This window comes from Palleronia aestuarii, from assembly GCF_003253995.1.
GTDB lineage: Bacteria > Pseudomonadota > Alphaproteobacteria > Rhodobacterales > Rhodobacteraceae > Palleronia > Palleronia aestuarii.
Window position 1 is genome coordinate 57,672 of record NZ_QKZL01000007.1, and the last position, 57,671, is coordinate 115,342.

At 67.9% G+C, this 57,671-nt stretch carries 50 protein-coding genes and 1 tRNA gene (2 of these 51 cut by a window edge); 16 read left to right on the forward strand and 35 right to left on the reverse strand.

Annotation, left to right across the window (positions count from 1 at the left end):
• Positions 1–1,556 carry the 5' portion of a malate synthase G gene (locus tag LX81_RS10290; RefSeq protein ID WP_111537238.1) on the reverse strand. The gene continues 592 nt to the left of window position 1, outside the view, so 1,556 of the gene's 2,148 nt are visible here — the first part of the coding sequence; it begins with the start codon at positions 1,554–1,556; its stop codon lies off the left edge, out of view.
• A 103-nt stretch (positions 1,557–1,659) separates the two neighbouring features.
• Positions 1,660–1,875, reverse strand: a complete 216-nt coding sequence (locus LX81_RS10295) for a hypothetical protein (protein WP_111537239.1) — start codon at positions 1,873–1,875, stop codon at positions 1,660–1,662.
• A 150-nt stretch (positions 1,876–2,025) separates the two neighbouring features.
• Between LX81_RS10295 and pepN the strand changes: the two genes are divergently transcribed.
• The 3 genes from pepN to LX81_RS10310 all read left to right on the forward strand — a co-directional run bounded on the left by pepN (position 2,026) and on the right by LX81_RS10310 (position 6,214).
• Entirely contained in the window at positions 2,026–4,572 is a 2,547-nt protein-coding gene (pepN, locus tag LX81_RS10300; protein ID WP_111537240.1) for an aminopeptidase N, read from the forward strand.
• Positions 4,573–4,660: 88 nt separating this feature from the next.
• The gene (locus LX81_RS10305; RefSeq protein ID WP_111537241.1) at positions 4,661–5,221 is read left to right on the forward strand and encodes a type 1 glutamine amidotransferase domain-containing protein; all 561 of its coding nucleotides are present in this window, start codon (positions 4,661–4,663) and stop codon (positions 5,219–5,221) included.
• A gap of 117 nt (positions 5,222–5,338) precedes the next feature.
• Entirely contained in the window at positions 5,339–6,214 is an 876-nt protein-coding gene (locus LX81_RS10310; protein WP_111537242.1) for a lysophospholipid acyltransferase family protein, read from the forward strand.
• A gap of 13 nt (positions 6,215–6,227) precedes the next feature.
• On the opposite strand, the gene LX81_RS10315 is transcribed toward LX81_RS10310, so the two are convergent.
• Positions 6,228–6,821: a transglycosylase SLT domain-containing protein gene (locus LX81_RS10315; protein WP_234822573.1), complete on the reverse strand. Its 594-nt coding sequence runs from the start codon at positions 6,819–6,821 to the stop codon at positions 6,228–6,230.
• Between the two features lie 34 nt (positions 6,822–6,855).
• Positions 6,856–7,446 carry a lytic transglycosylase domain-containing protein gene (locus LX81_RS10320; RefSeq protein WP_111537243.1) on the reverse strand — a complete coding sequence of 197 codons (591 nt, stop codon included), beginning with the start codon at positions 7,444–7,446 and terminating at the stop codon, positions 6,856–6,858.
• 165 nt (positions 7,447–7,611) lie between these two features.
• On the opposite strand from LX81_RS10320, the gene gatB reads away from it, so the two are divergent.
• A complete protein-coding gene (gene gatB / locus LX81_RS10325; protein ID WP_111537244.1) occupies positions 7,612–9,129 on the forward strand; it encodes an Asp-tRNA(Asn)/Glu-tRNA(Gln) amidotransferase subunit GatB in 1,518 nt (505 codons plus the stop codon).
• Positions 9,130–9,204: 75 nt separating this feature from the next.
• Here the strand turns inward: gatB and LX81_RS22180 are convergent, their stop codons facing one another.
• Positions 9,205–9,369: a hypothetical protein gene (locus LX81_RS22180; RefSeq protein WP_170133912.1), complete on the reverse strand. Its 165-nt coding sequence runs from the start codon at positions 9,367–9,369 to the stop codon at positions 9,205–9,207.
• A 161-nt stretch (positions 9,370–9,530) separates the two neighbouring features.
• On the opposite strand from LX81_RS22180, the gene LX81_RS10330 reads away from it, so the two are divergent.
• On the forward strand, positions 9,531–9,905 hold the full coding sequence (locus tag LX81_RS10330; protein ID WP_111537245.1) for a DUF4177 domain-containing protein: 375 nt from the start codon (positions 9,531–9,533) through the stop codon (positions 9,903–9,905).
• Between the two features lie 6 nt (positions 9,906–9,911).
• On the opposite strand, the gene LX81_RS10335 is transcribed toward LX81_RS10330, so the two are convergent.
• Complete coding sequence (locus LX81_RS10335; protein ID WP_111537246.1) at positions 9,912–10,184, reverse strand: BolA family protein; 273 nt, start codon at positions 10,182–10,184, stop codon at positions 9,912–9,914.
• Positions 10,185–10,257: 73 nt separating this feature from the next.
• Here LX81_RS10335 and LX81_RS10340 point away from each other — a divergent pair, with 73 nt between their 5' ends.
• Both LX81_RS10340 and LX81_RS10345 read left to right on the forward strand, forming a co-directional pair.
• Positions 10,258–10,896, forward strand: a complete 639-nt coding sequence (locus LX81_RS10340) for a DnaJ domain-containing protein (protein WP_111537247.1) — start codon at positions 10,258–10,260, stop codon at positions 10,894–10,896.
• 13 nt (positions 10,897–10,909) lie between these two features.
• Positions 10,910–11,440: a GNAT family N-acetyltransferase gene (locus LX81_RS10345; RefSeq protein WP_111537248.1), complete on the forward strand. Its 531-nt coding sequence runs from the start codon at positions 10,910–10,912 to the stop codon at positions 11,438–11,440.
• Here the strand turns inward: LX81_RS10345 and msrB are convergent.
• The 3 genes from msrB to LX81_RS10360 all read right to left on the reverse strand — a co-directional run bounded on the left by msrB (position 11,427) and on the right by LX81_RS10360 (position 13,276).
• Positions 11,427–11,894, reverse strand: a complete 468-nt coding sequence (msrB, locus tag LX81_RS10350) for a peptide-methionine (R)-S-oxide reductase MsrB (protein WP_111537336.1) — start codon at positions 11,892–11,894, stop codon at positions 11,427–11,429. The two genes, LX81_RS10345 and msrB, sit on opposite strands and share 14 nt — an antisense overlap.
• Before the next feature lie 117 nt (positions 11,895–12,011).
• Positions 12,012–12,734 carry an anti-sigma factor gene (locus LX81_RS10355; RefSeq protein ID WP_111537249.1) on the reverse strand — a complete coding sequence of 241 codons (723 nt, stop codon included), beginning with the start codon at positions 12,732–12,734 and terminating at the stop codon, positions 12,012–12,014.
• A complete protein-coding gene (locus tag LX81_RS10360; protein WP_111537250.1) occupies positions 12,731–13,276 on the reverse strand; it encodes a sigma-70 family RNA polymerase sigma factor in 546 nt (181 codons plus the stop codon). The genes LX81_RS10355 and LX81_RS10360 overlap by 4 nt, the downstream gene beginning before the upstream one ends.
• A 172-nt stretch (positions 13,277–13,448) precedes the next feature.
• On the opposite strand from LX81_RS10360, the gene cobS reads away from it, so the two are divergent.
• The gene (gene cobS / locus LX81_RS10365; RefSeq protein WP_111537251.1) at positions 13,449–14,435 is read left to right on the forward strand and encodes a cobaltochelatase subunit CobS; all 987 of its coding nucleotides are present in this window, start codon (positions 13,449–13,451) and stop codon (positions 14,433–14,435) included.
• A 10-nt stretch (positions 14,436–14,445) separates the two neighbouring features.
• Here the strand turns inward: cobS and LX81_RS10370 are convergent, their stop codons facing one another.
• On the reverse strand, positions 14,446–15,210 hold the full coding sequence (locus tag LX81_RS10370; RefSeq protein ID WP_170133913.1) for an ion channel: 765 nt from the start codon (positions 15,208–15,210) through the stop codon (positions 14,446–14,448).
• A gap of 154 nt (positions 15,211–15,364) precedes the next feature.
• On the opposite strand from LX81_RS10370, the gene cobT reads away from it, so the two are divergent.
• The 3 genes from cobT (at position 15,365) to LX81_RS10385 (ending at position 19,600) form a co-directional block, all read left to right on the forward strand.
• Entirely contained in the window at positions 15,365–17,242 is a 1,878-nt protein-coding gene (gene cobT, locus LX81_RS10375; protein WP_111537253.1) for a cobaltochelatase subunit CobT, read from the forward strand.
• A gap of 125 nt (positions 17,243–17,367) precedes the next feature.
• Positions 17,368–19,179, forward strand: a complete 1,812-nt coding sequence (locus tag LX81_RS10380; RefSeq protein WP_111537254.1) for an aminopeptidase P family protein — start codon at positions 17,368–17,370, stop codon at positions 19,177–19,179.
• Between the two features lie 61 nt (positions 19,180–19,240).
• Positions 19,241–19,600 carry a DUF427 domain-containing protein gene (locus tag LX81_RS10385; protein ID WP_111537255.1) on the forward strand — a complete coding sequence of 120 codons (360 nt, stop codon included), beginning with the start codon at positions 19,241–19,243 and terminating at the stop codon, positions 19,598–19,600.
• Between the two features lie 55 nt (positions 19,601–19,655).
• On the opposite strand, the gene LX81_RS10390 is transcribed toward LX81_RS10385, so the two are convergent.
• The 20 genes from LX81_RS10390 to LX81_RS10485 form a co-directional block, all read right to left on the reverse strand.
• Positions 19,656–21,344, reverse strand: coding sequence for a chloride channel protein (locus LX81_RS10390; RefSeq protein WP_111537256.1), 1,689 nt, complete (start codon positions 21,342–21,344; stop codon positions 19,656–19,658).
• Positions 21,345–21,710: 366 nt separating this feature from the next.
• Positions 21,711–23,360, reverse strand: a complete 1,650-nt coding sequence (recN, locus tag LX81_RS10395) for a DNA repair protein RecN (RefSeq protein ID WP_111537257.1) — start codon at positions 23,358–23,360, stop codon at positions 21,711–21,713.
• 81 nt (positions 23,361–23,441) lie between these two features.
• Positions 23,442–24,287 carry an outer membrane protein assembly factor BamD gene (locus LX81_RS10400; protein WP_111537258.1) on the reverse strand — a complete coding sequence of 282 codons (846 nt, stop codon included), beginning with the start codon at positions 24,285–24,287 and terminating at the stop codon, positions 23,442–23,444.
• Between the two features lie 103 nt (positions 24,288–24,390).
• The gene (gene lpxC, locus LX81_RS10405; RefSeq protein WP_111537259.1) at positions 24,391–25,314 is read right to left on the reverse strand and encodes a UDP-3-O-acyl-N-acetylglucosamine deacetylase; all 924 of its coding nucleotides are present in this window, start codon (positions 25,312–25,314) and stop codon (positions 24,391–24,393) included.
• A gap of 222 nt (positions 25,315–25,536) precedes the next feature.
• The gene (gene ftsZ, locus LX81_RS10410; protein ID WP_111537260.1) at positions 25,537–27,153 is read right to left on the reverse strand and encodes a cell division protein FtsZ; all 1,617 of its coding nucleotides are present in this window, start codon (positions 27,151–27,153) and stop codon (positions 25,537–25,539) included.
• A 174-nt stretch (positions 27,154–27,327) separates the two neighbouring features.
• Positions 27,328–28,662 carry a cell division protein FtsA gene (ftsA, locus tag LX81_RS10415; protein ID WP_111537261.1) on the reverse strand — a complete coding sequence of 445 codons (1,335 nt, stop codon included), beginning with the start codon at positions 28,660–28,662 and terminating at the stop codon, positions 27,328–27,330.
• A 2-nt stretch (positions 28,663–28,664) separates the two neighbouring features.
• Positions 28,665–29,543, reverse strand: a complete 879-nt coding sequence (locus tag LX81_RS10420; RefSeq protein WP_234822560.1) for a cell division protein FtsQ/DivIB — start codon at positions 29,541–29,543, stop codon at positions 28,665–28,667.
• On the reverse strand, positions 29,531–30,445 hold the full coding sequence (locus LX81_RS10425; RefSeq protein ID WP_111537262.1) for a D-alanine--D-alanine ligase: 915 nt from the start codon (positions 30,443–30,445) through the stop codon (positions 29,531–29,533). The genes LX81_RS10420 and LX81_RS10425 overlap by 13 nt, the downstream gene beginning before the upstream one ends.
• 71 nt (positions 30,446–30,516) lie before the next feature.
• A complete protein-coding gene (gene murB / locus LX81_RS10430; RefSeq protein ID WP_111537263.1) occupies positions 30,517–31,443 on the reverse strand; it encodes a UDP-N-acetylmuramate dehydrogenase in 927 nt (308 codons plus the stop codon).
• Positions 31,440–32,846, reverse strand: coding sequence for a UDP-N-acetylmuramate--L-alanine ligase (gene murC / locus LX81_RS10435; RefSeq protein WP_111537338.1), 1,407 nt, complete (start codon positions 32,844–32,846; stop codon positions 31,440–31,442). The genes murB and murC overlap by 4 nt, the downstream gene beginning before the upstream one ends.
• 29 nt (positions 32,847–32,875) lie before the next feature.
• The gene (locus tag LX81_RS10440) at positions 32,876–33,997 is read right to left on the reverse strand and encodes a UDP-N-acetylglucosamine--N-acetylmuramyl-(pentapeptide) pyrophosphoryl-undecaprenol N-acetylglucosamine transferase (protein ID WP_111537264.1); all 1,122 of its coding nucleotides are present in this window, start codon (positions 33,995–33,997) and stop codon (positions 32,876–32,878) included.
• Positions 33,998–34,022: 25 nt separating this feature from the next.
• The gene (ftsW, locus tag LX81_RS10445; RefSeq protein ID WP_111537265.1) at positions 34,023–35,189 is read right to left on the reverse strand and encodes a putative lipid II flippase FtsW; all 1,167 of its coding nucleotides are present in this window, start codon (positions 35,187–35,189) and stop codon (positions 34,023–34,025) included.
• A gap of 211 nt (positions 35,190–35,400) precedes the next feature.
• Complete coding sequence (gene murD, locus LX81_RS10450) at positions 35,401–36,798, reverse strand: UDP-N-acetylmuramoyl-L-alanine--D-glutamate ligase (RefSeq protein WP_111537266.1); 1,398 nt, start codon at positions 36,796–36,798, stop codon at positions 35,401–35,403.
• Positions 36,799–36,808: 10 nt separating this feature from the next.
• Entirely contained in the window at positions 36,809–37,894 is a 1,086-nt protein-coding gene (gene mraY, locus LX81_RS10455) for a phospho-N-acetylmuramoyl-pentapeptide-transferase (protein WP_111537267.1), read from the reverse strand.
• Between the two features lie 12 nt (positions 37,895–37,906).
• Complete coding sequence (locus tag LX81_RS10460) at positions 37,907–39,325, reverse strand: UDP-N-acetylmuramoyl-tripeptide--D-alanyl-D-alanine ligase (RefSeq protein WP_111537268.1); 1,419 nt, start codon at positions 39,323–39,325, stop codon at positions 37,907–37,909.
• On the reverse strand, positions 39,322–40,806 hold the full coding sequence (locus LX81_RS10465) for a UDP-N-acetylmuramoyl-L-alanyl-D-glutamate--2,6-diaminopimelate ligase (RefSeq protein ID WP_111537269.1): 1,485 nt from the start codon (positions 40,804–40,806) through the stop codon (positions 39,322–39,324). Before LX81_RS10465 ends, LX81_RS10460 begins: the two co-directional genes overlap by 4 nt.
• A 10-nt stretch (positions 40,807–40,816) precedes the next feature.
• On the reverse strand, positions 40,817–42,607 hold the full coding sequence (locus tag LX81_RS10470; RefSeq protein ID WP_111537270.1) for a peptidoglycan D,D-transpeptidase FtsI family protein: 1,791 nt from the start codon (positions 42,605–42,607) through the stop codon (positions 40,817–40,819).
• Positions 42,604–42,948, reverse strand: a complete 345-nt coding sequence (gene ftsL, locus LX81_RS10475; RefSeq protein ID WP_111537271.1) for a cell division protein FtsL — start codon at positions 42,946–42,948, stop codon at positions 42,604–42,606. Before ftsL ends, LX81_RS10470 begins: the two co-directional genes overlap by 4 nt.
• Position 42,949: 1 nt before the next feature.
• Positions 42,950–43,927: a 16S rRNA (cytosine(1402)-N(4))-methyltransferase RsmH gene (gene rsmH, locus LX81_RS10480; protein WP_111537339.1), complete on the reverse strand. Its 978-nt coding sequence runs from the start codon at positions 43,925–43,927 to the stop codon at positions 42,950–42,952.
• A gap of 6 nt (positions 43,928–43,933) precedes the next feature.
• Complete coding sequence (locus tag LX81_RS10485) at positions 43,934–44,437, reverse strand: division/cell wall cluster transcriptional repressor MraZ (protein ID WP_111537272.1); 504 nt, start codon at positions 44,435–44,437, stop codon at positions 43,934–43,936.
• Positions 44,438–44,949: 512 nt separating this feature from the next.
• Between LX81_RS10485 and LX81_RS21885 the strand changes: the two genes are divergently transcribed.
• Positions 44,950–45,189, forward strand: coding sequence for a hypothetical protein (locus LX81_RS21885; RefSeq protein WP_146259411.1), 240 nt, complete (start codon positions 44,950–44,952; stop codon positions 45,187–45,189).
• Between the two features lie 530 nt (positions 45,190–45,719).
• Here LX81_RS21885 and LX81_RS10490 read toward each other — a convergent pair.
• Positions 45,720–48,107: an ATP-dependent helicase gene (locus tag LX81_RS10490; protein WP_111537273.1), complete on the reverse strand. Its 2,388-nt coding sequence runs from the start codon at positions 48,105–48,107 to the stop codon at positions 45,720–45,722.
• Between the two features lie 152 nt (positions 48,108–48,259).
• Between LX81_RS10490 and LX81_RS10495 the strand changes: the two genes are divergently transcribed.
• The 4 genes from LX81_RS10495 to LX81_RS10505 all read left to right on the forward strand — a co-directional run bounded on the left by LX81_RS10495 (position 48,260) and on the right by LX81_RS10505 (position 53,329).
• Entirely contained in the window at positions 48,260–49,378 is a 1,119-nt protein-coding gene (locus tag LX81_RS10495; RefSeq protein WP_111537274.1) for an alpha-hydroxy acid oxidase, read from the forward strand.
• Positions 49,379–49,467: 89 nt separating this feature from the next.
• Positions 49,468–52,911: a pyruvate carboxylase gene (locus LX81_RS10500; RefSeq protein ID WP_111537275.1), complete on the forward strand. Its 3,444-nt coding sequence runs from the start codon at positions 49,468–49,470 to the stop codon at positions 52,909–52,911.
• Positions 52,912–52,992: 81 nt separating this feature from the next.
• Positions 52,993–53,160, forward strand: coding sequence for a hypothetical protein (locus tag LX81_RS22185; RefSeq protein ID WP_170133914.1), 168 nt, complete (start codon positions 52,993–52,995; stop codon positions 53,158–53,160).
• A 94-nt stretch (positions 53,161–53,254) separates the two neighbouring features.
• Positions 53,255–53,329, forward strand: a tRNA-Gly gene (locus tag LX81_RS10505).
• A gap of 29 nt (positions 53,330–53,358) precedes the next feature.
• On the opposite strand, the gene LX81_RS10510 is transcribed toward LX81_RS10505, so the two are convergent.
• The 4 genes from LX81_RS10510 to proS form a co-directional block, all read right to left on the reverse strand.
• On the reverse strand, positions 53,359–54,045 hold the full coding sequence (locus LX81_RS10510; RefSeq protein WP_111537276.1) for an ABC transporter ATP-binding protein: 687 nt from the start codon (positions 54,043–54,045) through the stop codon (positions 53,359–53,361).
• Positions 54,038–55,297: a lipoprotein-releasing ABC transporter permease subunit gene (locus LX81_RS10515; RefSeq protein WP_111537340.1), complete on the reverse strand. Its 1,260-nt coding sequence runs from the start codon at positions 55,295–55,297 to the stop codon at positions 54,038–54,040. The genes LX81_RS10510 and LX81_RS10515 overlap by 8 nt, the downstream gene beginning before the upstream one ends.
• 130 nt (positions 55,298–55,427) lie before the next feature.
• On the reverse strand, positions 55,428–56,657 hold the full coding sequence (locus LX81_RS10520) for a PQQ-dependent sugar dehydrogenase (protein WP_373280277.1): 1,230 nt from the start codon (positions 56,655–56,657) through the stop codon (positions 55,428–55,430).
• 106 nt (positions 56,658–56,763) lie between these two features.
• On the reverse strand, positions 56,764–57,671 hold the 3' portion of the coding sequence (proS, locus tag LX81_RS10525) for a proline--tRNA ligase (RefSeq protein ID WP_111537277.1). Its footprint extends 433 nt past the window's final position; the window shows 908 of its 1,341 coding nt (coding positions 434–1,341); its start codon lies off the right edge, out of view; its stop codon occupies positions 56,764–56,766.

A 57,671-nucleotide genomic window follows, 5' to 3' on the forward strand; every position in this document is an offset into this window, starting at 1 on the left:
TGCTTCAGCATGTCGGCCATAAGATCGGGCATCGCCCACATCCCCTTGCCGATCTGCGCGCGTCCCTTGAGACCGCAGGCGAGCCCGATCTCCACGTTGCGATCCTCGTAGGCCTTGATCCAGTCCGACGCCTTCATGTCGCCCTTCCGGACCATCGGACCCGCCTCCATGGAGGTGTGGATCTCGTCGCCCGTGCGGTCGAGGAAGCCCGTGTTGATGAAGGCCACGCGGGACTTCGCGGCGCGGATGCATTCCTTGAGGTTGGCCGACGTGCGCCGCTCCTCGTCCATGATGCCAAGCTTCACGGTATTGGCCGGCAGGCCCAGCGCCGTCTCCACCCGGGTGAAGATCTCGTCGGAGAAGGCCACCTCGTCCGGCCCGTGCATCTTCGGCTTCACGACATAGATCGAGCCGTGCTCCGAGTTGCCGCGGTCGCGCTTGAGGTCGTGCATCGCGATGAGCGTGGTCATCATCGCGTCCATCAGCCCCTCGTAGACCTCGTCGCCGTCACGGTCGAGGATCGCGGGGTTCGTCATCAGATGGCCCACGTTCCTCACGAGCATGAGCGCGCGTCCCTTCACCCGCGTCTCGCCGCCATCGGGCGCGGTATAGGTCCGGTCCTCCGAGAGCCGCCGGGTGAAGGTCTTGCCGCCCTTGCTGATCTCCTCGGTGAGGTCGCCTTTCATGAGGCCCAGCCAGTTGCGATAGGCGAGCGTCTTGTCCGCCGCATCGACCGCCGCCACGCTGTCCTCGCAATCCATGATCGCGCTGACGGCCGATTCCACCTGCACATCGGCAAGCCCGGCACGGTCGGTCGAGCCGATCTGGTGCTCCCGGTCGACGACGAGCTCCATGTGGAGACCGTTCTTCTTCAGGAGGATCTTCTCGGGTTGACCGGCATCGCCGACATAGCCCGCGAGTTGTCCGGGATCGGCGAGGCCCGCGGGGCCGTTATCCCTGAGCGCGACGAGCGCGCCGTCCTCGATGCGGTAGGCCGTGACATCGGCGTGCGAGCCCTCGCCCAGGGGCGCGGCGGCGTCGAGGATCTCCTTGGCCCGCGCGATCACCCGCTGGCCACGCTCCGGATCGTAGTCGGACCCCTGCGGCAGATCGCCCAGCGCGTCGGTTCCGTAGAGCGCGTCGTAGAGCGACCCCCAGCGGGCATTTGCGGCATTGAGCGCATAGCGCGCGTTCATGATCGGCACGACGAGCTGCGGCCCCGGCACGTCCGCGATCTCGGGATCGGTATTGCCCGTATCGATCGTGAAGTCGTCCCCCTCGGGCAGCAGATAGCCGATCTCTCGCAGGAAGGAGAGATAGCCGTCCTGATCGTCGACGGCGCCGGGGTTTTCCTTGTGCCACGCATCGATACGCGACTGCATCTCCTCGCGCGTGGCGAGAAGCTCCCGGTTGCGCGGCGTCAGGTCGTGGACGATGCCGGAGAAGGACGACCAGAACGCCTCCGCGTCGATCCCCGTGCCATCGAGCGCTTCGTTCTCCACGAAATCGGCGAGAACCTCATCAACCTGCAATCCGGCGCAATCGCGTCTTGCCATTCTTCCCTCTCCCTCACTGTTCCAAATTCCGGTGTTCGTACGGATGTCGTACCCGGCAGACCGGTCCCAGGCCATCCGTGGTCGCGCAGCGACCGGAGCGACGCTATTGCGTCGCCTCCTCCGATTGCTCGGCCGCCGGGACACCGCCATCCGAGGCGCCGACCGCCTCGCCGTCGCCGGGCTCGTTCCCGCCCACGCTGAGATAGATGACGAGCGCCACAAGGAGCACGGCGGCGAATCCCACCATCCAGGCCATTCCGGACAGCGGAACCTTGTGGCGGCGTTCCTGTTTCTTGACGTCTGTGTTAGGCGCTGACATGGCGCAGTCTCCTATGCATCGAATGACGCAAGCCCGTTGGCCGGCGCCGATCGCAGGCTCAACGTATCAGATCGCATCGGGTTCGCTCCACCCGAAAGGCGAGCGCATCGAAAACGACGATTCCTCTCGCCCCATCAGAAAGGCCGCCCCATGAAAGATGCCACGCCCCGCGCGACGCTGCTCTCCGAATACCGCCCGTTCAGCCACCTGATCGACGCGGTCGAACTCGATTTCCGGCTCGCCCCCAACGCGACGCGGGTCCGCTCCCGCATCGCCTTCCGCCCCAATCCCGCGGGAGAGGGCGGACCGCTCCGGCTCGACGGAGAGGGGCTGACGCTGATCTCGGCCCGGATCGACGGGAAGGACGTCGCGCCGCGGATCCTGCCGGGCGGGCTCGTCTGCGAGGTGCCCGACGGCCCCTTCACCTGGGAGGCCGAGGTCGAGATCGACCCCGCGTCGAACACCGCGCTCGAAGGGCTCTACATGTCGAACGGCATGTACTGCACGCAATGCGAGGCGGAGGGTTTCCGCAAGATCACCTACTATCCCGACCGCCCCGACGTGATGGCCCCTTTCACGGTGCGGATCGAGAGCGACCTGCCGGTGCTTTTGTCGAACGGCAACCCCGCCTCCCGCGAGGGCGGCGTCGCCGAATGGCATGACCCGCATCCCAAACCCGCCTATCTCTTCGCGCTCGTCGCGGGCGATCTCGTGGCCCATGAGGATGCCTTCACCACGATGGAAGGGCGCGAGGTCGCGCTCGCCGTCTGGGTGCGGCCTGGAGACGAAGGCAAGTGCGCCTACGCGATGGACGCGCTCATCCGGTCGATGCGCTGGGACGAGACGGAATACGGCCGCCCCTACGACCTCGACGTTTTCAACATCGTGGCGGTGGACGATTTCAACATGGGCGCGATGGAGAACAAGGGCCTCAACATCTTCAACTCCCGCTACGTGCTCGCCAGCCCCGAGACGGCGACGGACGGCGATTACGGCCGGATTGAGGCGATCGTCGCGCACGAATACTTTCACAACTGGACCGGCAACCGCATCACGTGCCGCGACTGGTTCCAGCTCTGCCTGAAGGAAGGGCTGACCGTCTTCCGCGACCAGCAATTCACCGGCGACATGCGTTCCCCCGCCGTCAAGAGGATCGAGGACGCGCATCTTCTGCGCGGGCGGCAGTTCCGGGAGGATAACGGCCCCCTCGCCCATCCGGTGCGTCCCGAGAGCTATGTCGAGATCAACAACTTCTACACGGCCACTGTCTACGAGAAGGGCGCGGAGCTCATCGGGATGCTGCGCCGTCTCGTTGGCCCCGACGCCTACCGCCGCGCGCTCGACCTCTATTTCGAGCGCCACGACGGGGAGGCCTGCACGATCGAGGACTGGCTCGCGGTCTTCGAGGATGCGACCGGCCGCGACCTCGCGCAGTTCAAGCGGTGGTACTCCCAGGCGGGCACGCCCCGCCTCGCGGTGGAGACGGCCCGCGACGGCAACGCGCTCGCGGTCACCTTCCGGCAATCGACGCCGCCCACCCCCGGTCAGCCGGAAAAGCGTCCCGTCGTCCTGCCCGTGGCACTCGGCGCGATCGGTCCCGACGGGACGGAGCTCATGCCCACCCGCGTGATCGAGGTGACGGAGGCGGAACAGACCGAGAGGTTCGATCTGCCCGAGGGCGCCGTCCTGTCGATCCTGCGGGACTTCTCCGCCCCTGTGATCCTCACCCGCGAGCAATCGGCGCAGGACCGCGCCCTCCTCCTCGCCCACGACACCGACCCCTTCAACAAGTGGGAGGCGGGACGGACCCTCGCCAAGGACGCGCTCGTCGCCATGATCACCGACGATCGGGCGCCCGACACGGCCTATCTCGACGCGCTCGCCCCGGTCCTGGGCGACGAGACGCTCGATCCGGCGTTCCGCGCCCTCGTCCTCGCGATCCCGTCGGACGACGACCTTGCACAGACGCTCGCCTCCGCCGGAACGACGCCCGACCCGCAGCGGATCGATCGGGCGCGGCATGCCCTCATCGGCGCCCTCGCCAAGCATCTCGAGGAGCAGCTTTCCGGGCTCTACGACGCGATGCGGATCGACGGGCCCTATTCCCCCGATGCCGGGGATGCCGGCCGGCGCAGCCTGAGGAACGCCGCGCTCCTGCTGCTCTCCCATCGCGACGAGGGCGCGCGGGCGGACGCCCAGTTCGAGGCGGCCGACAACATGACCGACGAGCTCGCGGCACTCACCACGCTCCTTCGGATCGACCGGGCGGACGAGTCCGTGGCCCGTTTCCACGACCGCTGGCGCGACGACCGGCTGGTCATAGACAAATGGTTCTCCGTTCAGGTCATGCACGCCCCGGGCCCGAAGGCCGCGGATGTGGCCGCGCGGCTCACGGAACACCCTGCCTTCGACTGGAAGAACCCGAATCGCTTCCGCGCGGTTATGGGCGCGCTCGGCGCGAACCATGCGGGCTTCCATGCCGAGGGCGGCACGGCCTACGACCTCCTCGCGGACTGGCTCGTGCGGCTCGACCCGGTCAATCCGCAGACCACCGCGCGGATGACGACCCTCTTCGAGACGTGGCCGCGCTACGATGCGGACCGGCAGGCGCTGATGCGCGCGGCGCTCGAGCGGATCGGCAACGCCCCCGGCCTCTCGCGCGATACATCGGAGATGGTGAGCCGGATGCTCGGCTGAGGGGAGATGTCGCATCGGGACGGGGGATCGGAACCACGGCCGGGCCCGCCCGTTCTCCCGACCGAACAAGACGCGAAAGGATAACCCGATGACCGCCATCACAGATGCGAAAATCCTCATCATCGCCAGCGACGGGTTCGAGCAGGCCGAGCTCACCGTCCCCCAGAAGCAACTGGCCGACGCAGGCGCCACCGTCCACGTGGCCTCCCCCGACGGCTCCGAAATCCGCGGTTGGGACGAGACCGACTGGGGCAAGACCGTTTCCGCCGATCTCGGTATCGGCGACACGTCGGTCGACGACTACCACGCGCTCGTCCTGCCGGGCGGACAGATCAATCCCGACGTGCTGCGCGTCAACGACGAGGCGGTTCTGCGCGTGCAGGAATTCGTCAAGGCCGGCAAGCCCGTCGCCGCGATCTGCCACGCGCCGTGGCTCTTGATCGAGGCCGACGTCGTGCGCGGCAAGCGGCTCACCTCCTACAAGTCCATCCGGACCGACCTGAAGAACGCAGGCGCCGAGGTGGTCGACGAGGCCGTGGCCCGTGACGGCAACCTCATCACCAGCCGCAATCCCGGCGATCTCGACGCGTTCTGCAAGGAGATCATCGCGGCCATCGAGGGCGAGACGAGCCTCTCGTCGGCGGCATGATGCACAAGGTGGGGCGTGGGCGAGGCTTTGCCGTTGTCCTCGCCCCAACCGGCGAACGCTTGCCTTCGGCACCGCCGCAGGCCATGTGTGGACCTGTGATGGGGCAGCGGTGCCGGGATGGATACCAGAAGTCGATTTGACGAACAGATCGTCGAGCGGGCCCCTTGGCTCGCCCGACGTTTTCCTGCGAGCGACATCGTTCGCCGCGGCCTGAACGGGCTTTTGCGGTACGAGGAGACCGTATCGCTCGCCGAAGAGATGTCGGACTGGTCCGGCGACGCCCTGATGACCCGGATGGGTCGCAAGCTCGCGCAGGACCTCAAGGTCACCGGGCTCGAGCAGATTCCGCGCACCGGCCCGGCAATGATCGTCGCGAACCACCCGACCGGGATCGCGGACGGAATCATCCTCTACCACATCCTCGCCCCGATCCGGCCGGATCTCTACTTCTACGCCAACAGCGACATCGTGCGCGTCATTCCGCAGCTCGCCTCGATGATCGCGCCCGTCGAGTGGCGGCCGGAGAAGCGGACCCACGGCAAGACGCGCGAGACGATGGCCTATACCCGCAAGGCGATGGATGCCGGGCGTCTTGGGATCATCTTCCCGTCGGGCCGGCTCGCCAAGCGCCGCGGCCTGAGGCTCTTCGAGCGTCCCTGGATGCCGTCCGCCGCGATGATCGCGCGCAAGTTCGAGGTGCCGGTCATCCCAATCAACATCCGCGCGCGCAACTCGGCGCTCTTCTACATCTTCGACATGATCCATCCCTCGCTCAGGGACATCACGCTCTTCCACGAGACGCTGAACAAGGACCGCCAGCCCTATCGCGTCACGGTTGGCGAGCCGATTTCCGCGGCCGCGCTGCCCTCCTCGTCGGAGGAGAGCATCGGCCTCATGCGCCGGGCTACGCTCGACCTCGGCGGCCGGCACGCGCCGTCCGTCTCGCTCGTCGACAGTTCCCGCCATCGCTGGGTGTGGAGCCCGCGCGCCTGAGGGCCGGCACCGTTCAGCCCTCCTGGCAGTACTCCTGCTCGACGAGCCAGCTCCGCATCTCCTCGCGCTTCTCCTCCGACCGAAGCGGAGCCCAATCGGCGGCCACGCCCTGCCAGCGAGCTTCCTCCGCGCTGATCACGCCGTCGCGCGGCACCGTCTCCGCGAGGATGCGGATCGCGCAGCTCAGGTTCGTGGCCCCGTCCATCAGGGCGGAGCCCGACCGGCCGCGGCATCCGAATTCCCGTGCCGTCGGGATCCCGATCTGCAGGAGGCCGAACCACTGGTCGCCTCCGCCAACGGCATCCGGCCGCCAGGTGCTTTCGTATTTCGCGAGCGCGGACAGGAAACCGACCCAGAAGGCACGCCTGTCCTCATCGGTCCCGTCCTCGTAGGCCGGACACCAGCGCGCGATATCGTCGGGCGTTTCCTCCACGAGCGGCATGCCGTGCGAGCGGAGCGCGGAAAGCGCGGCCCGGTTCCACTGATCCGATTCGTCTCGATGCTCCCAGAGGAGCTCCGGCATCTCCGCCGCCTCCTCCGCCACGTCCGCCTGCTGCGCCACGGCCGAACCGACGGCGAGAACCATCCCGGCCGCCGCGGCGATCACGTATCTCAAGGTTCCGAAGATCGGCCTTCTCCCCCTATCCCCCGGTCGATTCGTCGATCCTGCAATAGGGCTGCGCGCGCGTCCATGACGCCATGTCGGATCGTTTCGATGAGGAATGGAACGGACCCCAATCGAGCATTCCGCGATTGATTGTCCCGCGTTTCGTAACCTGTGCCGTGGCGATCCGGACCGCGCAGCGCAGGTTCGCCGCCCCGTCTTTCAAAGCCGCGCCCGACCGCGCCGCGCAGCCATAGCCGCGCGCGGTGCGCGGATCGATCTGCACGAGCCCGTACCAGAGGCCGCCGCCGCCCACCGCTTCGGGCCGCCAGGTGCTCTCGTGCTCGGCCAGCGCGGAGAAAAGCCCGTTCCAGAAAGCCGCGCGGTTCTCGGGCGACTGGTTGGGATAGTTCGGGCACCATTCGGCGTAATCGGCGGGGACCATCTGCGGCAACGCCGCGCCGTGGGTCGCGAGCGCCTCCATCGTCTCGGCGGTCCAGACGGCGCCTTCGGGGCGGAAATCCCAGCGCGCGACGGGGGGCGACGCGGGTTCGGGGTCGGGCGCGCGGGCGGCGCCCACGCAGCCCGAAAGCGCGGCAATGGCGAGGATGAGGACGAAACGCGGCATGGAAACACCTCTCGAGTGATACCGCGCTTCCCCCGGCCCGGCCTCGATGGTCTAGGCCCCTGCCCCGCCGCGTGCCAGATCCCGCCGGGGCGGTCGGCGGCGTTGCGCCGATCCGGCAGGCGGAGTAGAGAACGCCCGTCCCCTGACCTGACGAGGAGCTCCGCGATGCTCGACCTGACCTATGAGGCCCCGGCACCCAAGGTGATCCAGGGGGCGCGGGAGGATTGGGAACTCGTCATCGGGCTTGAGGTCCACGCGCAGGTCGCGAGCGACGCAAAGCTCTTCTCCGGCGCCTCCACCCTCTTCGGCGCGGAGCCCAATTCCAACGTCGCCTTTGTCGATGCGGGGATGCCCGGAATGCTGCCCGTCATCAACGAGGGCTGCGTCGCGCTCGCGGTCAAGACCGGGCTCGGGCTCAAGGCCGCGATCAACCTGCGCTCCGCCTTCGACCGCAAGAACTACTTCTACCCCGACCTGCCGCAGGGCTACCAGATCAGCCAGCTCTACCACCCGATCGTGGGCGAGGGCGAGGTGATCGTGGACATGGCCCCCGGCATCGCGCGGCGCGTCCGGATCGAACGCATCCATCTCGAACAGGATGCGGGCAAGTCGATCCACGACATGGACCCGACGATGTCCTTCGTCGATCTCAACCGCACCGGCGTCGCACTGATGGAGATCGTCTCCCGCCCCGACATTCGCGGGCCCGAGGAGGCGGCGGCCTATGTCGCGAAGCTTCGGCAGATCATGCGCTATCTCGGCACCTGCGACGGCAACATGCAGAACGGCAACCTGCGCGCCGACGTCAACGTCTCCGTCTGCCGTCCCGGCGATTACGAGAAGTACCAGGAGACGCAGGACTTCTCGCATCTCGGCACCCGCTGCGAGATCAAGAACATGAACTCCATGCGGTTCATCCAGGCCGCGATCGAGGTCGAGGCGCGGCGCCAGATCGCCATCATCGAGGAAGGTGGCAGCGTGGTGCAGGAGACGCGGCTCTTCGATCCCGACAAGGGCGAGACGCGGTCGATGCGCTCCAAGGAGGAGGCGCACGATTACCGCTACTTCCCCTGCCCCGACCTCTTGCCGCTCGAGATCGAGCAGGCCTGGGTGGACGACATCGCGGCCTCCCTGCCGGAACTGCCCGATGCGAAGAAGACACGGTTCGTCGCGGAATACGGGATGACCGAATATGATGCGGGCGTCCTCACGGCCGACGTGGAGAACGCCGCCTTCTTCGAGGAAACCGCGCGCGGCTCCGACGGCAAGCTCGCGGCGAACTGGGTGATCAACGAGCTGTTCGGGCGGCTGAAGAAGGACGGCGACCGGGCGATCGGCGAGAGCCCCGTCTCCGCCGCGCAACTCGCGGGGATCGTGCGCCTCATCAAGTCGGGCGACATCTCGGGCAAGATCGCCAAGGACCTCTTCGAGATCGTCTACACCGAAGGCGGCGATCCCGAGACGCTGGTCGAAGAACGCGGAATGCGCCAGGTCACCGATACCGGCGCGATCGAGGCCGCGGTCGACGAGGTCATCGCGGCCAATCCCGCTCAGGTGGAGAAGGCGCAGGCCAATCCCAAGCTCGCCGGTTGGTTCGTCGGTCAGGTGATGAAGGCCACGGGCGGGAAGGCCAACCCGGCTGCCGTGAACGAGATCGTGCGCCGAAAACTCGGCGCGGACTGACTTCGTTCTTGCGAGGGACGGACGCCGGACGAAGAATGAATTCGTCCGGCGCCGTGAAATGTTCGTTCGGGCCGATCAGCCGTCGGTCGAGATCTCGTTGTCCAGACCATCGGTCGGGCTCTCGATTGCCTCGCCCATCGGAGCGTTCATGCTCTCTTGTGCCTCAGGGCTGGAAGCCGTGTTGCTCATGCAGGCGGACAGGAAGATGGCGGTCCCCAAAAGAAGCGTCAGTCGGGTCATTGCGAATCCTTTCTATAATCATCAACGCAACGCTACTCCACGGACCGGGTTCCGATGCAAATCCGCACCATGCGAACCCGGCGGGAGTTCGCGCGTAGACACTTGCAGAGCACGAAGCCACCGTCGATAGAGGTTAATACGAAACGAAACACGAGGCCCGAATGTCACATTATGAATACAGGGTCGTTCCCGCGCCGCGCGAAATCCCCCGGGTCAAGGGATTGCGCGGAACGGAGGAGCGTTTCGCCTACGGCCTGTCCGCCGTGCTCAACGACGAGGCGCGCGACGGATGGGAATTCGTCCGCATGGAAGTGATGACGGCGGAGATTCGCCGGGGCTTCCTCGGCGGCAAGCGCAGCGAGACCACGACGCTGCTCGTCTTCCGCCGCTGGGCGGAAGGGATCGCGGCCAATCCCCCGACGGCCCGGCAGACCGAGGCGCAGAGGCCGGACAAAGCCGCCCCGCGCATCGGGGCGGTCCGCCGTCCGGATATCGGTCTCAGAACCGTGCCCGCCCCCAATCGCGAGGAGCGGTGAGCCCCGTCACTCCGCGAGATCGAGCGCGAGGGCATGGATTCGCCCCATGAGCTCCGGCCCGATCGCGTCGTGCACCGCGCGGTGCCGCGCGAGCCGCGACATTCCCGCGAGCGCATCCGACCGCATCCTGACGGAGAAATGGCTTTCTCCGCCCGCGGGCGCGCCGGCATGACCCGCATGTGCCGCACTGTCGTCCGTGACCGTGAGATCGCGCGGGTCGAAGGCGGCGTCGAGCCGCGCGCGGATTTCCTCGGTCACGGGAAGTTTGCTTGTCGCCATTTTCACGATCTCCCCTCTTCAACTCCCGGTGCGTTTGCCTAAACTCTCCGCTCCGACTCGGAAAGGAGCCATCATGTCGAAAAGCGATCCCTTCGGATTCGATATGCGCGTGACCTCTTCTAAGAAGAAGAACCCGCGCGGCAAGCGGGGCATGACCGGCGCCTTCGAGACGTCGACGCGGGTTTGCGAGCATCCCGGCTGCGAGGAACAGGGGCAGTACCGCGCTCCGCGCTCCCCCGATCACCTCGACGAGTACCTCTGGTTCTGCAAGGATCACGTCCGCGAGTACAATCTGAAGTGGAACTTCTTCAACGGCACCACCGAAGAGGAGTTCGACGACCAGATTTCCAAGGACCGCGTCTGGGGCCGGCAGACGAAGCCCTTCGGTCGCAAATCCGACGAGCAGCGTGCCTGGGCCCGGCTCGGGGTGGACGACGCGCATCAGGTTCTGGGCGACAATGCCACACGCAATCCGGGCCGTTCCACGACCGGCGGCTCCACCCGCCGCCTCCCGCCCACGGAACGCCGTGCGATCGAGATCCTCGATGCCAAGGATCATTGGACCAAGACGGAGATCCGCAAGGCCTACAAGGCGCTGATCAAGGTGCTCCATCCCGACATGAACGGCGGCGACCGCGGCCACGAGGAACAGCTCGCCGAGGTCGTCTGGGCCTGGGACCAGATCAAGGACAGCCGCAACTTCACGACCTGAGCGGGTCCGGACCGTGCGGGTAAGGGACAGCATCGACGCCGATCTGGAGGCGATCACCGCGATCTACGGCCGGGAGGTCGCGGGCGGCACGGCGACCTTCGAACTCGACCCGCCGGAACTCGCCGAGATGGCTCGCCGCCGACGCGCGCTCGTCGAGAGCGGGTTTCCCCACCTCGTCGCGGAGATCGGGGGCGAGGTCGCGGGCTATGCCAGCGCGGGTCCGTACCGCCCCCGGCCGGCTTACCGCCACAGCGTCGAGATCTCGATCTACGTGGCGGAGCGCCATCGCGGCGCGGGGGTCGGGCGGCGGCTGACCGCCTCACTGCTCGACCGCTGCACGGCGATGGGGATGCGGCAGGCGATCGCCGTGATCGGCGGGGCCGACAACGCCGCCTCCCTCGCGCTTCACCGGGCGCTCGGGTTTTCCCGCGCCGGTGTGCTTACGGATGTCGGCTTCAAACACGGGGCCTGGCGCGACACGATTCTCATGCAGCGCGCCCTCGGTCCGGGCGCATCAACGCCGCCGGATGTCAGGCCTCGGTAAAGGTGAGGCTCACGCCGTTGATGCAATGCCGCTTGCCGGTCGGCTCGGGCCCGTCGTCGAAGATGTGACCGAGATGCGATCCGCAGCGGTCGCAATGGACCTCCGTGCGCACCATGAAGAAGCTGCGATCGGATTGCGTGCCCACGGAATCGGGCAGCGCCTCGTAGAAGGATGGCCAGCCGGTGCCGCTGTCGAACTTCGTCTCGGAGGAATAGACCGCCTGATCGCATCCCTTGCAGTGGAAGATGCCGTCCGCCTTGATGTCGTTGAGCGGCGAGGTGAAGGCACGCTCCGTCCCCATCTCCCGCATCACGTCGTATTCCTGTTCGCTCAGCATGGCCTTCCACTCGGCCTCGGTCCGGGTCACGGGAAAGTTTCCCGGCTCCGCGGCGGACAGCGCCCTGGGAAGCGCCGCGACAGCCGCGGCAGAGGTGAGGAACGTTCTTCGTCTCATCATCTTCTCCATCACATCGCGCCGTCAGGAGGGGCGCCAGACAAACTCGTCACGTAATGTAACACGTCCGGCCCTCCTTTGAACGCTCGTCCCGCGGACGTGAACGGAGCGAGAGGCTCAGGTCGGGGTATCCCCGACGGTCCCGAGGCCGAGCACGTTGCCCGTGGGGCCCGCTTCGGGCGATCCGCCGGGAGGCTCTTCCGAGATCTCGAGAAGTCCGCCCGGAATGCCGTCCGCGATGGCGCCCGCGACTTCGAGCGTCACGACCTCTTCCTCGGGCAGGATCGCGACGGAGAGCGGCGCGGTCGCCCCTTCGGGCAGGAGCCAGAGCTGCTGGACGCGCCCCGGCGGCGTCGTTCCCGCCTCGCGCATGAGGACGAGCACGCGCCGCGCCGGATCGTAGGCCGCGCGCACAGAGAACGACCCGTCCTCCGCGGCGATCTGCGCGCGGTAGGCCCCGTCGCCGGGCATGGTCGGCGCGCCGGGCAGGATGGCGAAGAGCGCGACCGTCGCGGCGAGCGCCAGGGCGGCCCCCGCGAGGAGCCCGCGCGCGAGCCCGCCGCGCCGCGCCCTCCCGGCGGTCTCGGTGGGCGCGGCGAAGAGCGTGCGTTCGAGGCGGTCGCGGCACCTGGCGGGCGGCCTCTCCTCTGCCACGTCCTGCGCGAGCGCGATGAAGGTTTCCGTCCACTCGGCCACGCGGGCGCGCAAACCGCCATCGGTGGCGAGCTGCCCCTCGAAATCCGAGCGTTCGCCCGCATCGAGGAGGTTGAGGACGTATTCGGCGGCGCGGACGCTGTCGGAACGATCGGGGCCACCATGGGGGAAGGACGTGTCGGTCATCTGTCCAGGCACTCCCTCAGGGCTTGCAAGCTCCGCCGCAGCCAGGTCCGCATCGTGTTCAGCGGCACCCCGTGCCGCTCCGCCAGTTCCTTGTAGCTCAGCCCGTCGAGATAGGCGCCGCGCACCGCTTGCGCGCGATCCTTGTCCAGCTCCTCGAGGCAGTCGTTGATCCGCCGCGCCTCCGACGACGCGATCGCGACATCCTCCGGACCGGCGCCCTGATCGGGCAGGTCCCACGGCACGTCGCCCGACGCCGTATCGGACCGGCGCGACCGCAGCCGGTCGATCGCGGTATTGCGCGCGATGGTGATGAGCCAGGTCATGGGGCTCAGTCCGTTCGCGGCGTACCGCCCGGCATTGCGCCAGACCTTGACGAAGGATTCCTGCAGCGCCTCTTCCGCGTCGGCACGGTTCTTCAGCACCCGGAGGCAGATCCCGAAGAGCTTGGCCGAGGTCGCGTCGTAGAGTGCGAGGAACGCGCCGCGATCGCCAAGCGACACGCGATGGATCAGCCTCTCGATATCATCGGGCGTCGTGGCCAAAGGGCGTTACTCCGTTACGAACATCAACGCGATAAGACCAAACCTGCGGCCGTATGACCAGATGTTTCCGCCGCGGCCCGGTCCAGGGCCGAACCGCGCGGCCCTCTCCCGCTTTCCCTTGCGCGGCCAAGCTATATGTTGCACCACGCGCCCACGCACGAAAGGACCCGACATGGCCGACGGCAGCATCGACATCCACGCCACGCCCAGCGAGACCCACTCCGTCCGGGACGTGTTCGGGATCGACAGCGACATGCAGGTCAAGGGCTTCGCGGATCGCACCGAGCGTGTTCCGGAGGTCGACAGCACCTACCGCTTCGACGCCGACACCACGCTCGCGATCCTCGCGGGGTTCGAGCACAATCGCCGCGTCATGATCCAGGGCTATCACGGCACCGGCAAGTCCACCCATATCGAGCAGGTGGCGGCCCGCCTCAACTGGCCCTGCGTGCGCGTCAACCTCGACAGCCACATCTCCCGCATCGACCTGATCGGCAAGGATGCGATCAAGCTCCGGGACGGCGTACAGGTCACGGAATTCCAGGAAGGCATCCTGCCCTGGGCGCTCAGGAACCCGACCGCCATCGTCTTCGACGAATACGATGCGGGCCGCGCGGACGTGATGTTCGTGATCCAGCGGGTGCTCGAGGTCGACGGCAAGCTGACGCTCCTCGACCAGAACCAGGTGATCCACCCGCACCCCTATTTCCGGCTCTTCGCCACGTCGAACACGGTGGGCCTCGGCGACACGACGGGCCTCTATCACGGCACGCAGCAGATCAACCAGGGCCAGATGGACCGCTGGTCGCTCGTCGCCACGCTGAACTACCTGCCCCACGACGCGGAAGCCGCGATCGTCGTCTCCAAGGTGCCTTCCTACGCCTCCGACGCAGGCCGCACGACGATCAGCCGCATGGTGACCGTGGCCGACCTCACCCGGACGGCCTTCATGGCGGGCGACCTCTCGACCGTCATGTCGCCCCGGACCGTCATCGCCTGGGCGCAGAACGCCAACATATTCGGGAATGTAGGCTACGCGTTCCGGCTGTCGTTCCTCAACAAGTGCGACGAGCTCGAGCGGGAGACGGTGGCGGAATTCTACCAGCGCTGCTTCGACGAGGAACTGCCCGAGAGCGCGGCCTCCGTCAGCCTCGGCTGAGGCCCGCGCCTCACGTATCCCCTTCCGTCTCGATGTAGATGACGCTGCCGCAATGCTTGCAGTGGCTCGCGTCGCGATCGTGCAGCTCGAGCCCGCATTGCCGGCAGCGCTGCTCGATCTTCGCGGGCTGGTAGAGCGCCTGCAGCAGCTTGAGGAAGAACCCCACGCCGAACACCATGATCCCGATGGTCATGATCCGTCCCACGCGATCGGTCAGCGTGATATCGCCGTAGCCCGTCGTGGTCAGCGTCGTCACGGTGAAATAGAGCGCGTCCACATAGGTCGCGACGTTCTCGTTGCGGTCGTGTTCCCATACCCAGACGAGGCTCGTGACGACGAAGATGAACGCCGCGAGGTTCGCCGCGGCCACCACCACCCGCGTGTTGACGTCCCAGCCCTGCGTGAGACCGTCGAGCCGCTCGGCGAGCCGGAAGGTCCGCATGAGCCGCAGGATCCGCAGCACGCGCAAAAAGCCCAGGTTCGACCCCGTGACGATCGGCACGGCGAGGGAGGCGAGCACGACAAGGTCGGCGAGCGTCGGCAGCGACAGGAGGAACCTCAGCTTCCGCTCCGCGATCGCGCAGCGCGCCGCCACGTCGAGCGCGACGAGCGCCCCGATCCCGGTGTCGAAGATCAGGAGGGTGGCGTCGGGTTTCGCCGTCGCCGTCACGAGGAAATAGGCGATCGTCGCGAGATCGAAGACGAGGAGCCCCGCGCGGAACCACCGCCCGGCCGCGCCGTCCCCCTCGTAGAGCGTGCGGAGCGTCGCCTTCACCGCCAATCCCCCCTGCAATCCACTGGACGCCGATCCGCCCGCGCATCCTCTTCATCCCTGACGCCGGCGCTTCGGGATGGCAACGCCCCCCGCGAACTCGCATTTCCTCTCCCGGGTCATTGTGTCCGCCACGCGTGCGGCTAGATTGGGGTCCATGAGCAAGCCCCAGGACAACCCCGCCGATCCGTTCAAGAAGGCCCTCGCGGAGGCGACGCGGGTGCTCGCCGACGACCGCGAGCTCGGCGTCACCTATTCCGTCGATCCGCCCGGCCTTTCGAACGACGCGCTGCGTCTGCCGCAGATCAGCCGCCGCCTCACCCGCGAGGAGGTACTGCTCGCGCGCGGCACCGCCGACGGCTACGCGCTTCGACGCCGCTTCCATGACCAGGGCACGTTCAACCGCTACGCCCCCGAAGGGCCGATGGCGCGCGATCTCTACGAGGCGATGGAATTCGCCCGCTGCGAGGCGATGGGCGCCCATTCGATGCCCGGCACGGCGGGCAACATCGATGCCCGCATCGGCGCCGAGGCGGCGCGCAAGGGCTACGCGGAGATCAAGGACAAGGCCGAAGCGCCGCTCTCGGTCGCCGCGGGCTACCTGATCCGCGCGCGGGCCACCGGCCGCGACCTGCCCGAGGGCGCGAGGAACGTCGCCGATCTCTGGCGCGAGACGTTCGAGGAACAGGCCGGCGAGACGCTCGAGGGCCTGCAGGAGGCGATGTCCGACCAGGCGGGCTTCGCGCGCCTCGCCCGCCGCATCATCGAGGATCTGGGCTACGGCGACCAGCTCGGCGACGACCCCGACGATCAGGGCGGCGACGAGGACGAGGCGCAGGGCGACGAGGATCCGGAAGAGGGCGACGAGCCCGACAGCTCCGGCGACGAGGAGAGCGGCGAGGAAGAGGACGCCGCCCCCGACCAGAGCCAGGAACAGACCCAGGACAGCGCCCAGGCGGAGGTTTCGCTCGACGAGACCGCCGATGCCGAGGATGCCGAGGAAACGGAGATGCCCGAGGGCGAGGCGCCGCAGGAGCCGCCGCCCCCCGCCCCCGTCAGCGAGGCCGATCCGGGCTACCAGGTCTACGAGCAGAGCCACGACGAGGAAATCCGCGCGGAGGATCTGGCCGAGCCCGCGGAGCTCGAACGGCTTCGCGCCTATCTCGACCAGCAGCTCGACCCGCTGAAGGGCGCGGTCGGACGGCTCGCCAACAAGCTGCAGCGCCGCTTGCAGGCCAAGCAGAACCGCTCCTGGGAATTCGACCGGGAGGAGGGAATCCTCGATGCCGGGCGGCTCGCCCGCGTCGTCGTCTCGCCCACCACGTCGCTGAGCTTCAAGGTGGAGAAGGACACGGAATTCCGCGACACCGTGGTCACGCTGCTCCTCGACAATTCGGGCTCGATGCGCGGCCGTCCGATCTCCATCGCCGCGATCTGCGCCGACATCCTCGCCCGCACGCTGGAGCGCTGCGACGTCAAGACGGAGATCCTGGGCTTCACCACCCGGACCTGGAAGGGCGGGCAATCGCGGGAGAAATGGCTGGCCGACGGCCGCCCGCAGAAGCCCGGACGCCTGAACGACCTGCGCCACATCGTCTACAAGTCCGCCGACGCCCCTTGGCGTCGGGCGCGCCCCAATCTCGGGCTGATGATGAAGGAGGGGCTCCTGAAGGAGAACATCGACGGGGAGGCGCTCGAATGGGCGCATCGCCGGATGGCCGGGCGCGGCGAGCAGCGCAAGATACTGATGGTGATCTCCGACGGGGCGCCGGTCGATGACAGCACGCTCTCGGTCAACCCCGCGAATTACCTCGAGAAGCATCTGCGCGACGTGATCGCGATGATCGAGAGGCGCCGCGCGGTGGAACTCATCGCCATCGGCATCGGCCACGACGTCACCCGCTACTACAACCGCGCGGTGACGATCACCGATGTGGAGCAGCTCGCGGGCGCGATGACGGAGCAGCTCGCCTCCCTCTTCGACAGCGATCCGCGCAAGCGGGCACGCGTCACGGGAATGCGCCGCGCCCGCTGACGCGACGCGTCCTCCGCCCGGCCCCGTTCCCTCCGCAGCGCCGGGGCGAGGCCCGGCCTCCCTTGCAATCGCGCCGATCTTCGGGTTCCTCGGAGGCAGGCACGAACGACGAGGGCGGGAAACCGATGTTCCAGAGCTTCGACACCAAGGGCGGCCCCGCGGATCCCGCCCGGCTCGCCTCCCTCCGCGAGGAACTGGCGGCGCGGGGTCTCGACGCGATCCTCGTACCGCGGGCCGACGCGCATCAGGGCGAGTACGTGGCCCCGCACGACGCCCGCCTCGCCTGGCTCACGGGCTTCACCGGATCGGCAGGTTTCGCCATCGTGACCACCGCGAAGGCCGCGATTTTCGTCGACGGCCGCTACAAGCTGCAGGTCCGCTCCGAGGTCGCGGAAGAGATCACGCCCGTCGACTGGCCCGCCACCCGCGCCGAAGCCTGGCTCGACGACCATCTCGACGACGGCGCCCGCGTGGGCTTCGATCCGTGGCTCCATACCGCGAAGGAGGTGGAGGCGCTGAAGGCGCGGCTCGAGCCGCGGGGGATCGAGATCGTGCCCGTCACGCCGAACCCGGTCGACGCGATCTGGACCGACCAGCCCGCACCGCCGATGGGTCCGGTCACGCTCTATCCCGAAGAGCTCGCCGGGCGCGACCGGGCGGAGAAATGCCGCGAGATCGCCGAGACGCTGCGCGAGGCCGGGGAAGACTGGGCGGTCCTCACCCTGCCCGATTCGATCTGCTGGCTCCTCAACATCCGCGGCAGCGACATCCCCCGCAATCCGGTCGCGCATGGCTTCGCGATCCTCGAGGCCGCGACCGGCGCCGTCCGCCTCTTCATGCACGCCGAGAAACTCGCGAAGATCCGCCTCGACGGTGTCGACCTGCTGCCGCCCGAAGGGCTCGTGGCCGCCCTCGCCACGCTGTCGGGCAAGGTCCGCGTGGATCGCGAAAGTGCCCCCTGGATCGTCGGCGACACCCTCGCCTCCGAGGGGATCGCGCTCTCCTGGGCGCCCGATCCCTGCCTCCTTCCGAAGGCGCGGAAGACCGAGGCGGAGCTCGCCGCGACGCGCGCCGCGCATCTGCGCGACGGCGCCGCGATGTGCGCCTTCCTCCGCTGGCTCGACGACGCGGCGGAACGTGTCGTCCAGGGGGGCGCCACGGTCATGGAGATCGACGCCGTCCGGGCCCTCGAGGAGTTCCGCCGCGCGGGCGGGGACCTCCTCGACATCGCCTTCGACACGATCGCGGGCAGCGGCCCGCACGGCGCCATCGTCCATTACCGCGTGACGGAGGCGACCGACCGCGCCCTCGCGCCGGGAGAGCTTCTGCTCGTCGATTCGGGCGGTCAATATCTCGACGGCACCACCGACATCACCCGCACGATCGCCATCGGCGTGCCCGACGAGGAGCAGATCGCCGCCTTCACCCGGGTCCTGAAGGGGATGATCGCGGTGAGCCGCGCGCGCTGGCCGAAGGGGCTCGCCGGCCGCGATCTCGACGCGCTCGCCCGGGCCCCGCTCTGGATGGCGGGGCAGGATTACGACCACGGGACCGGGCATGGCGTCGGCGTCTATCTCAGCGTGCACGAAGGCCCGCAACGGCTCAGCCGCACGAGCGACATCCCCCTCGAGCCCGGCATGATCGTGTCGAACGAGCCCGGCTATTACCGCGAGGGCGCCTGGGGCATCCGCATCGAGAACCTCGTCGCCGTGGAGCCGGCCCCCGATCTCGACAGCGCCGATCCGGCCCGCGACATGCTCGCCTTCGAGACGCTGACCTGGGTGCCGATCGACCGCCGCCTGATCGACGTGGACGCGCTCTCGCCCGGCGAACGCGCGTGGATCGACGCCTATCACGCGGGCGTGGAGCGGCAGATGACCGGGCGGCTCGACGCCGAAACCGCCGCCTGGCTCGGCCGGGCCTGCGCGCCCCTCTGAGCCTTGTCATCGACCCACGACGTGATAGCGTTAACCCCTCGAAATTGTGAGGAGGGTCTCCATGACCGCTGACACGGCCACGACGAGCGAGATCACCATCGAAGACGCCCCCGGAACGTGGGTCATCCGCGCCGGCGGCTCCGTCATCGGCGAATCGCGCGCCGCGCTCTTCCTGCACGAGGACGGGCATTCCCCGGTGCTCTATTTCCCGCGGGAGGACATCGCGATGGCGGTCCTCGATCCGTCGGAGACGCACACGACCTGCCCCCTGAAGGGCGAGGCGCGCTATTTCTCCCTCGAGACGGAGAGCGGCCATTTCGCCGACATCGCCTGGAGCTACGAGGATCCCCCCGAGACCCTGTCGCGCATCCGCGGCAGGCTGGCGTTCTCGAGCGACGACGTCGCGGTCGAGGAAGTCTGACCGCGCGCCCCGGACCCGCGAGGCCCCGGATCAGGTCCGGGGCCCGGTCCGCCCGTCACGAATGTTCCTCCGCCGCCGTCGCCGCGAGCGCGCGGTTGTAGGCGCGGAGCGCATCGACATGGAAGAGCGCGCCGAGCACCACCGGCGTCTCTCCCCGCGCACCCACCCGGACGACCGGCAGGAACATCCGGTTGGTCTTCTCGAAAAGCGGCATCGCCGCGTCGAGCGTCGCGTTGCCGTCGATGAAATGCCCCTGCTCGATCGCCTCCCAGACCGCGTCCGTGGGCGCCGCGCGGGCATGCTCGGGCGGCCGCATCACGTTGGCCACGCGGAACATCGCGAGCAGATAGGCCTGCGGCCCCGCGGCGAGGTGGATGTTGCGCATCTCGAGCTGCGTGAGGAAGAAGCTGCGATCGACGAGCCGCGAGGCGAGCGCGGTGGAGGTCGAGACGGCCACCATCACGGCGAGGCCCGTCTGCCAGTCTCCCGTCAGTTCGAAGACGATGAGCGTGGTCGAGATCGGCGCGCCCAGCACCGCCGCGGCCACCGCCCCCATCCCGGCCAGCGCATAGAGCGTCTCCGCCCCCGAGACCTCGGGAAAGAGCCCCGTGGCGATCAGCCCGAACGCGAGCCCCGTGAGCGCACCCAGCATCAGCGACGGCGAGAAGACCCCGCCCCCCATCCGTCCGCCCATCGTGATCGACACCGCGATCACCTTGACCACCGCGAGCACCACCGCCTCGTGGAAGAACAGCTCTCCGGTCAGCGCGAGCGAGGTCGTCTCGTAGCCGACGCCGATGATGTGGGGATAGAAGATCGCGATCCCGCCCAAGAGCCCGCCGGCGAGGGCCGGCCGGATCCAGCGCGGCAGGCCGGTCCTGGCCTGCACCGCGCTCGCCACCCCGTCGGTCCAGAAGATCGTGCGCATCATCACCACGGCGACGAACCCGCAGATGAGGCCGAGGATCAGGAAGGCGGGCAATTCGCGGTAGAAGGCGAGCGTGCCCTCGGTGGCGAGGCGGAACTCGGTCACGTCGCCGAATTCGAGCCGGTTGATGACCGTGCCCGCCGCGGATGCGATGACGATGGGCGCGAAGGCATGGACCGCGAAATGCCGCAGCACCACCTCGAGCGCGAAGAGCGCGCCCGCGATCGGCGCGTTGAAGCTCGCGGAGACCGCGGCGGCCACCGCACAGCCGAGGAGGTCGCGCGCGGTGATGCCGGTCGCGCGGATCGCCATGTTGACCCATGTGGCGAGCACGGCGGCAAGGTGGACGACCGGGCCTTCCCGTCCCGTCGAGCCGCCGGAGCCGAGCGTGATGAGCGACGCCGCGGCGGAGGCGAGCCCGGCCCGCGTCTCGACCCGCCCATCATAGAGCGCGGCGCCCTCGATCACGTCCGCGACGGACCGGACGCGTCCGCCGGGCGTGAACCGGTGCAGGATCACGCCCACGATGAGCCCGCCGCAGACGGGATAGAGCACGATCCAGTACCACGGCAGCCGTCCGGCCACCTCCGTCAGGGCGGAGATGTCGGCGGTGCCGTAGAGCCAGGCCTGCAGCGCGTTGATCCCCTTGCGGAAGAAGAGCGCGGCAAAGCCCGAGGCGGTACCGACGGCGAGCGCGATGAACCAGAACTGGACCTGCCCCGGCCCCTGCTCGCGCAGGATGCGCCACGAATCGCGCCCGCCCGACACGATGCTGCCGAAGACCGTCCATTCCTCTGGTTCGCCGCGTCCGGCCATCGATGTGAACCTCCCGCCTGCTCCGTGCTTAGGCCTTGAGCCGAAGGGCTCCAAGCCCTGTCGGCACGACGCCGCCCGGCGCGTTGCAGCGGTGCGATAACTAGGCCCGCGGAAGGCGCGCGGTCGCGGGAGGGGGTTCGCGCTTTGCGATCGGTCGGGCGGTCACACGAGGGGCGAGGCACCCCGTTGCCGCGTCGCGCGGGTCTCCGGGGACCGTACCCTCCGGTCATGACTCGGCACGGGCTGCCGACGCGCGGTGCACGATGTATGTACGCGTCGTGCACGATGTATGCACGCCCGCTGCACGCCTGCGGGACAGGGGCTGCACGCGCCCTGTACGTCCCGTGTACGTTAGGTGTACGCCACTCACCCGGCGAGGAGCGCGCGCGCGGCGCCCCGGGCCTCCTCGGTGATCGTGTCGCCCGCGAGCATCCGCGCGATCTCGTCGATCCGCTCCTGCGGACCGAGCGGCGCGACGTCGGACAGGGTCATCCCCTCCCGGACGCTTTTCGCCACCCGCCAATGATGCGCGCCGAGCGCCGCGACCTGCGGCGAATGGGTGACGACGAGGACCTGCGCGCCCTCCGCGAGCGCCGAGAGCCTGCGGCCCACCGCGTTTGCCGTGGCCCCGCCCACGCCCCGGTCGATTTCGTCGAAGATCAGCGTGAGGCCCGGTGTCGCCTGCGTCAGGCTGACCTTCAACGCGAGGAGAAACCTCGACAATTCCCCGCCCGACGCGATCCGCCCCAGGGGCCCGGCGGGCGCGCCGGGATTGGTCGCGACGGTGAATTCGACATGATCGCGCCCGTCCGGCCCCGCCTGCGCCTCCCCGATCTCCGTGACGAAGACCGCCCGCTCCATCTTCAGGGGCCCGAGCTCCGCCGCCATCGCCACGTCGAGCCGGCCCGCCGCCTCCCGGCGCTTGGCGCCGAGCGCCTCCGCTGCCGCGTCGTAGTCCTCTGCCGCCGCACGCACCGCCGCTTCGAGTTGGGCGATGTCCCCCGCCCCCGCATCGAGCGCCTCGAGCCGCCCCCGAAGCGTCTCGGCATGCTCTCCGAGCGCATCCGGGAGCACTTCGTACTTCCGCGCCAAACCCCTGATCGCAAAGAGCCTTTCTTCGATCCGCTCGAGCTCGAACGGGTCGAAATCCAGTCCCTCGAGCGCCGTGGCCACGCCCTGCTCCGACTCCGCGAGCTCGTTCATCGCGCGCCCGAGCGCCTCGATCGCCGCGTCAAGCGCGCCCTCGACCTCCGCCGCCGCCGCGTCGAGCCGTCGCGCGGCGTCGATGAGCATCCCCTCCGCACCCTCCAACCCTAGCGCGGCATGGGCCCGCGTGATGTCCTCCCCGACACGCTCCGCCGCCTGCATCCGCCGCCGCTGGACATCGAGCGCCTCGTCCTCCCCCGGCTGCGGATCGAGCGCGTCGAGTTCCGCCACGGCGTGCCGCAGATACTCCTCCTCCGCCGCCAGCGCCTCGAGCGCGCCCCGTGCGGATGCGAGATCCCGCTCCGCCCGCGCCCGGGCCGTCCAGGCGCGCCGGACGGCTTCCCGCTCCGCCCCCGTTTCCGCGAAGGCGTCGAGAAGCGCACGATGCCCCTTTGGATCGAGCAGGCCCCGGTCGTCATGCTGGCCGTGCAGCTCCACCAATGTCTCCGAGAGGCGCCGCAGAACGTCGCCCGAGACACGCCGGTCGTTGACCCAGGCGGTCTTGCGTCCATCCGTCGCGTTCACCCGGCGCAGGATCAGCTCGTCCTCGATCTCCACGCCCGCCTCGTCGAGCACCGCCCGTCCGGGATGGTCGGGCGGGAGGTCGAACCACGCGATCACCTCGCCCCGCTCCGCGCCCTGCCGCACGAGCTCCGCTCGGCCGCGCCAGCCCAGCACGAAGCCCAGCGAGTCGAGAAGGATCGATTTCCCGGCCCCCGTCTCGCCCGTCAACACGTTGAGCCCGGGCTGGAAATCCAGCTCGAGCCTGTCGATGAGCAGCATGTCGCGAATCTGCAAGCCGCGCAGCATGGATCGGGTCCCCGGAGGCGCGCGTTCGTTATCGCACGCCGTTTGGCGAGGGGCCAGTGCCCCGCCGCCCCGGCCCGCCCGTCAAAGCCATTCGCCGCGGATCACCTGCCGGTAGATGGCAGAGAGCCAGTTGTCCCCCGCGGGCTCCAGCGTCAGACCCCGGCCGGTCAGCAGCGCATAGGCATCCTGGTACCATTCGGTCGACCGGTAATTGTAGCCCAAGATCGCCCCCGCGCTGCGTGCCTCGTCCACCAGCCCCAGCGAGAGATAGCTCTCCACGAGCCGATAGAGCGCTTCCGGGGTATGCGTCGTGGTCTGGAACTGCTCCACCACGACGCGGAAGCGATTGATCGCGGCGGCGTAATGCTGGCGACGAAGGTAGTAGCGACCGATCTCCATCTCCTTGCCGGCGAGATGGTCGAAGGCGAGGTCGAACTTCAGCATCGCTTGGCTGGCGTATTCGCTGTCGGGATAGACCTCGATCACTTCGCGCAGGGCCTGCAATGCTTGGAAGGTCAAACCCTGGTCACGGCCGACATCGTCGATCTGGTCGTAGTAACTGAGCGCCAGGAGATATTGCGCGTAGGCCGCATCCTCGCCTCCCGGGTAGAGGTCGAGATAGCGTTGCGCGGCGCCCCGCGCGGATTCGAAATCGCCGTCGCGATGATAGGCGAAGGCCTGCATTACCAACGCTCGCTGGGCCCAGGCGGAATAGGGATAGAGCCGCTCGACCTCTCCGAAGAAGCGGGCGGCCTCCTCGGGGTCCCGGGTCTCGAGCTCGAGCTCAGCGCGGCGGTAGATCTGCTCCGCCGACATCGATTCGAGCGGGACATCCCGCGATGCCATACCCACGCGCTCGCATCCCGCCACGCCGGCGGCGAGCGCGAGGATCCATGCCAGGTGTCGAACCGTTCGCCCGAATGTCATGTAACCGCCTACCCTCGCCCGAAATTCCGACCCTTGCGCCGCGCCGCCATTAGCACAGATCGATCGAGGGCAAAACGTCTTCCGTCGGGCGATCCGCCACGGCTCAGGCGTGAAGCGCAGGGGCGTCCGTGCGACGGAGCCCAGCGCCGGGCAGAGTGGCCGCGATCTTGGCATCCACGACGACCATCCGGCAGGCGTCGGGCCGGGCGAAAAGCGCATGGAGCAGCGCATTCGTCATCGCATGGCCCGCACGATACCCGGTGTAGCGGCCGAGGATCGGCGCGCTGGCCAACGCAAGATCGCCGAGCGCGTCGAGCATCTTGTGACGCACCGCCTCGTCGGCATGGCGCAGGCCACCCGGGTTGAGCACCGTCGCGCCGTCGACCACCACCGCATTCTCGAGCGTGCCGCCCAGGGCCAGTCCGCGCGCGCGCATCGCGTCGACGTCGGATTGACGGCAGAAGGTCCGGCTGTCGCAGAGTTCACGCACGAAGGCGCCGTTAGAAAGTTCGAGCCGCTTTTCCTGCCGCCCGATCGCGGCCTCGGCGAAATCGATCTGGAAATCCATCTCCAGCATCCTCGCCGGATCGAGGCGGGCATACGCCTCGCCCTTGCGCACCTCGACCGGAGCCAGCACCTGCAGGGCACGGACGGGGGCCGCGAGTTGCCTCAGACCGGCGGAAAGGATCGCCGAGACGAAGGGGGCAGCGGACCCATCGAGGATCGGGACTTCCGGACCGTCGATTTCGATCTGCAGATTGTGGATGCCGCATCCGGCAACGGCGGCCATCACGTGCTCGATCGTAGAGATCTCGACGCCCGCGGAATTCGCGATACGGGTGCAGAGCTCGCCAGGCCGGACCGCTGCCCAGTTCGCCGGGACGAGCGCGTTGCGGCTCTCCACATCCGTGCGGCGGAACCAGATCCCGTATTCGGCCGATGCGGGACGCAGGACCATGCGGACGGGCACGCCCGAATGAAGCCCTACCCCGGTAAACGTCACCGCCTTCTTCAATGTCGTCTGCATTGCCGCCTCGCGTTTTTTCTTGGGGCCATGACGACCCAGTAAGGCGGACCTAAGGACGGTGGGCGGGCGCAGCAATTCAACGTTTATGTCGGTTTGTAACAGAACAATTTACGCGTGTAGGTTTTCCCCGCCGAAGCGTGAAGGCGCGGTTACAAGAGCCTGATTTAAAACGAAAAAGGGCCGGCTGATGCCGGCCCCGTGATGTCTCGAATGGTGATCGCTTCAGTTGGCTTGGCGCCGGAGGAAGGCGGGGATTTCGATCCGATCCTGGTCTGCCTCATCCTCGGCCTGCACGCGCTGGACGGGCGGTTGGGCGCGTCTGACCGGCTGCGGCGCGGCGGCCGGACGCGCAGCCGGCGCTTCCGCGGCATGACCCGTCATCCGGTTGATGAGGTTGTTGATGCCGAACCGGGGCCGTTCTGCCGCCTGGGCGGTCTCGCCCTGATAACCCGCGGGGGACCGACCCTGCATGGGACGGTTGGCGAACGCATCCTGGGCCGAATTCGGCACCTTCCGCACGGCCTGGTCGCGACGCGCGATCGCCTCGGGCGTCGGTTGACCGGGCATGGCGGCGCGCGGTGCAGCCACGGCTTGCTGCGGGCGATAGGCGGGCGGGGGCAGATCGTCAGCGCCCACGACCTCATCCGTCCGTTCCGTGCGACGGCTTTCTTCCCAATCGGCGAAGAAGTTGGCCTCCTCCGTCTCGCGGGGCGCGGCTTCGGAACTGGCGACGATCGCCGGACGCACCGGCGCCGCCTCGCGCTCGGCCGCGACAGGCTGCGCCGGAACCTCTTCCGCGGCTTCCACGCGCGGCTGGGGTGCCAGCGGCTCGGACAGGCGACGGCGCGGGACCGGAACGTCGCTCGACTTCTCCGTGGCGTCGATGCCGGTGGCGACGACGCTCACCCGCATGCGGCCCGACATGCTCTCGTCGAGGGTGGAGCCCACGATGATGTTGGCGTCGCTGTCGACCTTCTCCCGGATGACGTTGGCCGCCTCGTCGAGTTCGAAGAGGGTGAGGTCGTGGCCGCCGGTCACGTTGATCAGGACGCCCTTGGCGCCGTTGAGGCTGATCTCGTCGAGAAGCGGGTTGGCGATGGCGAGCTCTGCCGCCTGCAGCGCGCGATCCTCGCCTTCGGCCTCCCCGGTGCCCATCATCGCCTTGCCCATCTCGTCCATGACGGCGCGGACATCGGCGAAGTCGAGGTTGATGAGACCCGGACGGACCATCAGGTCCGTGACACCCTTGACGCCCTGGTAGAGCACGTCGTCGGCCATCGCGAAGGCGTCGGTGCAGGTCGTCTTCTCGTTGGCGAGACGGAAGAGGTTCTGGTTGGGGATGATGATCAGCGTGTCGACCATCTTCTGCAGCGCCTCGATGCCTTCCTCGGCCTGGCGCATCCGCTTCGTGCCCTCGAACTGGAAGGGCTTCGTCACGACACCCACGGTCAGCACGCCGAGCTCCCGCGCGGCCTGCGCGATGATGGGCGTGGCACCGGTGCCGGTCCCGCCGCCCATGCCGGCCGTGATGAAGCACATGTGAGCGCCGGCCAGGTGATCGACGATCTCCTCGATGCTCTCCTCAGCGGCCGCGGCACCCACGGTCGCGCGCGCGCCGGCGCCGAGACCCTCGGTCACCTTGACGCCCATCTGCACCTTGGCCTGCGCCATGCTCTGCGCCAGCGCCTGCGCATCGGTGTTGGCGACGACGAACTCGACCCCCTCGAGCTGCTTCTCGATCATGTTGTTGACCGCGTTGCCGCCGGCTCCACCAACGCCGAACACGGTAATGCGCGGCTTCAGGTCGTCGTGCTGTGGAATGCTGAGATTGAGTGTCATCGATGATCCGCCTGTTTCTACGCCCGGTTAGCCCGGGCTTTCCGCCACGTATTTAGTTCAAATTTTACCGGATTATGCCGTGCGCGTCACCTGAAAAACACATCTCCGCCGCAAAATCTAGAAATGCGGGACCCGGCTTCAGCGGGATGTCGCGCACGTGCGCAGATATGGGCATCACCAGTTTTCCTTGAACCATTTCACCGCCCGCCGCAGCGAGCGCACCGGATAGCGATCGGCCGGAATTTCGAAATCCCACCATTCGTCCTGCGGATGCGCGGCGAAGAGACAAAGGCCCACCGCGCTCGCGAACGCCCCGCCCGCGGCCTTCTCGGGCAGCCCCGCGACGCGCAGCGGACGCCCGATCCGCACCTGGGGCCCGAGGATGCGGAGCGCCAGGCTGTCCAGTCCCGGGATTTGGCTCGCGCCCCCCGTGAGCACGATCTGCTTTGAGGGAAGGTGATCGAAGCCCGCGGCATCCAGTCGCGCCCGGACCTCGTCGAGAATCTCTTCGACCCGCGGCCGCATGATTCCGATGAGTTCCGCCCGGCTGACCTTGCGCCGGTCGCGCTCCCAATCGCCGCTGTCGCCGCCGAGCGCGATCATCTCGCGATCGTCGATCGACGTCGCGATCACCCCGCCGTGGAGAGTCTTCAACCGCTCGGCGCGGTCGAGCGGGATCTTCAGCCCCTTCGAAATGTCTGAGGTCACGTGGTCGCCACCGAGCCGCACGCTGTCGGCGTAGATCATGTGCCTCTTCATGAAGACCGAGACGCCCGTCGCGCCGCCGCCCATGTCGATGCACGCGGCGCCCAGTTCCTGCTCGTCCTCCACGAGACTGGAGATGCCGCTGAGATAGGCCGAGGAGGCCAGGCCCGCGACCTCCAGATCGCATCGCTTGATGCAATGCAGCAGATTCGACAGGGCCGTCCCGTTCACTGTCAGAAGGTGCATGTCGCAGGCGAGCGTGTTGCCGAACTGCCCCTGCGGATCGCTGAGGCCCGTCCGGTGATCGAGGGCGAAGTTCACCGGCTGGGCGTGTAGCACCTCCCGGCCTTCGCCGATCTCGGGCATGTCGCAGGCCGCCATCACCGCGGCGATGTCGCCGTCGCGCACGTGGCGCCCGCCGAGGTCGATCTCGCCCGCGAGCCCGTAGCTGCGGGGCGAGCCGCCCGAGATCGTGGCGATGACGTGGTCGACGCGGGTTTGCGCGATCTTCTGGGCGGCCTGCACCGCGGTCCGGATCGCGCGTTCCGTTTCACGCATCGCGTCGATCTCGCCGAACCTCATGCCGCGCGAGCGCGTCGTGGAGGCGCCAATGATGCGGAACGCACCCTGGCCCGCCATCGAGCCGATCCCGTCGTCCGCTCCGGGCCGATCGGCTCCGGCGAATTGCAGGATCAGGCACGCGATCTTCGACGTGCCCACATCGAGGATCGCGATCACCCCGCGCTGCATCGCCGCCCGCCGCATCGCCCGCATCGCCCGCTGCGTCCGGTAGAGATCGTGCATCTTCAATCGCCCCCTAATTCGCCAAGCCTGATCTGCCGCATCGTCCGCGCGCTCGCCTCCGCCATGCGGATGGTGGGACGGGACGGCGTGCGCATGTCCACGCGCAGGACATCGCGCGACAGCAGATCCTGCGCCTCGTGGATCGCGATCGCCTCTTCCAGTGCCGCGACGGGACGCGTCTCGGGCAGCATCACCCGCTGCCCGCGATCGAGGACGAGGTCCCAGCGCCGCGCCCCCACGCGCAGAAGCCCCCGGACGCGGTCCGCGAGCGGATGAGCGGCCGCGATGATGGCAAGCGCCTCCGGAACGGCCTCCGGCGCGCCGTCGCCCGCAACGAGGGGCAGGTCGGCCCGGTCGCGGCGGCGCTGCAGGGCACCGGTCGGGTGCCCCTCCGCGTCGAGCAGGACGAGCCCCTCCGGCCCCCGCCAGACCAGCGCGGGGATCCGCTCCTCCACCGCGATCTGAAGGGTGCCGCCCGACAGGATGCTCAGCTCCGCCTCACGGACCGCGTCGATCGAGGTAACGGCCTCGCGCATCGCCGCGAGATCGAGGTCGAAGCTCGAGGCGGGCAGATCGACGTTCAGCCGCTCCCGTATCGCGGCCGTCGTCGCGTCCGATCCGCCGCGGAAGGCGATCTGGCGGACCATGAACTCCTCGCGCTGCGCGATCGCGAGCTTCCAGGCCGCGACACGCGCGCCGAGCGCCTGGCGACGGTCGGCATCGGCCAGAGCGAGCGTCAGGATCAGGGTGGCCACGGCGAGCGGCAATCCGACCGTGAAACCGCGACGGACGGAGGGCGTCAGCGCCAGCCGGTGCAGACGGTAGGCCAGACGCGACGGCGCCGGATCGCGCCGGACGGCGGGACGGTTCAGCGGCCGCACGAGGCATCCTCCACCATCCAGCGGCAAAGGGCGCCGAAACCGATCCCTGCATGCGCCGCCTGTTCCGGTGCGAGCGAGGTGGGTGTCATCCCGGGCTGCGTGTTGATCTCCAGAAGAATGAGCCCGTCGAGCCCGCGCGCCTCGTCCCATCGGAAATCGGCACGGCTCACCCCCCGGCAACCCAGCGCGTCATGCGCGCGGCACGCATAATCGAGGCACGCCTCACGGATTTCGTCGGGGATTTGCGCGGGCACGACGTGACGCGATCCGCCGGGCGTGTATTTCGCGCGGTAATCGTACCAACCGTCGGTCTGGATGTCGGTCACGTCGAGAGGTCGATCGCCCATCACGGTCGTGGTGAGTTCCCGGCCCGGCACGAAACGCTCCACCATGACGGTCGCGGGCATCGAGGGATCGAGTTGCGGGGGACCGTTCGCGGCCTCGTGGACGAGATAGACACCGACCGAGGAGCCCTCGTTGTAGGGCTTCACCACGTAGGGCGGCTCCATGACGTGGTTGGCCGCGACGTCGTCCCGGGGGGCCAGGACCGACGCGACGACGGGCAGGCCCGCGCGGCGAAACGCCTCCTTCGAGCGCACCTTGTCCATTGCGAGGGCGGAGGCGAGAACGCCCGAATGGGTATAGGGCAGACGCAGCCATTCGAGGAGGCCCTGCACGCAGCCATCCTCCCCCCAGCGACCGTGGAGCGCGTTGAAGACGATGTCGGGCGCGATCTCGTGCAAACGGGCGGCGAGGTCGGATCCGGCATCCACCTCGATCACCTCGTAGCCTTCGTCCCGCAGCGCGGTGGCGCATTCGCGCCCTGAGGACAGCGACACCTCGCGTTCAGCGGAGGGCCCACCCATCAGCACCGCAACTTTGGGGTGTGTCCCGCTCGACATACCCGTCACTCTTGCCTGCCGGCCCTTTGACGGGCCTTCTTGATCTTACGCGGCGTCGTTGCGCCCCGGCCTCAGTCGCGCGCAGGTTCACCCACGCGCATGATTTCCCACTCTAACCGAATGCCGGAGTTTTGAAATACCCTTTCTCGCACCTCCTCTCCGAGGGCTTCGAGATCGGCGGCACTCGCCCCCCCGGCATTGACGAGGAAGTTCGGGTGGATGGGCGACATCTGCGCCCCTCCGCGCGTAGCCCCCCTGAGACCGGCCGCCTCGATGACGCGCCAAGCCTTCAACTCATGCGTGTCGTCCGCTAGTCCCGTACTCGAGTGGCCGGCGGGATTGCGGAAGGTCGATCCGGCGCTGCGCTCCTTGGTGGGCTGCGTCGCGTCGCGCCGGGCGAGCTGCTCCGCCATGCGCGCGGCAAGCACTTCCGGGTCGTCCTCGGGGGCCTCGAACGTGGCCCGCGTCACGATCCAGTCCGCGGGCAGTTCGCTGTGGCGGTAGGCGAGACCGAGTTCCGTGGCGGGCAGCGTCGCCGTCCGGCCATCGCGCCCGACGACCTCCACCTCAACGAGACGGTCGGAGACATAGGTGCCGTAGCAGCCTGCGTTCATCCGCACCGCGCCGCCGATCGAGCCCGGGATGGTCCTGAGAAACGTCAGGTCGCGCCCCGCCTCGGCGGCCTTGCGGGCCACATGGGCGTCGAGCGCCGCGGCCCCCGCGATGACGCGTCCCTCTTCGATCTCGATCCCGTTGAAGCCCCGACCGAGGCGGATGACGACGCCTTTGATCCCGCCATCCCGCACGATGAGATTGCTGCCGACGCCCATCGGAAACACCGCGACATCCGGCGCCAGCGCCGCGAGGAACGCGACGAGGTCGTCGTGATCGGCGGGCTGAAAGAAATGGTCCGCCGGCCCGCCGACGCGGAGCCATGTCAGGTCCGAGAGCGGCCGCCCGGGCGTGAGCCGCCCCCGGGTCGCCGGCAGAACGGTCATGCCTCGCCGGAAAGTCGTCCGGCCAGGGCGATGGCCCAGGCGCTGATCGTGCCCGCACCGAGGCAGACCACCATGTCGCCGGGACCCGCCTGCTCCCGCACGAGGCGCAGGAGATCGTCCTCGTCGCGCACCGCGCGGGCATGCCGGTGCCCGTGGCGGACCAGCCCGCTTACCAGATCGTCGCGGCTGATGCCCGGAATGGGCTCCTCGCCGGCGGCGTAGACCTCCGCGATGCCCACGACGTCGGCATCGTTGAAGCAGGTGCAGAACTCCTCGAAGAGCGAGGAGAGACGGGAATAGCGGTGCGGCTGGTGAACGGCGATGACGCGGCCCTCGGTCGCCTGTCGCGCGGCTTTCAGGACCGCGGCGATCTCTACCGGATGATGGCCGTAATCGTCGATGATGGTGACGCCGTCGACCTCGCCCACCCTGGTGAAACGGCGGTTCACGCCGCCGAACTTGGCGAGGGCGGTGCGAATCGCTTCCGCCTCCATGCCGAGATGGCGCGCGACGGCCACGGCGGAAAGCGCGTTCGAAACGTTGTGGTCCCCGGGCATCGGAAGGCTGCATCCCTCGATCACGCGGCCTTCGGATTGAAGCGCCACGTCGAAATGCGCCACGCCCGCCTCGTAGTGAAGGTTGAGCGCACGGACATCGGCCTGCGCATTGAAGCCGAAGGTCACGACCCGGCGATCGGTGATCCGGCCCACGAGCGCCTGAACCTCCGGGTGGTCGGTGCAGCAGATCGCGAGCCCGTAGAACGGGATGTTCGACACGAAATCGAGGAAGCCCTGGCGCAGGGCATCGAAATCGCCCCAATGCTCCATGTGCTCGGGGTCGATATTCGTCACGATCGCGATCGTCGCGGGCAGGCGGTTGAAGCTGCCGTCGCTCTCGTCGGCCTCGACGACCATCCACTCGCCCTGCCCCATCCGGGCATTGGAGCCATAGGCGTGGATGATGCCGCCGTTGATGACGGTCGGATCGACGCCACCCTCGTCGAGGAGGGCTGCCACCATCGTCGTCGTCGTGGTCTTGCCGTGCGTGCCCGCGACCGCGACGTTCGACCTGAGCCGCATGAGTTCGCCCAGCATCTCCGCGCGCCGCACGACGGGCAGCCCGCGCCCGCGCGCCGCGTCGAGCTCGGGATTGCCGCGCTTGATGGCCGAGGAGATGACGACCACCTCCGCCGCGTCGAGATTGGCCGCGTCCTGCCCGATGAAGATGCGCGCCCCGAGCCGGGCGAGCCGTTCGGTGATCGGGCTCGGCTTCAGATCGGAGCCCTGCACGTCGTAGCCGTGTTCGAGCAGGACTTCCGCGATACCGGACATGCCGATGCCGCCGATCCCCACGAAGTGGATCGGCCCCATGCGGGAGGGCAGCTTCGTGGGCCTCAGGTTCATCGCGAACTCGGACTTGATCGGCTGATGTCTCATGGCTCTCCTGCCCCTTCTGTCGAGGAATTGTCCAGCCCCGCGACCTGCGTCACGAGATCGGCGAGATCGTCCGCGGCGCCGGGACGTCCGACGGTGAGCGCACGGCGCGCCATCTCCGTCGCGGCCTCGGGCTGGTCGAGGATCGCCGCGATATGATCGGCAAGGGTCGCGGCATCGAGATGGCGCTCCGGGATCACCACCGCCGCGCCCGCTGCAGCAAGACCACGCGCATTGGCCGATTGCTCGTCGCGGATGGCCGCAGCGAGCGGCACGAGGATGGAGGGACGGCCGATCACGCTGAGATCGGCGACGCTCGACGCGCCCGCGCGGCTGATCACGAGCTGCGCTTCGCTCATCCTGCGCGGAATATCGTCGAAGAAGGGCTCGACCTCGGCCGGAATGCCCACGGCGCGGTAGAAATCCGTCACCCGCCGCTCGTCCTCGCCGCGGGCCTGGTGCGCGACGCGGATGCGTCCGCGAATGGGCTCGGGGAGCGCATCGAGCGCTGCGGGCACGACATCCGAGAGGATCCGCGCGCCCTGCGATCCCCCGATGACGAGCACGGACAGCGGGTAGTCTCCGGGCGCGATGTAGCCCGCGCCGGCGCGGCTCAGCACGCTCGCGCGCACCGGGTTGCCGGTATGGACCGCCTCGACCCCCTCGGGAAGCGCGGTGGGCCAGGTCCCGCAGGCCACGACGTCCACGCGGGAGGCGAGGAGCTGGTTCACCTGCCCCAGCACCCCGTTCTGTTCGTGGATCATCCGCGGCCGCTTGGCGAGGATCGCGGCGGCGACGGCCGGGAGCGAGGGATAGCCCCCGAACCCCACGACGATGGCGGGCGGGTCGCGGCGCATCGACAGAAGCGTCCGCAGCGTCCCGCCGGCGATGCGGAACGGGACCACGGCCTTGGAGAGCGCGCCGCCGCGCGCGAAGGTCCCTGCGGAGACGATCTCGATCCCCACGTCCTTCGGGAAGCCGCCGGTATAGCGCGCGCCCCGCGCGTCGGTGCTGAGCGTCACACGCCAGCCGCGCGCGAGCAGGGTCTCGGCCAGCGCCTGAGCGGGGAACATGTGCCCACCGGTGCCACCCGCGGCGATGATCGCGAGCGGCGGGCTCACAACAGGGATCTCTGCGGGAAGACGATCATCTCTGGCGGGTGATCAGGATATCGCCGATCTCGCCCTGCGGACGGACCCGTGTGAGGGCGAGGAGCATGCCCACCGCGATCCCCCCGGCGATCAGGGAGGAGCCGCCGTAGCTCACGAACGGCAGCGTCATCCCCTTGGCGGGCAGAAGACGCACCGCGACGCCCATGTTGATCATCGCCTGGACGCCGAAGGTGCAGGCGAGGCCGGTGCCCGCGAGGCGGATGAAGGGGTCGCGCTCGCGCATCAGCCGGATGAGGGAACGGACCACGATCGTCGCATAGAGCGCGAGGATGACCAGGACGAGCAGGAGCCCGTATTCCTCCGCGGCCACGGCGATGATAAAATCGGTGTGGGCATCAGGGAGCGACCATTTCACCTGCCCCTCCCCGATGCCGACCCCGAAGAACCCACCTTCCTGAATCGCGTTCGCGGCGTAGCCGAGCTGCGTGGTCGGGTCGACATCGGCACTCAGGAACCCGTCGATCCGGCGGGCGAAATGCTCCGAATTGGAATAGGCGAGCGTTCCCGCGAGGGTGACCGCCCCGGCGAGGCCCACGAGGAGAGTCACGGGGGCGCCGGCGACGAAGTACATCACACCCCAGCCGAAGAGGATGAGACAGGCCTGCCCGAAATCCGGCTGCATCGCGAGCAGCATCACGATCGCCAGTGTCAGACCGAAGGAGATGCGTTTGCCCGGCGGGCCGCCCGGATCCTGGCTTGCCGCAAGCATCCAGGCGGCGGTCACGACGAAACCGGGCTTCAGGAATTCCGAGGGCTGAACGCTCGCGAAGCCGAGGGAGTACCAGCGCACCGCCCCCTTGCCGAAATCGGTGCCGGCGATGGGCAATGCGGCGAGCGCCAAGAAGGCGAGGCCGAATCCCACGACCGCAAGCCGGCGCACGAGCCGTGGCGACATCATCGTGGTCACCGCCATCGCGACGAAAGCGAGCCCGCCGAAGAAGATCTGCCGCTCGACATAATGGAAGGGCGCAAGCCCGTTGCGCGCCGCGAGCGGCGGCGAGGCTGCGAGCCCGAGCAGGAGACCGATGCCGAAGAGCACGAGGACGCAGGAGAGCGACCACTTGTCGATCGTCCGCCACCATCGGGGAAGAATCGGATCGCCGTCCCGCAGGGGGACGGTTCCATAGACCATCTCAGTCATGGGGTGCCGCTCGCGTCGCCTCGTTCAACGCCCGTTTTCCGGGTCTGACCGCAAGCCTAGCGCGATCGGACGCGTTTTGGAAGCGCAAAGCCAGTAAAGTCGGACGCCGGAGCCGGACGTGGCTGCGGGGCCATAGCAAAGATCCCCGGACGACGAGAGGTACCACCAAGCGGCTGCTTTCAGTGAACGAGACTTCGGACCAACCGCCCTATCACTCCGCCCCGCGCACGAGGTCCACGAAATGCTGGCCCCGGCGCTCGAAATCCGGGTATTGATCGAAGCTCGCCGCAGCCGGCGCAAGCAGGACGACGTCGCCCGGTTCCGCCTCAGCCGCGGCACGCGCGACGGCGACCTCCATCGTCTCGCAGACCTCGAGCGGCACCTCGCCCAATTGCAGCGCGAAATCGCGCGCCGAGTGACCGATGAGGTAGGCCTTGGCAACGCTGCCGAGATGGGGCGCGAGCGCGGCGATTCCCCCCTCCTTGCCGAGCCCCCCGGCGATCCAGCGGATCCGCCCGAAGGCCTGCAGGGCTTTTGCAGCCGCATCGACGTTCGTGGCCTTGCTGTCGTTGACGAAACGGACCCCGCCCCTCTCGGCGACGAGCTGCGAACGATGCGGCAGGCCCGGGAAGGACGCGAGCGCCGCCTCGATCCCGCGGGGCGACAGGCCCAGGGCACGACACGCCGCGTAGGCCGCGCAGGCGTTCTGGTGATTGTGGCGCCCCGGCAGGCCCGTGATGGGGCGCAGATCGATCGAGGCCACCTGCCGGGACTTGCGCCGCTCCGCGAGAAACCCCTTGCGCGCCGCCACCGACCAGCCGGGCCCGTCGAGCTTTTCGGCGACGGAGATCCGGATCACCCGATCGTCGCTAGGCCCCTCCGAAAGCTGCCCCGCGAGGAACCGTCCCTCCGGCTCGTCCACACCAATCACGGCGCGGTCGGGCCCGCCTTCGGCGAAGAGACGGCGCTTCGCCGCGAAATACCCGCCCGGACCCCCGTGCCGGTCGAGATGGTCGGGCGAAAGATTGGTGAAGACGGCGATGTCGGGGGTGAGCGCCCGCGCGAGCTCCGTCTGATAGGAGGAAAGCTCGAGCACCACGACGCCGCCGTTCCCGGGCGGGTCGAGATCGAGCACGCCGCGCCCGATATTGCCCGCGAGTTGCGCGGGGCGGCCATCCTCCGTCAGGATGTGGTGGATCAAGGCGGAAGTGGTGGACTTGCCGTTCGAGCCCGTCACCGCGACGATCCGCGGCGGGGTATCGAAATCCTGCCAGTCGGGGGTCGCGACGGAGCGGAAGAACAGGCCGATATCGTTGTCGACGGGCACCATCGCGGCCTCTGCCGCCGCGATCGCCGGATGCGGGCGGGGATAGAGATGCGGGATCCCCGGCGAGGTGACGAGCCTCGCCACGCCGAAGAACGCGTCCCGGCCGGTGAGGTCTCGGATAACGAACCCCTCCGCCGCGGCCCGCTCGCGCCCCTCGGCGCTGTCATCCCAGCAGATCGGCCGCGCGCCACCCGCGGCCAGCGCGCGGGCCGTCGAGAGGCCCGACCGCCCGAGGCCGAGGACGGCCACGTCGTGGCCCGCGAAACCGGTAACGGGGATCATCGGCGACGGCCTATCTCAGCTTCAGCGTGGCGAGGCCGATCAGCCCGAGAATCAGGCTAATGATCCAGAAGCGGATGACGATCTGCGGCTCCGCCCAGCCGCGCTTCTCGAAATGGTGGTGGATGGGCGCCATCAGGAAGACGCGTTTGCCCGTCCGCTTGAAGTAGAAGACCTGCACGATGACCGAAAGCGCCTCGGCTACGAAGAGACCGCCCACGATGGCCAGAACAAGCTCGTGCTTGATCGCGACGGCGACGGCCCCGAGCGCGCCGCCGAGCGCAAGAGAGCCAGTATCGCCCATGAAGACCGCGGCCGGAGGCGCGTTGTACCACAAGAACCCCAGCCCGCCGCCGATGAGCCCGGCGCAGAAGACGAGGATCTCTCCCGTGCCGGGTACGTAATGGACGTCGAGATAATCGGTGAAGTCGACACGCCCCACGGTATAAGCCATCACGCCTAGCGTGCCTGCGGCGATCATCACCGGCATGACGGCGAGCCCGTCGAGCCCGTCGGTGAGGTTCACCGCATTGGCCGCACCGACGATCACCACCATTCCGAACGGAATGAAGAAGAGCCCGAGATTGAGGAGCACGTTCTTGTAGATCGGAAAGGCGAGCTGGTACGAGAGTTCCGCCGGGTGGAACCAGGCGGCCCAGGCCGACGCAATCGCGGCGATGAGGAATCCAAGGCCCAGCCGCATCTTTCCCGACAGGCCCGAATGGGTGTTCTTCGTGACCTTCGCGTAATCGTCGGCGAAGCCGATCAGGCCGAAGCCCGCGGTGACGAAGAGCAGCATCCAGATGTAGGGATTGTCGAGACGCGCCCAGAGGAGCGTCGAGACGAGAAGCGCTCCTAGGATCAGGACGCCCCCCATCGTCGGCGTTCCGGCCTTCGTGGCGATATGGCTCTCCGGCCCGTCGGCGCGGATCGGCTGGCCGTGGCGCTGGCGGCGGCGCAGCAGGTTGATCAGCGGTCGCCCGAAGAGGAAACCGAAGACCAGCGCAGTGAAAAACGCCCCGCCGGATCGGAAGGTGATGTAGAGAAACAGGTTGAAGACATCGCCGCCGTCGGAGAATTCGGTCAGCCAGTACAGCATGCAGCGGACCCCCTAGGCCGTTCGGCGCTCGCGATGGCCCAATTTGCGGATGGCGTCAACGACGCGGGCCGTTCGCGCGCCCTTCGATCCCTTGACGAGGACGATGTCGCCCGGACGGACGAGACCCGCGACGCGTCCCGCAAGCTCCTCGGCCCGCTCGGTCCAGACGCCGCGGCGGAGTTCGGGCAGTGCCTCCCAGGCCGCGCGGATCCGGGGGCCGGCGCAATGGACGAGATCGACGGCGTCGAGGCCCGGATGACTTGCGATCGCGGCATGGAGCGCCATCTCGTCGGCCCCGAGCTCGAGCATGTCCCCGAGGATCGCGACACGCCGCCCATCCGGCCCGGGATCGGAGGCGATCAGGGCATCTAGCGCCGCTCCCATGGAGGCGGGGTTCGCGTTGAAGGCGTCGTCGATGAGTTCGATCATCGCGTCCTCCACCGGATCGAGCGCGACGAACTCCCGCGTGCCCCGCCCCGCGGAGGGCTGCCATTCGGCGAGCGCGTGGCCGGAGAGCACCATGTCCCCGCCGAGCGCCTCCGCGGCCGCGAGCACCGACAAGGCGTTGGGGGCGAAGTGCCGCCCCGCGCCGCCGAGCCGGAAGACCAGAGCCAGATCGCCTGCCCGCGCCTGTACGATCGTGCTGCCCGCCCGCAGCTCGACCGTGTCGAGACGATAATCCGCGGCGTCTGCGAAGCCCACGCGGCGGATGTCGGAGGTTCGGGCCCTCGCGGCCTCGGCGAGGATTTCCAGGTTCGGGCTATCCGCGGGGACGATCGCCGTGCCGCCGGTTCCGAGCCCCTCGAAGATCGTCGCCTTCTCGCGCGCGATCTCCTCGACGGAAGCGAAGGCTTCGAGATGGGCCGGCGCGATCGTCGTGACGAGGGCGACGTCGGGACGGGCGAGGCGCGCGAGCGGCGCGATCTCTCCAGGGTGATTCATCCCGATCTCGATCACCGCGACCTGGGCGTCGGGATCGAGCCGCGCCAAGGTCAGCGGCACGCCCCAGTGGTTGTTGTAACTCGCCTCCGCCGCGTGGACGCGCATCTGGCCCGAGAGCGCAACGCGCGCCATGTCCTTCGTCGTCGTCTTGCCGACCGATCCCGTGATCGCGAGGACCTTGCCTCCGAACCGCGACCGGGCATCGGATGCCATCTGGCCCAACCCTGCCAGCACGTCGTCGACGAGAAGGAGGGGCGCGTCGTCGTCGACGCCATTGGGAACACGGGCGACGAGCGCCGCCGCCGCGCCGCGCGCGAAGGCATCCGCCACGAAATCGTGGCCGTCCCGCTCGGCCGTAAGGGCCACGAAGAGATCGCCGGGGGCAAGGGTCCGCGTGTCGATCGAGAGCCCCGATGCGCTCCACGCGCCCCGGCTCTCGCCCCCCGTCGCGGCCGCGGCCTCCTCCGATGTCCAGAGCGGGCGGTTCACGCGACGCGTCCGTCGAGCGCCGCGACGGCCACGCTTGCCTGCTCCGCATCGTCGAAGGGATAGATTGCGCCGCCCACGATCTGTCCCGTCTCGTGCCCCTTGCCCGCGATGAGAAGCGCGTCTCCGGGTTCGAGCGCGTCGACGCCGCGCAGGATCGCCTCCGCCCGGTCCGCGATCTCGATCGCCTCCGGATCGGTGGCGAGGATTCCCGCCCGGATCGTCGCCGGATCCTCCGAACGCGGGTTGTCGTCCGTTACGATGCGAAGATCAGCATGATCGCGCGCGGCCTCCCCCATCAGGGGCCGCTTGCCGCGGTCGCGGTCGCCGCCCGCCCCGTAGACAACGATGAGCCGGCCCATCACATGGGGGCGCAGCGCGGTAAGCGCGATCCTGAGGGCGTCCGGCGTATGGGCGAAATCGACGAAGATCGCCGCTCCGTTCTCCCGCATCGCGGCGCGCTGCATCCGGCCGCGCACCGTGGCGAGCCGCGGCAACGTGGCGAAGACATCGCGCGGTTCGATCCCGCTCGCGATGGCGAGGCCCGCCGCCAGGAGCACGTTCTCCGCCTGGAATCCGCCGATGAGGTCGAGGCGGACCTGATACGGCGTGCCGTTCCAGTCGAAGCGCAATTCCTGTCCCGTCGCGTCGAAACGCTGCCCCCGGATGCGGATCGCCGCCCCCGCCTCGCGGCCGACGCTTAGCACGTCCTGTCCGCGCATCTCCGCCAAAAGCCGCACCTCCGCGGCGCGCGGATCGTCCATGTTCAGCACCGCCGTCCCGTCCTCGGGCAGGACACGGGCGAAAAGACCTGCCTTCGCCGCGAAATACTCGTCGAAATCCGCGTGATAATCGAGGTGGTCCTGGCTGAAATTGGTGAAGGCCGCCGCGGCCAGCGTCACCCCGTCGAGCCGCCGCTGGTCGAGCCCGTGGCTCGACGCTTCCATCGCGGCATGCGTGATCCTGTTTCGCGCCGCTTCGGAAAGCGCGCGGTGAAGCGTCACGGGCTCAGGTGTCGTGTGGCGCAGCGGCGCGGTCCACGCGCCCTCAACGCCCGTCGTTCCGAGATTGATGGCGTCGAGACCGAGCGCGCACCAGATCTGGCGGGTGAAGGTCGCGACCGACGTCTTGCCGTTCGTTCCGGTCACCGCGACGCAGACCTCGGGCTGGCGCTCGAACCACAGGGCGGCCGCAAAGGCGAGGGTCTGGCGCGGATCCTCGGCAAGGACCAGCGCGGCGCTCGACGCGGCGAGCACGTCCGCTGCCAGATCGGCACCGTCGCGATCGGTGAGGATCGCGGCGGCCCCCCTATCGACTGCGTCCTCGACGAAGCGGGCACCGTGGACCTGCGAGCCCGGAAGTGCCGCGAAGAGGTGACCCGGACGGGTCTCCCGGCTATCGACGCTCAGGCCGGTGATCTGCGCATCGCGCCCGGCCTGCGCGGTGAGCCCCAGGGCGGACAGCGGTCTCGTCGTCTCGGACATGGCGGCATCCTCATTGCGCGGCCAGTGATACATCGGATGCGGGATGAGGTTCAATCTCGGGGCGCAGACCGAGGAGCGGCGCGGTGCGCCGGATCACCTCGGCCGCAACCGGAACGGCGGTCCAGCCAGCGGTGCGGCGCGGCTCCTCCCCCGAATTGTCGGACGCCTCGTCGAGGCTGACGATAAGGACGTATTTCGGGTCCGCGGCCGGAAAGACCGACGCGAACGTGTTGATGTTCTTGTCGTCGTAATAGCCCCGACCGTCCCTGCGCGGCTTGTTCGCCGTCCCCGTCTTGCCGCCGACGTCGTAGCCCGGGACTTTCCCGAAGCTCGCCGTGCCCTCGAGGACGACATCGCGCAGCATCTTCGCCGCCTCCCGGCTGACATGCTCGGAGACGAGGCGTTCCCCCTTCGGAACGTGGTCGCGCTTGAGGAGCGTAGGCTCGATCCGCGTCCCGCCATTCAGGAGCGAAGCGTAGGCGGCGGCCAGATGCAGCGGAGAGGCCGAGAAGCCGTGGCCGTAGGAGGCCGTGATCGTCACGATTTCGGACCAGGTGGGCGGCACCAGCGGCTTGGCACCCGGCGCCTCCACGAGTTCCACCGGCGTCGGCTCGAACACCCCGAACTTCGACAGGAACGCCTTCTGCCGCTCGCCCCCGATCCTGAGCGCGAGCTTGGCCGTGCCGACATTGGAGGATTTCACGATCACGTCCGAGACCGAGAGAAGCGGCCCGTAATTCTTGTTCTGGAACTCGCGAATGGTGAAACGGCCCCATTTCATCGGAGCATCGCCGTCGACCATCGTTTCCGGCCCGACGAGCCCGAGCTCCATCGCCTGCGCGACGGTGAAAATCTTGAAGGTCGAGCCGAGTTCGTAGACCCCCTGCACGGCGCGATTGAAGAGCGGCGAATCGCCCGCATCCCCGGTCGCGAGCGGCCGCGGACGGTCGTTCGGGTCGAAATCCGGGAGCGAGGCCATCGCCACGATCTCGCCGGTATGCACGTCCATCAGGATCCCCGCCGCGCCCTTGGCGTTCATCAGGTTCATCCCGCCGAAAAGCACTTCCCTGAGCGCGCTCTGCACCGTCAGGTCGATCGAGAGTTCGAGCGGCTTGCCGCCCTGAGCCGGGTCGCGCAGGAAATCGTCGAACTGCTTCTCGACGCCCGCCACACCGATCACCTCCGCCGAACTCACGCCCTCGCGCCCGAAGCTCGCGCCGCCGAGGACATGCGCGGCGAGACGGCCGTTCGGATAGAGCCGCATCTCCCGCGGCCCGAACAGGAGACCGGGATCGCCGATGTCGTGGACGGCCTGCCGCTGCTCGGGGCTGATCTTCTTCTTGATCCAGAGAAACTTCCGGGTGCCGGTGAAATCCTTGACCAGACGCTCGCGGTCGAGATCTGGGAAGATCTCCACGAGCTGCTCCGCCGCGCCCTCCGGGTCGATCATGAGGGGCGGTTGCGCGTAGAGCGCGTAGGTCGAGAAATTCGTCGCGAGGATCCGGCCACGCCGGTCGACGATGTCGGCCCGCTGCGCCACGATCGGGCTGCCCGAGATCGCGGTGCGCGGCTCCATCGGCTCGGACGCGGCGAGCAGGCCCATCCGCGCACCGACGATTCCGAAGGCGCAGAAGAAGAAGACGGCAAGGATGAGAAGCCGCCCTTCCGCGCGGAGTCTGTCGCGATCCTGTGCGCGTTCTTCCCGCAGGCGGCGGTTCTCGCTTTCGATCGCGTCGGGATTCTCGCCTCTCCGGCGGGCCTCGAGGATACGGGCGAGCGGACGAAGGGGCGTGCGGATCATGGCGCCACCCCGAGGCTGCTGATGGTCATCGGCAGCGGCAAGGGCCCGATGAGCGGAGACGGATAGGAGACCTGCTCCACCCTTGCGAAATGCTCCGGCGTCAGCGGCAGCAGTCCGAGCCGGTCGAAATTGAGCGCGGCAAGGTCGCTCAGCCGTTCGGGACGGTTGAGATAGGCCCATTCGGCGCGCAGGATCGCGAGAGTTTCGCGCCCCGCGCCGATCTTCGATTGCAGGGTCTCGACGGTCCGGATCGCCTTCTGCGTCTCGTAATTCTCCGAATAGGCCCAGAAGGCCAGCGCCATGATCGCGGCTCCGGGCAGGAGGTAGAGAAAGGCTCGCATATCAGTTCGTCCCCGTCAGTTCGTATTTGGGCAGGCCCAGCTTGGCGCGATCGACAGGGCCCGCGGCCGCTGCGGTGCGCCGTGCGATGCGCAGGCGCGCAGACCGCGCGCGCGGATTGCGGTCGCGTTCCGCCGCATCCGCGGCGATCCCCTTCGAGACCCGGTCGAAGCGCGGCTCTTCCTCCGCCAGGGCCGGGGCGTACCGGTTTGCGGCGCCACCGGCCCCGGAACGCTGCTGCAGGAACCGCTTGACCACCCGGTCCTCCAGCGAATGGAAGCTCACCACGGCGAGGTGCCCGCCCGGGGCGAGCGCGCGCTCGGCTGCCTCGAGCCCCGCGACGAGCTGACCGAATTCGTCGTTCACCGCGATGCGCAGCGCCTGGAAGGCGCGGGTCGCGGGATGGCTCTGGCCGGGCTTCGGGCGAGGCAGCACACGCTCCACCAGGGCGGCGAGCGCAGCTGTCGTGTCGAGCGGAGCCTTCGACCTCTCGGCGACGATGGCGCGGGCGATCCGCCGGGCGGCCCGCTCCTCCCCGAAATGATAGAGAATATCGGCCAGCACGGCCTCGTCCGCCTCCCCGACGAGGCGCGCGGCGGTCAAATCGCCCGTGCCCATCCGCATGTCGAGCGGCCCATCACGGAGAAACGAGAACCCCCTCTCCGGCCGGTCGAGCTGCATGGAGGAAACGCCGAGATCGAGGACCACGCCCGCGACGGGCTTATCTGCCTGGGTATCCAGAGCCGAGAACGTCTCCTCGACGAGGCGGAGCGCCGTGCCGTACTCCGCAGCCCAGTTCGCCGCTTCCGCGAGAACGCTCGGATCGCGGTCGATACCGATGACCTGGTCGGCACCCGCGGCGAGAAGCCCCTTCGCGTATCCACCCGCCCCGAACGTGCCGTCGATCCACGTCCCCGATACAGGGGCGCATCGCTCGAGGATCGGGTCGAGCAGGACGGGAATATGCGGCGGTCCGGCTATCACGGCTCAATCGTCGTCGTCGTCGCCGGGCAGGTAGGTGTTCGGATCCTTGTCCGGATCATAACCCTCCTCGATCTCGAGCTGACCCATCGGCGCGGTATCGTACTCGTCGGGGTTCCAGATCAGGAAGGTCTCCCCGTTGCCCACCACCCGCGCCGAATCCGTGAGGCCGAGCTTGTCGCGGATCTTGGCACTCAGAACGATGCGGCCCGTATCGTCGACGGTGAGCGTGGACGCCTGGCGATAGTAAAGTTTCTGCAGGTCGTCGCGTTTCTGCGATCCATTAGACATCTTCGCTATCTTCTTGGCGCGCTTCATCATTTCCTTGATCGGAAGAACCTCGAGGTAGTTGCGACGGTGATCGCCGTAGACAAGAACCATGGAAGCCTTGCCGCCAGGCGCGCAATTCGGGTCGCCATCCTCGAGTTCGCGTCTGAAATCGGCTGGAATCGACAACCGGCCCTTGCCGTCGATCTTGTTGTCGTGGTCGCCGATGAACAGACCGAACACCGCGCCTCTCCCGAACCGTCCCCGTGGCCATGTTTTCCGGTGCTGGAACGAAAACGGCGATCCGAACTGCTGCCACTGTCCGGATCGCCGCCGTTATCCCGTCACCGGGTGTCCGATTGCGCGCGCCACCTAGGGGGATGTCTGCTCGCCCGCGCATCGGAACTTCGAGTATCGAAGAATGTTTGCCTGTATGAGACCTAAGCCCCTGTTATCGTTGAAGCCTTGCGATTTCTTCCGACCGCCTCGGCCCTGCTCTTCGATGACGTATGATTGGCATGGTACTGCATGGGAAAGCAACGGATATTTTTGGGAACTCATGCCAACTGGCCGGGATCCTATGGCGAAATGTCCACATAACGCGTGAAACAACGCAATATTTGGATACCTTGCCGCCTTTCGGCACATGATCTGGAGGCGCCGGAAATTTCGCGTTCAGGTATTTTTTTTGGGATCAGATCATCTCCAAGTTGATTCCTGATCGGTATTCATTCGAATCGAAGGAGGCATTTTTGGTGCGGGAAGCGATCGAGCGACCCTTGCGCGGGATCATCTCGCCGATGCAGTCCGCAGATACGCCGGAGCTACTTATGCGTTCGCCGCATAGCAGCATTGAGCCCGATCCGTATTGTGCAACCGCAGAAACGGCGTATGTTGGGATCAACGGCGGCAAGACGATGAGCCGCGATCGGAAAGGTGATAAAGACAGTAACGTTGGCGTTCAACAGAAATCAGCCCGACAATGCAGCATCTAGCTGTGCGTCGGAAAGAATTCTCCGGGGCAGCCAAACCTCTTGGACCCAGACGACGCTGTGAGAAGTTGAAGGCCCAGATCGATCCTGAAGATGGAAGTTGGGAACGTCCCGACTCTGGTTTCAGGAGTACGCACGCAACACCGTGCGATCCTGGGTTTAGAATAGACGATCGGACTGTCCGCTCCTCCCTGGGCAGTTCGTGACTGGCGACGGCACCGACCTCCTCCCCGATGTCGTCGTCACCCTACAAGGATGCCCAAGGGTATCCACGAGACGCGGTCGAGCCCACCTCCTCCCGGGCGACACCGCTAAACGCGGCGGCGCCGACCTCCTCCCCGGCGCCGTCGTGACCCCATAGGGCTCAGGCCCAACCGAATGCGAGCATCCCGTCCTCCTCCCTAGGGGTGTTCGCTGTAAGAGCGGCGGCGTCCACCTCCTCCCGGGCGTCGCCGTTTCTCTTTTGTAGATCCCGTAACATTCCCCGAAGTCGTCGGCTTGCGCCAGCCGCGTGTTGTCGAACGCCCTTCAGGTCAGAACGGCACGCCGTCCGCGTTCTGGGCCGGGACGACGAACTTCCCGACGATCTTCTTCGTGCCTGCCTTGTCGAAGGCGATCTCGAGCTTGTCGCCCTCCACACCCACGACCCCGCCATAGCCGAACTTCGTGTGGAACACCCGATCCCCGACGGCGAAGGCGGATACGGCGCTGCCGTCGATGACCATCTGGCGGGCCTCCCGCGGCTGGCTTACCGGCCGATCCGCCGCACGCGCCTGAAGACGCCGCCAGCCCGGGGAATTGTAGACGTTCGCCTCAGCTGCGCGATCGTGCAGGTCGCTCGACGCCGCCGCGACGATGGCCGGCGACGCACTCGCCGCCATGCCCGCCGCCCCGTAGCCGCCGCCGTAAAGGCCCGGCGGGGTCAGAACGTCCACGTGGTCCGCCGGCAATTCGTCGATGAACCGCGAGGGAAGTGCGGATTGCCATTGTCCGTAGACGCGCCGGTTGGCGGCAAAGCTTACGGTCGCGAGCTCTTCCGCGCGGGTGATCCCGACATAGGCGAGGCGCCGCTCTTCCTCGAGGCCCTTCAGACCCGATTCGTCCATGCTCCGCTGCGAGGGAAAGAGTCCGTCCTCCCAGCCGGGAAGGAATACGGCGGGAAACTCGAGTCCCTTGGCAGCATGGAGCGTCATGATCGACACCTTCGCGCCGTCGCTCTCGCCGGCATTGTCCATGACGAGCGCTACATGTTCGAGAAAGCCTTGCAGGTTCTCGAAGGATTCGAGCGCCTTCACGAGTTCCTTGAGGTTCTCGAGCCGCCCCGGTGCCTCCGGCGTCTTGTCGTTCTGCCAATGCCCGGTATAGCCCGATTCGTCGAGGATGCGCTCCGCCAGCTCAACGTGCGGGGCGCCGCTGCGAACCGCGTCGTTCCAGCGACCGATCGCATCGACCAGAGCGCGCAACTCCGTCGCGCCGCGCCCGCCCAGCCCCTTCTCGGCAAGCAGGATCCGCGCCCCGTCGACGAGCGTCGTGCCGTTCTCCCGCGCGCTGCGCTGGATCGCCTGCTGCGCCTTGTCGCCGAGGCCACGCTTCGGCGTGTTGACGATTCGCTCGAAGGCCAGGTCGTCGTCGGGCCCGACGGCGAGCCGCAGATAGGCCATGGCATCGCGAATCTCCATCCGCTCGTAGAAGCGCGGGCCGCCGATGACCCGGTAGGGCAGACCGATCGTGAGAAACCGGTCCTCGAACGATCGCATCTGGTGCGACGCGCGCACGAGAATCGCGATCTCGTCGAGACCCACCTTCCGCAAACCGCGCGTGCCGCGCCCGAGCGCCTCGATCTCCTCGCCGATCCAGCGCGCCTCCTCCTCCCCGTCCCAATGGCCGATGAGGCGCAGCTTCTCGCCCGCCTCTTCCGCGGTCCAGAGCGTCTTGCCGAGCCGCCCCTCGTTCGCGGCGATCACGCCGGACGCGGCGGCCAGGATGTGCGGGGTCGATCGGTAGTTCTGCTCCAGCCGGACGATCTCCGCCCCCGGAAAATCCTTTTCGAAGCGCAAAATGTTGCCCACCTCCGCCCCGCGCCAGCCATAGATCGACTGGTCGTCGTCACCGACGCAGCAGACGTTGCGATGCTCTTGGGCGAGAAGTCTCAGCCAGAGATACTGCGCGACGTTCGTGTCCTGGTACTCGTCGACGAGGATGTAACGAAACCACCTCTGGTACTGGGCGAGCACGTCGGAATGGGTGCGGAAGATCGTCAGCATGTGAAGCAGGAGATCGCCGAAATCCACCGCGTTCAGGGTCTTCAGACGTTCCTGGTACTGCGCGTAGAGTTCGCTGCCCCGATGGTTGAAGGCGCCGGCCTCGGAGGCGGGAACGCTTTCCGGCGTCCAGGCGCGGTTCTTCCAACCATCGATGATCGAGGCGAGTTGACGCGGCGGCCAGCGCTTCTCGTCGATGTTCTCCGCGACGATGAGCTGCTTCAGGAGACGGAGCTGGTCGTCAGTGTCGAGGATGGTGAAGGAGGATTTGAGACCCACGAGCTCCGCATGGCGACGCAACAGCTTGACGCAGATCGCGTGGAACGTGCCGAGCCACGGCATCCCCTCCACCGTCTGGCCGAGAAGCCGCCCCACCCGCTCCTTCATCTCCCGCGCGGCCTTGTTCGTGAAGGTGACGGCGAGGATCTCGTTCGGACGTGCGCGCCCGGTCATCATCAAATGCGCGATTCGCGCGGTCAGCGCCTTGGTCTTCCCGGTGCCCGCGCCGGCGAGCATCAGGACCGGACCGTCGAGCGCCTCAACCGCGCGCCGCTGCGCGGGATTGAGATCGTCGAGATAGGGCGCCGCGCGGGGCGCCATCGCCCTCTGGGACAGCGGCACGGCCGCGTCGAAGGCGGCATCTTCGGAGGAACTGCTCATTCTCGGCACGATAGCCGTTCACGTGCAGGAACGGAAGTCCGGTGTTCCTCCTCCGTTCCGTTTCAAAGACCAGGTCGAGCGGGCGGCGCGCTGTAGCGGCCATGTCTTGCGATCCGCCTTGCGCGGCGTCTCCCCCTCTCCATAAGAGAGGGATGGATCTCGACGAACGCTATCCCGCCCTGTCCGACCTCGCCAAACGCGCGCAGCAGCGCATCCCGCATTTCGTATGGGAATATCTCGACAGCGCGACCGGAAATCAGGCTTCGGCCCATGGCAGCATCGCCGCGCTCGACCGGATCACGCTGGCCCCGCGGGCTCTGCGCAAGACCGATCCCGACCTCTCGACACGGATGCTCGGTATGAACTGGGATCGGCCATACGGCATCGCGCCCGTCGGCATGTCGGGCCTGATCTGGCCGGGCGCGGAGCGCTGCCTCGCGGCGGCGGCGCGCGATCACCGCGCGCCCTTCGGCCTCTCGACCGTCGCCGCCGCCACGCCGGAGGATGTCGGTCCGGTCGCGGGTCCGTCGGGGTGGTTCCAGCTCTATGCACCGGGTGACGAGGGAATTCGCCGCGACATGCTCAAGCGTGCCCGCGATGCCGGGTTCACCGCGCTGATCCTGACCGCCGACGTCCCCGTGGCCAGCCGGCGAGAGCGGCAGCGCCGCGCGCGGCTCACGAACCCGATGAAGTTCACGCCCCATATCCTCGCGCAGACCGCGGCAAAGCCCGCCTGGGCGCTCGCGACGGCGCGGGCGGGGATTCCGCGGCTGCGGACGCTCGAACCCTATGCCGATACTGCGAAAGCGCGGGGGGCGACCGACCATATCGGCTACCTGCTGCGCACCGCACCCGATTGGGATTATCTCGCGGTGCTGCGCGAGGAATGGGACGGGGCGCTGATCGTCAAGGGCGTCCTCGATCCCGAGGATGCGGCGCAGGCCGCCGGGATCGCCGATGCGGTCTGGGTCTCCAACCACGGCGGACGTCAGTTCGAGGCGGCCCCAGCCCCCGCCGACGTCCTGCCCGCGATCCGTGCCGCGGTCGGCCCGGACGTGCCGCTCATCGCGGATGGCGGCGTTCGCTCGGGGACGGATATCCTCCGCCTGATCTCCCGCGGCGCGGATTTCGTCATGCTCGGGCGCGCGTTCCACCATGGCCTCGCGGCCTTCGGGCGGCGCGGGGTCGACCATGTCTTCCATATCCTCGACGCGGGTCTCAAGGCGGATATGGGCCAGCTCGGCATCCACCGCCCCGACGAGGTTCGCTAGGCTGCCGCTGCCGCCGCATATGTAGGTCCATTGCCGATCCCTGAGGATCGCCCTAGGCTTTGCTGCACCTGCATAACGGAGGCCAGGCCATGTCCGACTTCAAGAAGATCCTGATTGCCAACCGCGGCGAGATCGCCATCCGCGTGATGCGGGCGGCCAACGAGCTCGGCAAGCGGACGGTCGCGGTCTTCGCGGAGGAGGACAAGCTCTGCCTGCACCGCTTCAAGGCGGACGAGGCCTACCGGATCGGCGAAGGCCTGGGGCCTGTCGCGGCCTATCTCTCGATCGAGGAGATAATCCGCGTCGCCCGCCAATCGGGCGCGGACGCGATCCATCCGGGTTATGGCCTCCTGTCGGAGAACCCCGACTTCGTCGATGCCTGCACGGCAGCCGGGATCGCCTTCATCGGTCCGAAGGCCGACACGATGCGCGCGCTCGGCGACAAGGCCTCCGCCCGCCGCGTCGCGATCGAGGCGGGCGTGCCGGTGATCCCGGCCTCCGAGGTTCTGGGCGACGATATGGAGAAGATCCGGGCGCAGGCGGAGGAAGTCGGCTACCCGATCATGCTGAAGGCCTCCTGGGGCGGCGGCGGGCGCGGCATGCGGCCAATCATGAAGCCCGAGGAACTGGAGGAGAAGGTCCGCGAGGGTCGCCGCGAGGCGGAGGCCGCCTTCGGCAACGGCGAGGGTTATCTCGAGAAGATGATCCTGCGCGCCCGTCACGTTGAGGTGCAGATCCTGGGCGACAGCCAAGGTCACATCTATCACCTCTGGGAGCGCGACTGCTCCGTCCAGCGGCGCAACCAGAAGGTCGTGGAGCGCGCGCCCGCCCCCTATCTCTCAGGTGCGCAGCGGGAAAAGCTCTGCAATCTCGGCAAGAAGATCGCGGAGCATGTCGGCTACGAATGCGCCGGGACGATCGAGTTCCTGATGGATATGGAGACGGGCGAGTTCTACTTCATCGAGGTGAACCCGCGCGTCCAGGTCGAGCATACCGTGACCGAGGAGGTCACCGGCATCGACATCGTCCGCGCGCAGATCCTCATCGCCGAGGGCAAGTCGCTGATGGAGGCCACGGGCACCGCGAGCCAGTACGACGTGAAGCTCGACGGTCATGCCATCCAGTGCCGCATCACCACCGAAGATCCGACCAACAACTTCATCCCCGATTACGGCCGCATCACCGCCTATCGCGGCGCGACCGGCATGGGGATACGGCTCGACGGCGGCACCGCCTATTCCGGTGCCGTCATCACCCGCTACTACGATTCTCTACTGGAGAAGGTCACCGCCTGGGCGCCCACGCCCGAAGCCGCCATCGCCCGGATGGACCGCGCGCTTCGCGAGTTCCGCATCCGCGGCGTCTCCACCAACATCGCCTTCGTCGAGAACCTGCTGAAGCACCCGACCTTTCTCAACAACGAGTACCATACCAAGTTCATCGACGAGACGCCGGAGCTCTTCGACTTTAAGCCGCGGCGTGACCGGGCGACGAAGATCCTCCGCTACGTCGCCGACGTCACGGTGAACGGTCATCCGGAGACCGAAGGCCGTCCGAGGCCGCCCGCGGGCATTCGCACGCCCACGCCACCGAAACCGCAGACCGAGGCCCCCGCCTCTGGCACGCGTCAGATCCTCGAGGAGAAGGGGCCGCAGGGGGTCGCCGACTGGATGGCGGCGCAGTCGCGCCTCCTTATCACCGACACGACGATGCGCGACGGGCACCAATCGCTGCTCGCCACGCGCATGCGTTCGATCGACATGATCCGAGTCGCCCCCACCTACGCCGCGAACATGGCGGGGCTCTTCAGCGTCGAGTGCTGGGGTGGTGCGACCTTCGACGTCGCCTACCGTTTCCTGCAGGAATGCCCGTGGCAGCGCCTGCGCGACCTGCGCGCGAGGATGCCGAACCTGATGACGCAGATGCTGCTCCGCGCATCGAACGGCGTGGGCTACACGAACTACCCCGACAACGTCGTCGAGGGTTTCATCGGGCGCGCGGCGGAAAGCGGGGTCGACCTCTTCCGCGTCTTCGATTCGCTGAACTGGGTGGAGAACATGCGCGTCGCGATGGATGCCGTCATCGCCGCGGAGAAGGTCTGCGAGGGGACGATCTGCTATACCGGCGACATGGCCGACCCGGAGCGGTCCAAGTACGACCGCGACTATTACGTTAAGATGGGCAAGGATCTGAAGGCCGCCGGCGCGCATGTCCTGGGCGTCAAGGACATGGCGGGGCTGCTGAAACCCGCCTCCGCCCGGGTTCTCGTGACCGCGCTGAAGGAAGAGGTGGGCCTGCCCATCCATCTGCACAGCCACGACACGGCGGGCATCGCCTGCGCCACGCTTCTCGCCGCGGCCGATGCGGGCGTCGACGCGGTCGATTGCGCGATGGATTCTCTATCGGGCAACACGAGCCAGGCGACGCTCGGGACCGTCGTCGAGGCTCTGGCACGGTCGGAGCGCGACACCGGGCTCGACATCGCCGCGATCCGGGCGATCTCGAATTACTGGGAGGCCGTGCGCGAGCATTACGCCGCCTTCGAGAGCGGGATGCAGGCCCCGGCCTCCGAGGTCTATCTGCACGAGATGCCGGGCGGGCAATTCACCAACCTCAAGGCACAGGCCCGCTCCATGGGGCTCGAGGAGCGCTGGCACGAGGTCGCGCAGACCTATGCCGACGTGAACCAGATGTTCGGCGACATCGTGAAGGTCACGCCGTCCTCGAAGGTCGTGGGCGACATGGCGCTGATGATGGTTTCTCAGGGCCTTTCGCGTGCCGAGGTCGAGGATCCGAAGAAGGACCTCTCCTTCCCCGACAGCGTGATCGACATGATGCGCGGCGCGCTCGGACAGCCTCCCGGCGGCTGGCCCCAGGCACTGCAGAAGAAGATCCTCAAGAACGAGACGCCCTATACGGACCGGCCCGGCAAGCACCTCGATCCCGTGGATTTCGAGGAGACCCGCGCGGAGGCGTCGAAGGCCGCGGGTGGGGTGGAGATCGATGACGAGGATCTCATGGGCTACCTCATGTATCCCAAGGTCTTCACCGATTACCGGCTCCGCAACGAGGAATACGGCCCCGTCCGCACCCTGCCCACGCAGACCTTCTTCTACGGCATGGAAGTCGGCGAGGAGATCACGGCGGAGATCGATCCGGGCAAGACGCTCGAGATCCGGCTCCAGGCACTCGGCGATACCGACGAGAAGGGCCAGGCCAAGGTCTTCTTCGAGCTGAACGGACAGCCCCGCACGGTGCGCGTGCCGAACCGCAAGCTCACCGGCGCGGCCGCGCCGCAGCGCAAGGCGGAACCCGGCAATCCCGACCATGTCGGTGCACCGATGCCGGGGATCGTCGCGGCGATCGCCGTGGAGGCCGGAAAGACCGTGAAGGAAGGCGATCTGCTTCTCTCGATCGAGGCGATGAAGATGGAGACGGGCCTCTACGCCGACCGCGCGGCGACGGTGAAGGCCGTCCATGTGACGCCCGGGGCGCAGATCGACGCGAAAGATCTCCTGATCGAGCTGGAATAAGTCCGTTTCCGGAACCGAACGGGACCGGCGGCGATGAGGGAGGTGGGCATCGCATCGATGCCGCTCCCCGGAGTAGGAAGTATGACGACCATTCGAACGATATGCCTTGCGGCACTCACCCTCGGGCTTGCGGCCTGTGGCGACAATGCGACCGAACGGGCCGCGACGGGCGGTCTCGGCGGCGCGCTCGTGGCCGGACCCGCGGGCGCGGTCGTCGGCGGCACGGTAGGCGCAGCGACGGCGCGCTAGGCGCAGCGACGGGCGGGGCCGAAACGCGAAAAAGTCGCGAAAGCCTCTTGCGGCGTGCGCCGCCCGGCGGTAAGTCCGCTGCACCAGATCGGATGCGGGCGTAGCTCAGGGGTAGAGCATAACCTTGCCAAGGTTAGGGTCGTGAGTTCGAATCTCATCGCCCGCTCCAATCTGGTTTTCCTTTAATATCGAGACACGTCAGACCGGCACGAGCGTGCCGTCGCGCAGCCGCACGGCGCGGTCCATGCGACCCGCGAGTTCGAGATTGTGCGTTGCGATCAGCGCGGCGAGGCCGGTTTCCCGTACGAGGGTCAGGAGCGCGGCAAAGACCGTCTCCGACGTCTCGGGATCGAGATTTCCCGTGGGCTCGTCGGCGAGCAGAAGTTTCGGGCTGTTGGCGAGCGCGCGGCAGACCGCGACGCGTTGCTGCTCGCCCCCCGACATCGCCGACGGCCGATGCTGGGCGCGGTGGCCGACCCCGACGGACGCCAGGAGCGATTGCGCGCGCCGCTCGGCCGCGCCGGGATCGGTGCCGTTCGCGAGCTGCGGCAGGACGATGTTCTCCGCGGCGGTGAATTCCGGAAGCAGATGGTGGAACTGGTAGACGAAGCCGATATCGCCACGGCGCGCGCGTGTCCGGCGGCGGTCGCCGAGATCGGTCATGTCCTCCCCCCCGAGCCAGACACGGCCCGTGTCGGCCGTATCGAGGAGCCCCGCGATATGGAGAAGCGTCGACTTGCCCGCGCCCGACGGTGCGACCAGTGCCACGACCTCACCCGGCGCCACGTCGAGCGACGTCCCGCGCAGCACCTGTACCTCCGAGGGCAGGTTGCGATTGTAGACCTTTTCGATCCCCTCGAGGCGGAGCACGGGAGCATCACTCATAGCGCAGCGCCTCCACAGGGTTCATCCGGGCCGCGCGGCGCGCCGGGAAGATCGTCACGATGAAGGAAAGCCCCAGCGACAGAGCCACCGCCGAGAGCACGTCGCCCGCTTCGAGCTTGGCGGGCAGGAAGTAGATGCCCCGGATCGAGGCGTCCCAGGCGCCGCCGCCCGACAGCCCATTGATCGCGGCGAAGATCGGATCGATCCAGATCGCGAAGGCGCAGCCGAGAATCACGCCGAAGAGTGTGCCGAGGATCCCCGTGAGCGAGCCGCAGATGAAGAACACCCGCAGGATCGAGCCTTCCGTCAGGCCCACGGTCCTGAGGATTCCAATGTCGCGACCCTTGTTCTTCACGAGCATGATGAGGCCCGAGACGATGTTCATCGCGGCGATCAGGACGAGAACACTGAGGATCACGAACATCACGTTGTCCTCGATGTCGAGCGCGCGGAGGAACGACCCCGACGCCTCCTTCCAGGTCCAGAGGAGCGATTGCGGCCCTGCCGCCTCCGCGATGGCGGGCAGGAGCCGCTCGACCTGATCGGGATCCGCGACCATGACCTCGAGCTCGTCTGCCGCGCCTTCGGAATTGAAGTAGGTCTGCGCCTCGTCGAACGGCATGTAGAGCCGCGTAAGGTCGATATCGTAACGCCCGGCGGTGAAGACGTAGACGATCTCGTAATCGGAGACGCGCGGGCTCGTCCCGAAGGCCGTCCGTGCCCCGTCGGGCGAGATGAGACGGATCGTGTCGCCGACGCTGGCCTGCAATTCGCGGCTGACGCCCGAGCCTATGGCGATGCCGGGACGCTCACCGGTCCCGAAATCGGCGAGATCGCCGAAGCTCTCCTGCGGGTCGGCAACACGGGGGACCTGCGCGAGATCCTCGGGCGTGATACCGAACACGTCGACGGCGGAATTGTTGCCGCGGAACGATGCCATTACCTGCCCGCGGACGAGAGGCGCCGCGCTGACGACGCCCGGCACCTCCGCCACTCGGTCCGCCATCTCACGATAATCGGTGATCGCGTCCGACAGCGCGCCGTCTTCGGTCTCGTAGGCGGCCGTATAGACGGTGACATGCGCGTTGGCCCCTAGGATCGTGTCCACAAACTCGTCGCGGAACCCCGAGCGCACCGCGAGCGTGGCGATGAGCGCGAAGACCGCGAGCGTGATCCCGACCAGGCTGATCCAGGTCATCACGCTGACGCCCCCCTCCGCGCGCTTGGCGCGAAGGTAGCGCCACGCGATCATCCATTCGAAACGGGAGAAGGGATAGGCGGACAAGGGCGGCTCCTCGCATGTCTTGCGCCGCCGGGCATGGGGGTTTCGATGCGGACCGTCAAGCCGCGCCGCTCGCCCCGTGCCGCCCTTGTGAGGTGCCTCAGGCCGGATCGGCCGGCGTCACCCGCAGGACCGCACCGTTGTCGTAATCGGTCAGCAGCAGGATCGCCCCGTCCCGGTCGATCGCGACGTCGCGGATGCGGCCCTCGTTTCCGAGGAAGCGCTCCTCTCCCGTCACCGTGTCCCCGTCGAGGGTCAGCCGCACCAGACCGCCGGGGCTGAGCGAGGAGGCCAGCACGTCGCCCTCCCAGTCGGAGAACATCTCCCCCTCGTAGAACAGGAACCCGCCCGGCGCGATGACCGGATCCCAGTAGTAGCGCGGCTCCACGAAACCTTCGGCGCGCGGCTCCCCGCTGCCGATGGGCCCGCCGGAATATTGCTCGCCATAGCTCACCACGGGCCATCCGTAGTTCTCGCCCGGCTCGATCAGGTTGAGTTCGTCGCCGCCCGCGGGCCCGTGCTCGAGCCCCCAGAGCTCACCTGTTCCGGGACGCATCGCCGCGCCCTGGATGTTGCGGTGCCCCGTCGACCAGATCATATCGATGGCCCCGTCCTGCCCGACGAAGGGGTTGTCGTCCGGTGCCGTGTAATCGTCGAGCGAGATGCGCACGATCTTGCCGTAGGTCTTGTCGAGGTCCTGCGCATAGACCCGCGTCTCCATCGACGAATGCTCCCCGGTGGTGATGAAGGCATGGTCCCCGTCGAGCACGATACGGCTGCCGAAATGCTTCGCCGGGGCGGAGGGGGGCTCCTGCTGGAATATTTCCTGCACCTCCGACAGCTCGGTCATTTCCGCGTTCAGGACGCCTGTCGCGGCGGCGGTGGCGGACATGCCACCCGGCATCGGCTTGGCATAGGTGAGGTAGATGCGCCGGGTTTCGGAAAAATCCTCCGCCAACGCGACATCGAGAAGGCCCCCCTGGCCCTGCGACAGCACGTCGGGGACATTTGCGATCGGCCCGCCCGCCTCCCCGTCCCGCACGATCCGGAGTTGCCCTGCGCGTTCGGTGACGAGGTAGCCGCCATCCGGCAGGACCTCGATTCCCCACGGGTGGACGAGACCCTCGACCACCGGCTCGGCGACGAGCCTCATTTCGCTGTCGATCGCGGGGGCGCGGGTCTGGTTCTCGAAGGCCGGCTCGAATTGCGGGGCGTTCTTCGGGCCCTGTTCGACAGGCGCGCCGCTCGGGGCGGTCTGGGCGCAGCCCATCACGGGGATCGTCAGGAAGACGGCCGCACAGAATGCGGGCGTCGGTGCGGTCTTGATCATCTCGTGTCTCCGTCGTCGCGATGCCTGCCGAAGGAGGATAGGCCGCGGGCGGCACGGGAACCGCAATCGCGTGGTCACGCGGGATCACGCTCCCGCGAGATGCGCCTCAGGGAAGGGCGCGATAGACCTCCGCCACCCTGTCCACCGCCGCGAGGAGCGACATCTCCTCGCTCTCGCCCGTCCGGCGCGAGGTAAGCTCGACCGTTCCCGCCGCGATGCCGCGGGGCCCCACGGTGATCCGCCAGGGTAAGCCGATCAGGTCCATCGTCGCGAACTTCGCCCCGGCCCGCTCTTCCCGGTCGTCGTAGAGCGGCTCGAGCCCCTGGGCCTCCAGCGCCGCCTCGATCTCCTCGCAGGCCGCGTCGCAGGCCGCGTCGCCCTGCCGCAGGTTGACGATCCCGCAATGGAAGGGCGTCACGCCTTCGGGCCAGACGATACCCTTGTCGTCGTGGGAGGCCTCGATGATCGCGCCGACGAGGCGGCTCACGCCGATGCCGTGACTGCCCATGTGAACCGGCACGACCTCCCCCTTCGAATTGGTGACGGTCGCGCCCATCGCCTCGGAATACTTCGTGCCGAAGTAGAAAATTTGTCCCACCTCGATCCCGCGGGAGGTGCGCCGCCGATCCTCCGGGATCGCCTCGAAGAGCGCGGCGTCATGGGTCTCGTCGGTCCGCGCATAGGGGGCGGTCCACTCCTCGACGATGGCGCGGCATTCTTCCTCCGAGGCGTAATCTACCTCGCGCGATCCGAGGGTGAGATCGGTGATCGCGGCATCGTAGAAGACCTCGCTCTCCCCTGTTTCGGCGAGGACCAGGAATTCATGCGTGTCGTCGCCGCCGATGGGCCCCGAATCGGCGCGCATCGGGATCGCCTTGAGGCCCATCCGTTCGTAGGTGCGCAGGTAGCTCACCATGTGGCGGTTGTAGGCGTGCAGCGCCGCGTCGCGGTCGACGTCGAAATTGTAGCCGTCCTTCATATAGAATTCGCGGCCCCGCATGACCCCGAAGCGCG

Bases quoted from the DNA above. Each gene is read 5' to 3' on its own strand.
- LX81_RS10390 (WP_111537256.1), bottom strand. From the start codon at position 21,344: ATGGCCGGACGCGGCGAACCAGAGGAATGGACGGTCTTCGGCAGCATC.
- LX81_RS10385 (WP_111537255.1), top strand. From the start codon at position 19,241: ATGACCGCTGACACGGCCACGACGAGCGAGATCACCATCGAAGACGCC.
- LX81_RS22185 (WP_170133914.1), top strand. From the start codon at position 52,993: ATGACGACCATTCGAACGATATGCCTTGCGGCACTCACCCTCGGGCTT.
- LX81_RS10380 (WP_111537254.1), top strand. From the start codon at position 17,368: ATGTTCCAGAGCTTCGACACCAAGGGCGGCCCCGCGGATCCCGCCCGG.
- LX81_RS10305 (WP_111537241.1), top strand. From the start codon at position 4,661: ATGACCGCCATCACAGATGCGAAAATCCTCATCATCGCCAGCGACGGG.
- LX81_RS10310 (WP_111537242.1), top strand. From the start codon at position 5,339: ATGGATACCAGAAGTCGATTTGACGAACAGATCGTCGAGCGGGCCCCT.
- LX81_RS10520 (WP_373280277.1), bottom strand. From the start codon at position 56,657: ATGATCAAGACCGCACCGACGCCCGCATTCTGTGCGGCCGTCTTCCTG.
- ftsW (WP_111537265.1), bottom strand. From the start codon at position 35,189: ATGACTGAGATGGTCTATGGAACCGTCCCCCTGCGGGACGGCGATCCG.
- LX81_RS10330 (WP_111537245.1), top strand. From the start codon at position 9,531: ATGTCACATTATGAATACAGGGTCGTTCCCGCGCCGCGCGAAATCCCC.
- pepN (WP_111537240.1), top strand. From the start codon at position 2,026: ATGAAAGATGCCACGCCCCGCGCGACGCTGCTCTCCGAATACCGCCCG.
- LX81_RS10490 (WP_111537273.1), bottom strand. From the start codon at position 48,107: ATGAGCAGTTCCTCCGAAGATGCCGCCTTCGACGCGGCCGTGCCGCTG.
- murC (WP_111537338.1), bottom strand. From the start codon at position 32,846: ATGAACCTGAGGCCCACGAAGCTGCCCTCCCGCATGGGGCCGATCCAC.
- LX81_RS10320 (WP_111537243.1), bottom strand. From the start codon at position 7,446: ATGCCGCGTTTCGTCCTCATCCTCGCCATTGCCGCGCTTTCGGGCTGC.
- LX81_RS10425 (WP_111537262.1), bottom strand. From the start codon at position 30,445: ATGTCGAGCGGGACACACCCCAAAGTTGCGGTGCTGATGGGTGGGCCC.
- cobT (WP_111537253.1), top strand. From the start codon at position 15,365: ATGAGCAAGCCCCAGGACAACCCCGCCGATCCGTTCAAGAAGGCCCTC.
- murD (WP_111537266.1), bottom strand. From the start codon at position 36,798: ATGATCCCCGTTACCGGTTTCGCGGGCCACGACGTGGCCGTCCTCGGC.
- cobS (WP_111537251.1), top strand. From the start codon at position 13,449: ATGGCCGACGGCAGCATCGACATCCACGCCACGCCCAGCGAGACCCAC.
- gatB (WP_111537244.1), top strand. From the start codon at position 7,612: ATGCTCGACCTGACCTATGAGGCCCCGGCACCCAAGGTGATCCAGGGG.
- recN (WP_111537257.1), bottom strand. From the start codon at position 23,360: ATGCTGCGCGGCTTGCAGATTCGCGACATGCTGCTCATCGACAGGCTC.
- LX81_RS10510 (WP_111537276.1), bottom strand. From the start codon at position 54,045: ATGAGTGATGCTCCCGTGCTCCGCCTCGAGGGGATCGAAAAGGTCTAC.
- lpxC (WP_111537259.1), bottom strand. From the start codon at position 25,314: ATGCAGACGACATTGAAGAAGGCGGTGACGTTTACCGGGGTAGGGCTT.
- mraY (WP_111537267.1), bottom strand. From the start codon at position 37,894: ATGCTGTACTGGCTGACCGAATTCTCCGACGGCGGCGATGTCTTCAAC.
- LX81_RS22180 (WP_170133912.1), bottom strand. From the start codon at position 9,369: ATGACCCGACTGACGCTTCTTTTGGGGACCGCCATCTTCCTGTCCGCC.
- LX81_RS10355 (WP_111537249.1), bottom strand. From the start codon at position 12,734: ATGACCGACACGTCCTTCCCCCATGGTGGCCCCGATCGTTCCGACAGC.
- LX81_RS10335 (WP_111537246.1), bottom strand. From the start codon at position 10,184: ATGGCGACAAGCAAACTTCCCGTGACCGAGGAAATCCGCGCGCGGCTC.
- LX81_RS10470 (WP_111537270.1), bottom strand. From the start codon at position 42,607: ATGATCCGCACGCCCCTTCGTCCGCTCGCCCGTATCCTCGAGGCCCGC.
- LX81_RS10465 (WP_111537269.1), bottom strand. From the start codon at position 40,806: ATGTCCGAGACGACGAGACCGCTGTCCGCCCTGGGGCTCACCGCGCAG.
- LX81_RS10295 (WP_111537239.1), bottom strand. From the start codon at position 1,875: ATGTCAGCGCCTAACACAGACGTCAAGAAACAGGAACGCCGCCACAAG.
- msrB (WP_111537336.1), bottom strand. From the start codon at position 11,894: ATGAGACGAAGAACGTTCCTCACCTCTGCCGCGGCTGTCGCGGCGCTT.
- murB (WP_111537263.1), bottom strand. From the start codon at position 31,443: ATGACCGTTCTGCCGGCGACCCGGGGGCGGCTCACGCCCGGGCGGCCG.
- ftsA (WP_111537261.1), bottom strand. From the start codon at position 28,662: ATGCACGATCTCTACCGGACGCAGCGGGCGATGCGGGCGATGCGGCGG.
- LX81_RS10340 (WP_111537247.1), top strand. From the start codon at position 10,258: ATGTCGAAAAGCGATCCCTTCGGATTCGATATGCGCGTGACCTCTTCT.
- LX81_RS10495 (WP_111537274.1), top strand. From the start codon at position 48,260: ATGGATCTCGACGAACGCTATCCCGCCCTGTCCGACCTCGCCAAACGC.
- ftsZ (WP_111537260.1), bottom strand. From the start codon at position 27,153: ATGACACTCAATCTCAGCATTCCACAGCACGACGACCTGAAGCCGCGC.
- LX81_RS10400 (WP_111537258.1), bottom strand. From the start codon at position 24,287: ATGACATTCGGGCGAACGGTTCGACACCTGGCATGGATCCTCGCGCTC.
- LX81_RS10515 (WP_111537340.1), bottom strand. From the start codon at position 55,297: ATGATCGCGTGGCGCTACCTTCGCGCCAAGCGCGCGGAGGGGGGCGTC.
- ftsL (WP_111537271.1), bottom strand. From the start codon at position 42,948: ATGCGAGCCTTTCTCTACCTCCTGCCCGGAGCCGCGATCATGGCGCTG.
- LX81_RS10500 (WP_111537275.1), top strand. From the start codon at position 49,468: ATGTCCGACTTCAAGAAGATCCTGATTGCCAACCGCGGCGAGATCGCC.